We start from the raw sequence: 57,671 nt of genomic DNA, 5'->3' as shown, positions 1-57,671 counted from the left end.
TGTCCCAGCTGCGCGTCGGCGAGCAGGTCATGCTGAGGACCAGCTACGTGCCCCGCCAGGACGAGGCCCCTCTGCTCTTCGGCTTCGCCGAGACGGGGAGCGAGAGATCTTCACGTCGATGCTGTCGATCTCCGGCGTGGGTCCCAGGCTTGCTCTCGCCGTGCTTTCCGTGCATTCTCCGCAGGATGTCCGTCGCGCAATTCGCGACTCGGACACCGCCGCCTTCACCCGCGTGCCGGGCATAGGCAAGAAGACGGCGCAGAGGATCCTTCTCGAGCTGGTAACAAGCTTGTTCTCGATGAGGTCGAAAGTGCGGCTCCGGGGCCCCGCAATCAGAGGGGTCTGCGCCGAGTGGGGCATCCGCCGAAGTGACTGCTGCGCTGGTCTCTCTGGGTTGGAGCGAGAAGGATGCCGAGAAGGCATTGGGTGCGGCGCTCCACGCCGAGCTTAAGCACTCTCCGAGGCGGACACCTCAACGCTGCTGCGTGCGGCGCTGCGCGGCCTGAGCGGCGCGGGAGCATCAGATGTCCGACGCTGAGCGCTCCGACGCGGGAGGCTCACCTCTGGTGAGTCCTGCCCCCGGGGCGGAGGAGAAGCAGCTCGAAGCGGCACTGCGCCCCAGAACCTTGACGACTTCGTCGGGCAGCCGACGGTGCGCAATCAGCTGTCCCTAGTGCTGGAGTCTTCACGCATGCGGGACACCGCTGCTGATCATGTCCTGCTCTCCGGCCCTCCCGGCTTGGGCAAAACCACCCTGTCGATGATCATTGCTGCGGAGATGGCCGCGCCGCTGCGGATCAGCTCCGGCCCAGCCATCCAGCACGCCGGCGACCTCGCAGCCATCCTCTCGTCGCTCACCGAGGGCGAGGTGCTCTTCATCGATGAGATACACCGCATGTCCCGACCGGCGGAAGAGATGCTCTACCTGGCGATGGAGGACTTTCGCGTCGACATCATCGTGGGCAAGGGAGCCGGAGCCACCTCCATTCCTCTGGAGCTGCCCTGATTCACCCTCGTCGGGGCCACGACGCGCGCGGGGCTTCTGCCGGGTCCGCTCCGTGATCGCTTCGGCTTCACAGCTCACTTGGAGTACTACTCCGCCGACGACCTCGAGAAGGTTCTCCGGCGCTCGGCCGCAATGCTCGACATCAGCGTGACGGATGAGGCGTTCTCCGAGATTGCCTCCCGGTCCAGGGGCACCCCGCATCACGAACAGGCTGCTGCGACGAGTCCGAGATTGGGCGCTGGTGAAACAGGTGCCGCTCGTGGATCTGGGGCGGCATCGGAGGCGCTGAACACCTATGAGGTCGATGAGCTGGGGCTGGACCGTCTCGACCGGGCGGTGCTCCATGCCCTGTGCCGCACCTTCCGCGGCGGTCCCGTGGGGCTTTCGACACTGGCAGTCATCGTGGGCGAGGAGACGGAAACGGTGGAGACGGTCGCGGAGCCATATCTTGTTCGGGAGGGTCTGCTCGCCAGAACCCCAAGAGGCCGTGTCGCGACAGAGGCCGCCTGGAGGCATCTGGGACTGACGCCGCCGGGCGCAGAGCGCGCCTCCGCAGGACCTGCTGCCCGGCACCATGTCGTGAACCTCACGGTGCAGGGCGCGCTTCGGGTCTGACCTGATAATCTGGCGCGTTGTGAATCATCTTCCTCTTCTCACGCTCTTGGCAGGCAACGGCGACCCCGCGGGCAACGCGGCTTACGACCCGTTCATCTGGATCATGCTGGGCCTTCTGGTCCTGTTCATGGTCTTCACCTTCCGTCGCGGCAAGAAGATGCGCGATAAGCAGCAGCAGGCGCACGCGCAGGCCACAGTGGGCGCCGAGGTGGTCACCGCCGGTGGTCTCGTCGGCACTGTCGTACACCGCGATGAGGAGCGCCAGAGGCTCACTCTTGAGTTCTCCTCCGGCAACCGCGCAGACTTCCTCCTCGGGGCCGTCCAACAGATCACCGAGCTAGGCGCCGACCGAGTCAGGCGACTCCACAGACGACGACACGTCCCGGCCCCGCGACTGATGTCTGCACCCAAGCCCGTGCGTCGGGCGCTCGCGGCGCTGACTGCGCTGCTGATCATCCTCGTCACAATGGGCGGTCTGCTCCTCTACGGAGTGCAGGACGGGCGGGCCCAATGGGCGCCGCTGCTCGCGCTCGATCTCGAGGGCGGCACGCAGATGGTGCTTTCCCGCAGGTGGAGACGGGCGAGGAGGTCGACGACGAGCAGCTTGAGCAGGCCGTCGAGATCATTCGTCAGCGAGTGGACGGCACGGGCGTCGCCGAGGCCGAGATCGCAGTTCAGGGTTCGGAGAACATCGTCGTGAATCTCCCCGGAACTCCCGACGAGGCCACACGGGAGCTGATCCAGGCCAGTGCCGACATGGAGTTCCGTCCGGTGCTGCAGCAGGGAATGACCCCATCTACTCACTGCAGCAGCAGGAGCAGATGCGCCAGGACACACTCGATGCCGCTGAAGAGGACATGAGCGACGACGAGTTCGACGCTCTCCAGGAGCAGTTGGACCAGCAGACGCAGCAGGCCGAGGAGGAGGCCGCCGAAGCTGAGGAGGCCCAGGCTCAGCCGGAGGACTTCGACGAGCCGACCGGTGAGCCGACGGATGCGTCCGACCCGAACTGGGTCACGCCCGAGCTCGCCGCCGAGTTCGAGAACTACCGGTGCAGCGACGACATCTCCCTCGATGAGCGCGCTGACTGGTCCGATGACGAGCCCATCATCACCTGCAATCCCGACACCGGCGCGACCTTCCTTTCGGCATTGTTCTGACGGCCACGTGATCATCGCGCCCTCCATGAACGCGCCCATCTACGACGGCAACGCGCAGATCAGCGGGGAATTCACCGAGGAGGAAGCGCGGGGGCTGGCAGAGCAGCTGCGCTACGGCTCCTTGCCCATGAGCTTCCAGATCGAGTCGGAGCAGCAGATCTCTGCGACGCTCGGAGCCGACCAGCTGCGGATGGGCCTCCTCGCAGGCCTGATCGGTCTTCTGCTGACGGCGGGATATGCCGTGTACCAGTACAGGGCGCTTGCCCTCGCCGTGACCATGCCGTCACTGATCGTGGTCGGCGCGCTGACCTGGTGGGCCATCTCCCTGCTCGGCTGGTCGGACGGATACCGGCTTTCTTTGGCGGGCATCGCCGGGCTCATTCTCTCCATCGGCCTGACCGCCGACTCCTTCGTCGTCTATTTCGAACGGGTGAAGGATGAGCTCCGTGAAGGCCGTTCTCTGGCGGGCGCGGTCGAATCCGGATGGCAGAGGGCCCGCAGAACGATTCTCGCGTCCAAAGCGGTGAACATCATCGCTGCTGTGGTTCTCTACCTCGTCGCAGTGGGCAATGTGCGAGGCTTCGCGTTCACTCTGGGTCTCACGGCCCTCATCGACGTGATCCTCGTCTTCCTGTTCACCCACCCCTGATGCAGCTTCTTGCGCGACGACGCTTCTTCGCCTCGGGAAGCGCTTCTCCGGCCTCTCGGCGCGGGAGCTGGGCGTCGACGTGCTCTATAAAGGAGCGGGCCGCTTCTCGCGCAGCCAGGTCGTGTATTCGGATCCCCAGGCAGCAGGGGTGCTTGGCGCAGACCCCGAGCAGGAGTCCGCTGCGGCAGATCGTGCCCAAGAGGTTCCTGAGCACAGCGAGGAGGAATGGGCCGAGATGACGATCGCCGAGCGTCGTCGTGCCCGTGAGCGTGCGGCCCGCCGCCGAGAGCGGGCCGAGACAGAGGACGGACAGGTGCTGAGCGCCTCGGCCTCTCCGTCCTCCGAGGAAAGGAGGGACGACTGATGGCAGCAGGTTTTGCCAAGGTAAGCAACCAGCTCTATACGGGGAGAAGGCCTACCCCTTCATTCAGCGTTCCAACATCTGGTTCGCGATTGCGGCTGCCTTGGTCCTTATCTCCATCGCGATCCCCTTTCTCCGCGGCGGCTTCAATCTCGGCATCGAGTTCACGGGGGCAGCGAGTTCACCATCTCCCAGACGGAGCAGACAGAGCCCGGGATCGGTGAGGAGGCCGTGGCTGATACCACCGGCCAGGACGCGACGGTCACGAACATTGCACCGGGCACCATGCGGGTGCAGACCGACGAGCTGGACGACGCAGAGACGATCCAGGTAGCCGATGCGCTGCAGGACGGCTACGGCGTCAGTGCCGACCAGGTCTCGTCGACATTCGTCGGTCCAGTGTGGGGCGAGCACGTCTCTCAGCAGATGATGATCGGACTGGTCGTCTTTCTGGTGCTGGTCGCGCTCTATATGGCGGCCTACTTCCGAACCTGGACGATGTCTGTGGCAGCCCTCACGGGGCTGGGCTTCGTCGTCGTCACGACGGTCGGCATCTACTCGGCGACCGGCTTCGAGGTCACCCCGAGCGCAGTCATCGGGTTTCTGACGATCCTCTCCTACGCCCTGTACGACACGATGGTTGTGTTCGACAAGATCAGAGAGAACCTGACCCCGCTGCATGATCAGAAGGACCAGACGTTCACCGAGCGGACGAATCTGGCCATCAATCAGACCCTGGTCCGATCTGTGAACACCTCAGTCGTCGGGCTGCTGCCCGTGGGGTCGATTCTCTTCATCGGAGCATGGCTGCTGGGGCGGGAACCCTTCAGGACATCGCGCTGGCGCTCTTCACCGGCATCATCGTGGGCACCGTCGCGACGATCTTCGTCCAGGCTCCGCTGTACGCCCGCATCCGCCGGGGAGACGCGAGCATTCGCGAGCATACCCAGATGGTCCTGTCGATGCGCGATGAGCGAATGGCGCAGGGGGCATCCGCACCATCACAGCATCAGGCACTCCGCTGGGAGACGACGGGCAGCCGGTTTCCTTCCCGCCTCTGCCCGAGACCGAGACAGAGACGGCAGGCCCCGACGTGGAAGAGGCCGAAGTGCCCGACTGGGAGTCGCTGTTCGCCGCCGACGCCCGGGACGTTGAAGGCGGACGTCAAGGTGGGGAGCGTCGAGAGCCATGAAAGCGCTTAGAATAAGCGAATCATGACGCGACCTACCCGGTCAGTGGGCACCCTGGCCCACTCAGACGACTCGCCGCTGCTGGAGCCTCTGGTGCGCGCGGTCAAGGCGAACAGTGCTGAGGCTGATCTTGCCCTCATTCGGCGGGCCTTTGACGTGGCCCACCACCATCACGAGGGTCAGAAGCGCAAGTCGGGCGATCCTTACATCACCCATCCGGTGGCGGTGGCGACCATCCTGGCCGAGCTGGGCCTGGACGGGCCCACCCTGGCGGCTGCGCTGCTGCACGACACCGTGGAAGACACCAAGTACTCCCTGGAGCAGCTGACCAAAGATTTCGGCGAAGAGATTTCGCTGCTCGTCGACGGCGTGACGAAGCTCGACAAGCTGAAGTTCGGGGATGCTGCACAGGCTGAGACGGTGCGCAAGATGGTCCTGGCTATGGCCAAGGACATACGTGTCCTGATGATCAAGCTGGCCGACCGACTCCACAACGCCCGCACATGGCGCTACGTGCCCGCGGAGTCCAGCGCGCGCAAGGCGAAGGAGACGCTGGAGATCTTCTCGCCGCTGGCTCACCGCCTCGGAGTCAACACCATCAAGTGGGAGCTCGAGGATCTCTCCTTCGCTGCCCTCTACCCCAAGGTGTATGAGGAGATCGTTCGTCTGGTGGGGATCGGACCCCGCAGAGAGAAGTTCCTCGCCGAGGTCCGCGCGACCATTGCCGATGACCTCAATGAGGCCAGCATCGCTGCCACCATCACAGGACGGCCGAAGCACTACTACTCGATCTACCAGAAGATGATCGTGCGCGGCAAAGAGTTCGACGACATCCATGACCTGATGGGCGTCCGTGTTCTGGTGGACTCTGTCCGTGACTGCTACGCGGCCTTGGGTGCCCTTCATGCGCGTTGGAATCCCCTTCCAGGGCGTTTCAAGGACTACATCGCGATGCCCAAGTTCAACATGTACCAGTCGCTGCATACGACAGTGCTGGGTCCCTCCGGCAAGCCGGTTGAGGTTCAGATCAGAACCTACGAGATGCACCGGCGCGCCGAGTACGGTGTGGCGGCGCACTGGAAGTACAAAGAGGACGGAACCGCAGCGCCCGCATCGCTGAGCGCTGACGGCGGGACGGCGGTCAGCCCCGGAGACAGCCCCAATGAGGCCCGTCAGCAGTCGCAGGCCACAGCTGACATCGGGTGGCTGCGCTCATTGGTCGACTGGCAGTCCGAGACCAAGGACCCGGACGAGTTCCTGGATTCGCTGCGCTACGAGATCAACGCCAAAGAGGTCTTCGTCTATACGCCCAAGGGCGAGGTCATCTCACTGCCTGCGGGAGCGACGCCCGTGGACTTCGCCTACAGCATTCACACGGATGTGGGCCACAAGACCATCGGCGCTCGAGTCAACGGAAAGCTCGTACCGCTGAACTCGGAGCTGCAGCACGGCGACTGGGTTGAGATCTTCACCTCGAAGGCGGAGGGGCCGGACCCTCGTACGACTGGCTGATGTTTGTGAAGTCGCCTCGCGCGCGGAACAAGATTCGTCACTGGTTCTCCAAGGAGCGCCGTGAAGAGTCCATCGAGCGCGGCAAGGAGATGCTCACCAAGGCGATCCGGAAATCGAACCTGCCCCTGCAGAAGGTGATGAACCCTGAGGTCCTCTCAGCAGTCGCTGGGGAGCTCCACTATTCGGACATTTCGGGCTTCTATGCCGGGGTTGGCGAAGAGCACGTGTCGACGCAGAACGTCATCGAGCACCTCAACAGCCTCTTCGACCCAGAGGATGCCGAGGACGAGGAGCATGACACCACCCCCATCACGTCGCGGCGCCGCGGCCCACGGAGTACTCGGATGCCGGAGTGGTCATCAAGGGTGCAGGCAATGTGCTGGCCAAGCTGGCCCGCTGCTGCACACCCGTTCCGCCGGACGAGATCGAAGGGTTCGTGACCCGTGGTCAGGGAGTTTCGGTGCACCGGGCAGACTGCCGCAACGTCAGCCAGCTTCGCGAACAGCCCGGGCGGCTCGTCGATGTCGAGTGGGCCCCGACCAAGTCGTCGGTCTTCCTGGTCGAGATTCAGGTGGAGGCGCTGGACCGCAAGTCGCTCCTCTCCGATGTCACACGGATACTCGCGGAGTCGCACGTGAATATTCTCTCGGCCACTGTGCAGACGTCGAAGGACCGCGTGGCGGTGTCCCGCTTCAGCTTTGAGATGGGAGATCCGCGGTACCTCAACCACGTGCTGAACTCGGTGCGAAGGATCGACGGCGTGTACGACGTCTACCGAACTGTCGGAAAGCGTCGAGAAATACACTGATCGAGGAGCTCTGCGATGCGTGCGGCGCGTCCCTTTTCGCCGTTCGCTGAGCGTTTGGTCCGTTCAACGATCCTCTCAGCCATGGCCTCCAGGTCGTCGACGCCTTGGAGAAGCTGGCCGATCAGGTCGAGTAAGCGGCTCAGAGTATTCTGCTCGTCGTCTCCGGGCGTGTAGACGTGCTCGTCCTTGCCAGGACGCTGCGGCCAGAAGCACAGGTCCTCCCGCAGCCATCCGTTGACGGTGATGAGTCGGTCAGCGGGCTTGCGCGTGCCCACCGTCCCGATCCCGAGGAAGATGTCCTCTGCGGTGCGCTCAGGTGTGGTCAAGGCTGCCCCGCCCAGTCGCATCTGCTCCTCCTCCTCCAGGGGCACACTGTGGACCTGCCAGAGTATCGGTTCTCTCAGGTTCGGCCGCGGCGTGGCGCCGGGGCGATGATATTGATGCGCTGCGGTGCGCTCCCGCTGAGATGAGCCCAAGCGGCAGTTTCGCCGCAGAGTGTGGCTCGTGGTCGAATCTTCGGTCCGAGCAGCGCGTGCGCCGCTTGGGCTCTGACGCTGCGGGAGCCTCTCACCGCCGCGCGTACGAACACGTCGGCGAGAACCGGTCTCAGTGCGCCCTCGGAGGCGAGGGTCTGAAGCTCGGCTGACGTGAAGGGCGAGCCGGGGCGATAGAAGTGATCCGTCCGGCTCTGCGCAGCGTCCATAGCGTCAGCATCTCCCGACCTGGCTGCGAGAGCAACGGACTCACGGCTGCCTGTGGAAAACCTCCAGGGCATGCGTGAGGATCTCGACCGCCGCTGCTTGGTCGATGCTGTCCCGCTGGTCACGTGCCTCGACCCCGGCCGCGCGCATCTTGCTCTGCGCGCTCACCGTGGAGAGCCTCTCATCGACAAGAGTCACCTCCGCGCCGACACTGGCCTCTTCGAGGCGCTGGGTCAATTCTGCGGCATACTCGCGCGCCTTCTGCGTCGAGGGGTCTCCTGGCCTGAGAGGGAGAGGGGCAGCCCGACATAGATGACGCGGGCGCGACGCTCCTGCGCGATCTTCACGAGCATGCGCAGGTCAGAGCCTCTCCGCGCGTCTCTGCGGAGGGTCATCACGGGCGTGGCGACCAGTGCATCAGGATCGGAGGCAGCGAGCCCCACACGCGCGTCGCCCACGTCGACTGCGAGACGGACGCCGGGGCGAGGCGGACTGCTCATGCGCTGCGTGCACGAACGGCGGCGACCACGGCGTCCAGAGCTGCCGGAATGGCGGAGGCGTCCTGGCCGCCGCCCTGTGCGAGGTCGGGCTTGCCGCCGCCTCCGCCGCCCAGCACACCGCAGGCTACCTTGACCAGATCGCCTGCGCTCAGGCCCTCTTCCCTGGCTGCCTCTGTCGTCCCGATGACGACGACGGGACGTCCTTTGGACTCCCCGGCTGCAGCCGCAACGGCCGCTCGCGATCCGAAGCGCTGACGCAGGTCCATGACGAGTTGGCGGAGGTCGTCGCCAGTGGCGCTCCCGGCATGGTGCGCAACGACGGAGACGCCGTCAGCATCGACGGCCTGGTCGGCAAGCTGGCCTGCTGCGGCGCGCAGCTGCTCGCCCCGAAGCCGTTCAAGCTCACGTTCGGCCTCCCGGAGCTTCGAGAGCGTCGAGGCGATGCGGTCAGGCACCTGATCCGCGGGGACCTTGAGCATCTCGGTGAGCTGGCTCACGAGCGTACGCTCGGCTGCGAAGTGCTTGAAGGCATCCAGGCCCACCAAAGCTTCGACGCGACGGTTGCCCGATCCCACGGACGCTTCCGACATCAGCGCAACGGTCCCGATCTCAGCGGTGGAGGAGACGTGGGTTCCCCGCAGAGCTCTCGCGACCATGGACCGTTCATCTCGACCACCCGCACCTGGTCGCCGTACTTCTCTCCGAACAGCATCATGGCGCCTATCGCCTCAGCCTCATCCAGCGCCATCGTCTTCGTCTCCACGGCGAAGTTGTCCCGAACGGCCAAGTTCGTGATCTCCTCCAGCTCCTGGCGGGCTCCGGGGAGAGGGCCTCGTCGTGGGTGAAGTCGAACCTGAGGAAGCCCTCCTTGTTGAACGAGTAAGCCTGCACGGCGTCGGGTCCGAGAACATCGTGGAGTGCCGCGTGGATCAGGTGGGTCGCCGAGTGCGCCTTCTGCGCATCAAGGCGTCGCCGGACGTCGATGGTGCCGAGCGCCTCTGCCCCGGCTGGAACCTCGCCCTCGAGGACTCTGGCCCGATGCACCGACAGCCCCTTGATAGGGGACTGGACGTCACTGACTTCGAGGATGAAGCCGTCGCCGGTGATGCGCCCAGTGTCGGGTGCCTGACCGCCCGCCTCGGCGTAGAAGGGCGTCGCGTCGAGGACGATCTCGATCTCCTGGCCTGCGCCCGCCGAGGAGGCCTCGGCCCCGTCGACGACGAGGCCGCGGATGCGCGATTCGGTGGTGTGCTCGGTGTACCCCGTGAAGTGGGTCGGCACGTCCCGGAGCAGCTCTCGGTAGACCTCGGTGTTCGCGTGCCCGGACTTTTTGCCCTTCGCGTCTGCCCGCGCGCGCTGTCGCTGCTCCGCCATCAGTTCGCGGAAAGTGTCCTGGTCGACATCAACGCAAGCTTCTTCGGCCATCTCAAGGGTCAGATCGATCGGGAAGCCGTAGGTGTCGTGCAGCGCGAACGCGTCCTCGCCAGAGAGGCGTCCGCCCTGTGCCTTCGCGCTTCCGACTGCCGAGTCCAGGCGTGCAGTGCCCGCTGAGAGCGTACGGAGAAAGGCCTGCTCCTCCTTCTCGGCGACGCGAAGGATGGTGTCGAAGCGCCGCTCGACCTCAGGGTAGACGCCCTTCATCGCATCGCGGGACACGCTGATCAGGCTGCCGAACGTGGAGTCTTCTGCCCCGAGGAGGCGCATCGCCAGGATCACCCGTCGGATGAGGCGGCGAAGAATGAAGCCTCCTCCTTCATTGGAGGGCCGGACCCCGTCGCTGATCAGCATCAGAGCGGACCGGACGTGATCGGCAATCATGCGGAGCCGCACGTCGTTGCTGTGGTTGGGATCCTCAGGGTCTTCTGTCGAGGTATAGGTGATGCTTAAGCCAGCTCGGCGGCACGGTCAGGACTGGTCGGACCTGGTCCGTCTCGTACATGTTCTCCACGCCCTGGAGGACCATGGCGAGGCGCTCGAGGCCGAGGCCGGTGTCGATGCTCTTGCTCTGAAGAGGACCGGCCACTTCGAACTCCGACTTGGAATGCACTGCCGAGAGTCGATCCTGCATGAAGACGAGGTTCCAGATTTCGACGTAGCGTGTCTCGTCCGCTGCGGGGCCGCCTTCGATCCCGTAGGCAGGCCCGCGGTCGTAGTAAACCTCCGAGCATGGCCCGCCTGGACCCGGCTGCCCGGTGTTCCAGTAGTTGTCCTCGGGACCGAACCTCTGGATCCGGTTCTCGGGAACGCCGACGTCGTCCCGCCAGATGCTGTAGGCCTCGTCATCGTCCTGGTAGACGGTGACCCAGAGGCGGTCGGGGTCGAGGCCGAATCCTCTCGGACTCGATCCGTCCGTGTCCCGAGAGCCGGTCAGCAGCTCCCAGGCCATGGGGATGGCCTTCTCCTTGAAATAGTCGCCGAAGCTGAAGTTGCCGCACATCTGGAAGAAGGTTCCGTGCCGCGCAGTCTTGCCCACCTCTTCGATGTCGGCTGTGCGGATGCACTTCTGCACCGAGACAGCACGGCTGTAGGGAGGCGTCTCCGCACCGAGGAAGTAGGGAATGAAGGGCACCATGCTTACCACCGTAAACAGCAGCGAGGGGTCAGGAGAGACCAACGACGCCGAGGGAACCCTTTCGTGCCCCGGGCACCGAAGTAGTCGTACCAGGTGCGGGCGATCTCCTCAGACTTCACTGGTCCTCCAACTCATTCGAATGCGGTGCCGTGCAAGTTTAGCGGGAATGAGAGAGCCCGCCGTGCCCGGAGGCAGCGGCGGGCTCTCTCAGCCATGAAAAGGACTCAGCGGGCGTAGTACTCGACGACCAGCTGCTCTTCGCACGTCACGGGAACTTCCGCGCGTGCAGGCTTGCGGACCAAGGTGGCCTGAAGCTTCTCGATATCCACGCTCAGGTAGCCGGGAACGGACGGGAGGACCTCCTGGTGCGCGTAAGCAGCGGCAACCTGGAAGGGCTCAAACTTCTCAGAGCGCTCGTGGACCTGCACGATCTGACCGGGCTTGACGCGGTATGAGGGCCGGTCCACGCGCTTGCCGTTCACGGTGATGTGACGGTGGGTCACGAACTGCCGCGCCTGGGCGATGGTGCGAGCGAAGCCCGAGCGGAGCACGAGAGCGTCAAGGCGAGATTCGAGGAGCTCGATCAGGTTCTCACCCGTCAGGCCCTCCGACTGGCGCTTCGCCTCTTCGTAGTAGCGGAGCATCTGGGACTCACGGATGCCGTACTGGGCGCGGAGCTTCTGCTTTTCGCGCAGACGCACTGCGTAGTCCGAGTCGGTGCGACGACGCGTACGGCCGTGCTGACCGGGACCGTAGGGGCGACGGTCGAGGTACTTCTGGGCCTTGGGAGTCAGCGCAACGCCGAGGGCGCGGGAGGCCTTCACCGTCCGTCGGGCGCGCAATGGGGTCTTAGGCATAGATCATGCAACTTTCTGCTCAATGGCGACGGCATCGTGTTTATTGCGCCGCGCACAGCAGTGATGTGCGCGGTACCTGGCCTCCGGAACAGGTTCACGACCTGAAGGAGAGCTCGAGCTGCCGATTGCTCGGTGACTACGACAACAGGCTGAGCCCGCGCCTGCCAGACAGCCGCCTACTCTACCACCTAGCCGCGGAGGGCTTTGCGGTCCGGTCGCGCTCTGTAGGGATCCACACCTTTGGGAATCGGCGGCCGAGCCGAGGGGAGAGCGGACATGCGCCGGTCGACCTCGTGCACTTCGTGCTTGGTGAGCTTCTTGTCCAGCTTCTTGATGTGCTTGGTCAGCTTGGACAGCGGAACCTGCTTGTCCCCGCGTCCAGTCTGCACGACATGGACCGGCACCTCGTTGCGGAGCACGGGTTTGAGACGTTTGCGAGTCTTCTCGCCCAGTTTCTGGGCGCGGCCCGCCGGACCTTCGGTAACGAGAACGACGCCTGGCTTGCCGATGACCCGGAACACAGCATCCTGTGTCTTGGGGTCCATCTGGATGGGCTCCTCCTCGACGATCCACCCTCGCCGGAGAGTGCCCAGGGCTGCTGCAGCAGCGCCTGGTCTTCCTTCGATGCGGGCGAAGGCGGCCTTCTCCGCGCGTCGGTTCATCACAATGAGGGCGCCCAGCAAGGCGCTGGGGAGGCCGACCAGGAGGCCTGTGATCCAGTTGAGCAGCAGCGTGGCGACCACGAATGTGACGGCGAAAGCCAGGAGGGCCGCGAGCGCCATCCACCACCCGATGTTCGGGTCGTAGGTGCGCGTCATGCTGAAGACCTGCTTGATGCGGGAGAAGAAGCCGTCCTGGCCGCTCTTCTTTCCCTATTGGCCTTCTTCTGCGACTTCTTCTCGGCCTTCTGCCGCTTGTTCTGCGCGCGGAGCTGCTTCAGCTCGGCCTTGGCCTGCTCTTTGGTGAGCGTGGGGAGGATTCGGACTTTGCCATGATGCGTTCCAGGGTACCGGATCGCAGTGCCTGTGCGTCTGCGGATCGGTCAGAAGCCTGCGGCGACGAGTGTGGAGGCTTCCTGCTTGGTCTGGCCGGAGGGCTCAATGTGAGCAAGCTCCGCAGGAATGTCGAAGCCCTTTCTCTGCATCGCCTTCGCCCAGAGCGAGTAGGCGCGGTAGGACGAACGGACAAGGGGGCCGGACATCACGCCGAGGAAGCCGATCTCTTCGGCCTCCTGGGAGATCTCCATGAACTCTTGGGGCTTGACCCACCGGTCCACGGGAAGGTGGCGGGGCGTCGGGCGCAGGTACTGGGTGATGGTCAGCAGGTCGCAGCCCGCGTCGTGCAGATCGCGCAGCGCCTCGGATATCTCTTCTCGCGTTTCACCCATGCCGAGTATGAGGTTGGACTTGGTGATCATGCCGTGGCGCTGGCCCTGGGTGAGGACGTCGAGAGACCTCTCGTAGCGGAACGCCGGACGGATGCGCCGGAAGATGCGCGGAACAGTTTCGACGTTGTGCGCGAAGACCTCTGGCTTGGCCTCGCAGATGCCTGCGATGTTCTCCTCCTTGCCGGAGAAGTCAGGGATGAGGATCTCCACGCCGGTGCCGGGGTTGAGCTCGTGTATCTTGCGGATCGTTTCGGCGTAGAGCCAGACTCCCTCGTCGGCGAGGTCGTCCCGGGCCACCCCGTCACCGTCGCGTACCGGAGCTGCATTTCGGCGACCGATCGTGCCACCTGGAGCGGCTCCATCTCATCGAGCGCCGCGGGTGACCGGTGTCGATCTCGCAGAAGTCGCAGCGTCGTGTGCAGGCTGATCCTCCGATGAGGAAGGTCGCTTCACGATCCTCCCAGCACTCGAAGATATTGGGACACCCTGCTTCTTCGCACACGGTGTGCAGCCCGGACCCGCCGACGCGCTTCTTCATGGCGGCGAACTCCGGGCCCATCTTGACCTTGGTCCGCATCCACTCCGGTTTGCGCTCCACCGGAACCGCGGCGTTCTTGGCCTCGACGCGAAGCATGCGTCGGCCCTCTGGTGCGATGGAGGTGGAGGCTGAGTTTGTCGGTGCGCATCCGCTCACGTGATGGAACCTTCCTTCAAGGTCGAGGTGTTAGAGGGCGGCCCGCTCGGAGCTGGCCGCCGGGTCGGCATAGCCGCTGCTTTCCTGGTCTGCGCTCTCCTTGACGAAACGTGGAAGGACCGCACGCAATTCCTGCTCTATCTGATCGACGACGTCCGCGGGCGTGACCACGCGCCCGATCTCCCGGGTGATGGACGTTGTCTCAGCGTCATCGATGCCGCAGGGAACAATGTTCTCGAACGGAGACTGCGCATTCGAACAGTTCAGCGCAAAGCCGTGAGTGGTGACTCCGCGGTGATTGCGCACGCCGATCGCTGCGATCTTCCGGTCGGGCGTTCCGGATGCCGAGTCGCCCACGATCCAGACTCCGACGCGCCCCTCCACCCGGGTGGAGATGATTCCGTAGCTCTCTCGAAGCACCTTCATAATGGTGTCCTCGAGGGCCCAGACATATTTCTTCACGACAGTCCGGTGCTTGAGGTGGAGAATAGGGTAGCCGATGAGCTGCCCTCGTCCGTGCCAGGTGATCTTTCCCCGCGATCGACCTCCACCACTGGTGTGCCGTCGCGGGGCTTCTCGTGGTCCTCGGTGCGCTTACCGGCCGTGTAGACGTCAGCATGCTCCAGGAGGAGGACTGTGGAGCGTGAGGGGTCCGCCATTGCGTCAACGTGGAGCTGTTTCTGAAGCGCGAACGCGTCTGCATAATCAACCAGGTGCGGGTCGAAGCCCAGGCGCCGGTATTCAAGAGCCATGCCGCCCACTCTACGCCCTATGGACTGGCGCGATCTGTGGAAAGGCTCTGCAGGGTTCAGCGATCTGCTGAATGCTGATCCTATGACTTTGGAGCCCTCCGACTTCGGCAGAGTGTCGATTCCCCACCGCCCGCAGGTGGCTGGTCTGAGGAGCGAACGTCTGCTGGGCATCGGCGGCCGCTGCGCGGTATGGCAGGTTCGGCGTCTTGAGACGGAGGCATCAGGGTGCATGTGGATCTCGTTGGGGATGCTGTTCCGGAGGTCTTGGCGCTGAAGGTGCCTCTGGAGTCTCCTCGGAGCGCGCCGTCGTCGCACAGCCTTCGAGCGGAGCTCGACGCCATGGTCCCGCTGGCGCATCCGCATCTGGTGCGGGCCTGGGGCATCGCTCTGGATACTGGGGACGGCGACCGCGGACTGCTTCTCGACGTCGCTGCTGCGGGTTCCCTGGCGGGTCTGCTGACCCATGGCGGTGTGCTCTCGCCCTCGCGGATGGTGACCGCGCTGAGCCCTATCGCGGAGGCATGTGCCCATCTTCACACCCAGGGTGCCTCCCATGGCGATGTCACGGCCGCGAACATTCTCCTGACGCCTGAGGGGAAACCCGTGCTTGCCGATTTGGGAGACGCGTATCTGCTGGGCATGGGCAATGATGCGGTGAGCGGCGAACAGGATGTCAGGGCGCTGGCGAGGTCGCCTGGCTGTGCTTGGTAGGCGAGGCGCCGGGCCGGGGTCGTCGCCGCACGCCGCTGCGAGTGATCTGTCCCCAGGTGAGCGAGGGGCTTGCTGACCTCCTCGAGGAGTGTCTGGAAGCAGGGGACGGCGATATGCCTGGTGCCTGGGAGTTTGCCGCAGAGGTCTATGCTTCGGCTGATCCCGAGCCGCTGAACCTTCGCGCTCAGACTGATGAGGAAGTCCTGGCAGAGCTGCCGACGATGCTTCCCTCTGGTCCGCAGGGGAAGAGGAAAGGCCGTAAGCGAGAATCACTCGTAAGCGGCCTCAGTCGCCTGCTGCGCGCAGGCCGAAGGGGGTCGCCTCGTGCTAGAGGCCGAGCTCTCCTTCGAAGCGAGCCTCTTCGAGCCTCGCCTTGAGCGTCTGAAGGAACCGGTAAGCGTCTGCACCGTCGACGAGGCGGTGGTCATACGTCAGCGAGAGGTACATCAGGTGGCGGATGCCGATGCTCTCGTTGCCATCGGCGTCGGCCACTACGGCAGGCCGCTTTTCGATCGTTCCGGTGCCCAGGATCGCAGCCTGCGGCTGATTGATGATCGGGGTGTCGAAGAGTGCCCCGAACGAGCCCAGGTTGGTGATCGTGAAGGTTCCGCCGCTGAGCTCCTCGGGAGAGATGCTGCCCTGACGGGTCCGCTGCGCGACGTCGGAGATCTTCTTGGCGAGGCCGCCGAGGTTCAGCTCTCCGGCGTCCTTGACCACGGGGACGAAGAGACCCTTGTCAGTGTCGACAGCAAGCGCAAGGTGCTCAGCGTCGTGGTACGTGATCTCCTTGGTGTCCGCGTCGTACTGAGCGTTGAGGACTGCGTGCTGCTTGAGGGCCTCCGTCACGGCCTGAGCGATGAAGGGAAGGTAGGTCAGCTTCACTCCGTTGGCTTCCTGGAAGGACGCCTTGGCCTTGGACCGGAGGTTGACTATGCGAGTCATGTCGACCTCATGGACCTGAGTCAGCTGAGCCGAGACCTGCAGCGACTCGGTCATGCGCTGGGCGATGACCTGACGGATGCGCGGTGCCTTCTCGGTCTTGCCGCGCTGTGAGGTGTCGGGCTGCACCGGAGCGGGCTGCGAAGCTGCTTCGCCCTGGTAGCTCCGACTTCTTGGACTCTGCCGCGTCGAGCACATCCTGTTTGCGGATGCGCCCTCCGACTCCGGTGCCTTGGATCTCGGAGAGGTCGATGCCCTCCTTCTTCGCAAGCTTCCGGACGAGGGAGTCACATAGCTCTCTCCGGATGCTTCGCCGGAAGCATCGGAGGCCGCAGCAGATTCCTTCTCCACGGGGAGGGGTCTTCATGACTGCTCGACTCCACCGCGTCGTCTGCGGACGCCTGCTCAGAGGATGCGGCCTCAGCTGCTTCTTCCTCCTGCGGGGCGGTGTCCTTCCGCGATTCCGGCTCGGGCTCACCTTCCGGCTGAGTCTCAGGCTCAGATTCCGGCTCGGGCTCGGGCTCGGCGCTGGGCGCGGAACCGCCGCCTGCAGATCCGGATCCTATGAGAGCGAGAACCGCTCCCACCTCGACGGTCTCATCCTCAGAGACCTTGAGCTCCTGGACTGTTCCTGCGACGGGGAGGGAACCTCAGTGTCGACCTTGTCGGTGGAGACTTCGAGCAGCGGCTGATCGACCTCGACCTCGTCGCCCACGGCAACCAGCCAACGCGTGACAGTGCCTTCTGTCACGGACTCGCCCAGGGCGGGGAGGGTGACCTCTTCACCATCGCCTCCACCTCCGGAGCCTGACTCCGCGGCAGGAGAGGTGTCTGCGGCGCCGCTTTCGGCGGTCCCCTCCTCGGCCGAGTCGGCAGTCTCCTCAGGCTCCTCCTTCGTCTGCTGGTTGGACTCATCGGCGCTGTCGTCCTGCTCAGCGCCCTCTGACCCGTCGGACTCGCCGCCCGAGCCGTCGCCGATCTTGACGAGCGGGGCGCCGACCTCCACGGTGTCGTCCTCGTCGACGAGCTTCTCCTCGATGGTGCTTACCATAGGTGAGGGGACCTCGGTGTCGACCTTGTCCGTGGACACCTCCACAATGGGCTGGTCGACCTCGACCTCCTCTCCGACCTCGACGAGCCAGCGGGTCACGGTGCCCTCGGTGACGGACTCACCAAGGGCGGGAAGGTTCACAGTCTCAGACATGATGTCCGGCTCCTAATCGATATGAGTGGTCGACGAGTGGTCGTTATCCGTGCAGGGGTGGCCGAAGAGCGCCATCGCCGCTTCACCCATTGCTTCGTTCTGGGTGGGGTGTGCGTGGAGGAGGCTGGCTACGTCTTCGGGGTATGCCTCCCAGTTGACGATCAGCTGCGCTTCGCCGATCTGCTCACCGATGCGGGTGCCGATGCCGTGGACTCCCACGATCGGGCCGCCCTTGACAGCGATCATCTTGATGATTCCGCCGGTCCCGAGGATGGACGACTTCCGTTGCTTACCAAGTTGTACTTGGTGACCTCGATCTGGTCCTTGCCGTAGGTCTCTTCCGCCATCGGCTGCGTGTAGCCGATGGACATGATCTCGGGCTCGCAGTACGTCACCTTGGGGATGTTGATGTCCAGCACAGTCATAGGGCTGTTGTTAGCGATCTCCTCAGCAACGAAGATGCCGTGCTGATAGCCCCGGTGCGCGAGCTGAAGGCCGGGGACGATGTCGCCCACTGCGTAGATGTTTCCAACGCCGGTGTGAAGGCGGTCGTCCGTCATGACAAAGCCTCGATCCAGGGTGATGCCCTGGTCCTCGAGCCCCAGGCCATCGGTGACCGGTCCTCGGCCCACCGCGACCAAGCACAGGTCTGCCTCGAACGTCGTGCCGTCTTCCAGCGTGACCTTCACCCCGTCGGCGGTCTCCTCCACATCTTTGAAGAAGGTTCCGGTGCTGAAGGAGATGCCGCGAGCCTTGAACGTCTTCTCGAGCTGCTTGATGATGTCAGGGTCCTCGTTGGGGACCAGGCTGGGCGCCCCTTCGATGATGGTGACGTCGACCCCATAGGACTTCCATACTGAGGCAAATTCGGAGCCGATCACTCCGCCGCCCAGAACGATCGCTGACTTGGGAGCTCCTCCATCTCGAGCGCCTCGGTGGATGTGATGACTTTGTCGCTCAGCGGCAGGCCGAACGTCTTCGCCGTCGAACCGGTCGCCAGGACGATGTTCTGAGCGCTGTAGCTGGTGCCGTCCACGTCGATCTCTGCGGGGACACGAGCTTGCCTTCCCCTCGATCACCTGAATCTTCCGCATCTTCAGCAGACCGGTGAGGCCTTTGTGCTTGCTTAGCGACGATTCCGTCCTTGTACTCCTTCACCTTCGCAAGGTCGACGCCCTCGAAGGTGGTTCTGACGCCGTACTTCTCTGAGGACCGCGCCTCGTCGGCGATCTCAGCGGCGTGCAGGTATGCCTTGGTGGGTATGCACCCGGTGTGCAGGCATGTCCCGCCGAGCTTTGACTTCTCGATCAGTCCGACGCTGAAGCCGTGCTGCACTGCGCGAAGGGCGGCGGCATAGTAGCGCTCCCTCCGCCGAGAACGAGGACGTCGAATTCTTCGGCCACGATATGTGCTCCTTGAGTGAGACGTTGAAGGGCTGGATCGCCCTCTTCGCTGGAAGTCAGCCTATCAGTGCGAATCCGCGCCGATAGGCTCGGCGATCAGGCTCGGGCCAGGCCTTCGAGATACGAAATCAGCGTCCGTACAGTCACTCCTGTGCCTCCCTTGGGAATGTAACCGTAGGGGCCTTTGTCGTTGAAGGAGGGGCCAGCGATATCGACATGGGCCCATGGGATCCGCCGTGTCTCCGGGTCCAGCGCATCCTCATCCGCGTCTGTCCGGTCGCCGACGAACTCTCGGAGGAAGGCTGCGGCGTTGAGCATGCCTCCCTCGCGTGCGCCAGTGTTCGTCAGGTCCGCCACATCAGAGCGGAACCCTGCGAGCGCCTCCTCAGGAATCGGCATGCCCCATGCGGACTCCCCGGCCACGTCGGCCGCCTCTACGAGGCTGTCGCGGAGACTCTCGTGGCCCATGACGCCGAAGGTGCGGTTGCCCAGGGCGATCATCTGAGCGCCGGTGAGCGTGGCCACGTCGACGATGGCGTCCGGCTGCTCCTCAGAGGCAGCAACGATGCCGTCGGCCAGGACCAGACGCCCTTCGGCATCGGTGTTCAGCACCTCCACCGTCTTGCCCCCGTAGATGCTGATCACGTCTTCCGGTCGCTGCGCCGTCGAGGAGGGCATGTTCTCCGCAAGGCAGAGCCATCCCGTCACTCTGATCGGCAGGTTGAGCTCGGCTGCGGCGAGCACGATGGAGAGGACCGTCGCGGCCCCGGCCATGTCGAGCTTCATGGTAGTCATTGCATTGGCTTACTTGAGGGAGAGACCCCCGAATCGAACGTGATGCCTTTGCCGACCAGGGCGATGTGCGCGGCGGGCCGCGAGGGTGCGTGCTCGATGCGGACCATCCGGGGTCCCCAGGAGGACCCATTGCCCACTCCGAGCAGACCCCAAAGCCCTCCTTCTCCAGATCCTTGGGGGCCCAGACCTTCACCTTGGTCTTCGAGTCCTTCGCCGCCTTCTCCGCAATCTGCGCAAAGGACTCCGGGTACAGGTGGCTTGGGGGAGTGTTGACGAGGTCCCGAGTGGCCCGAACCGCATGGCCGACCACTCCGGCCCTGGCCATGGCTGCCTTGGTGTGCTTCTCCTTCAGCGGAGTCAGCACCACGACCTCTGAGGCAGGTCCCTTGCGGCGAGCATCTTCGCTGCCTTTGAAGTGGTTGAAGCTGTACGCGCCGATCGCAGCGCCCTCTGCTACAGCGGAGACCTGTTCGACAGTGGCCGAGGGAAGTGCAAGAGCGATGGAGTCGGCTCCCGAGAGCTGCCGGACCGCGGATCCCGCCGCGCGCCGCAGGGCCTCCGTCGAAACGCCGCCGTCGACTTCGCCCGTCAGAGTTCCCACTCCCACCAGAACGAGCGTCTCGGACTTGAAGCCGTCGACGCCGGGGAGGCGCAGAATCTGGTCCTCGGAGCCTGAGGCGCCGAGAGCCTGCAGCGAGTCGGCGACGCTTCGCGCGGCATTGTCAGCCAACGGGTTGGGCAGGAGCACGGGGCCTTTCGGCCCCTTTGCCCTCCGAGCACCAACGCGTCTGCGTCGACCTTCTCGACGGCGGAGGAGACAGCGGACAGTGAAGGTTTGAAGTCGTTGATCACGTGCCCGATCCTACTCGTCGGCGCCGTCGGCACAACCGGCGCTCTTCGGCGCAGACCGGGCGTGGCGCGGCGCAGGGAATGACGGACGTGGGCAGACTGTTCCTCACACATCCCAAGGAACAGAATGGCTACCCGGCGAAGGAGCAGTGTGGGCCCCAACGATCAGTTCGATCCCGGCCAGTCAGGTGTCGATGGAGACCGCTTCAGCCTCCTGCACCTGCACGCCGAGCCTCAGGACGAGGCGCACCCCGATGAGGACGGCGGTCAGGCGGGAGAACTCGTCATGCGCTCCAACGAGCCCGGGCAGGACGGTCCCAGCAGTGCCGAAGGCCTGAGCATGCTGGTGTCTGTGGCGGGACACACCGACGCTTACCAGCTCTCCGAGCAGATGGCCGACTCGCTGCTGTCTGCGCTGCCGCACCGGCAGATGGCCAGCTTTGATGTGGACGCCCTGTTCGACTATCGGTCCCGTCGACCGCGGATGCTCTTCACCGACAGCCGCTTCTCAGAATTCCAGGGGCCGCGGCTGGATCTGTACGAGCTGCAGGACGCCCTGGGGCGAAACTTCCTGCTTCTGACCGGGGATGAGCCTGACTTTCACTGGGAGAAGGTGGCGGAGACGCTGCTCGAGCTGGCGAACCATCTCGGGGTGAGCCTGACAGTCTTCGCCGATGCGCTGGGGCTGCCTGCTCCGCACACTCGTCCATTGGGAGTGACGGCCCACGGCAATCGCGAGGACCTGGTGAGCGGCATCTCGACGTGGTCGCCCAATGCCCAAGTCGAGGCGGGCCTTTCTCAGATGCTGGAGCACCGGTTCGATGCCGCTTACCATGACGTGGTCGGGTACACCGTTCACGTGCCCCACTATTTGGCGTCGGGCAAGTACCCCAAGTGGCAGTGGCCGCGCTGGAGTACGTCGGCGCCGCGAGCGCGCTGATGCTTCCGACTGATGATCTGCGTGAGGCTGCTCGCGCGGTCGAATCGGACATTACGCGCCAGGTCCAGCAGAATCCTCAGGTTGCGCAGGTGGTGGAGCAGCTCGAGCAGAACTTCGACCAGTACGCGACCAAGCAGCAGCGCTCTCTGCTGGTGCACAGTGACGATGCGGTGCCGGATGCCGAGGAGCTGGGGCTGCCGTTGAGCAGTACCTGCGCTCTCAGCCGGGCGACAGTATCTTCAGGGGCCAGAGGGCGACATCGACGAAACCTTGGGCAATGACTCCCAGCACGGCTCAGACGAAGACGAGGGCCCTCGCGACTGACTGTCGCTGCGACGACTTTCCACGGGGCAGGAAGGCGCCTAGAGCCGCGCTTACTCCTTCAGCCCGGCCCGGGGCGCAGACGCCTGTCCGCGATCGACGACACGCTTGCTCCATGACAGCAGAGAACGCCCCGCGCTCCCAGCCCCAGGAGAAGTTGCCTTCCGCTCATCTCGACCGTCCGGGCGACGCCCTGGCCCTCGTGCAGCACACCTTCGGGTACATGCCGCAGGAGTCGTTGGTCCTGATCGGACTCGCGGGAGGCTCGAGCGGCGGGCACCTCCGCGTAGACCTCGCCGGAGGTGCGGCGGATCCCTATGCAATGGCCCGTCAGTGCGCCGAATGGCTCGCTTACCACACTCGCAGCCTTCGCCCGAGACGGCCATAGCTCTCCTCTTCACACAGCATGCGCCGTCGCCGCTCCACAGCCAGCTGTATGACGGTCTCGTCCACACGCTGGCGGGCTGCCTCGACTCCGAGTACGGCGTCGAGCTTCTTCACGTGTGGCATGCCGGAGGCGACGCTGTGCGGAACTACACCTGCCGCGACGAGACGTGCTGTCCGTATCCGGGCTTCAGCATCTCCGCGGAGCTCGATTCCTCGCTCGAGCGTCTTCCCCAGCTGACCGTCCGGGCAGGTGCTGCGGCCGGTCCGGCGGACCTGCTGGACGAGTTCCTAACCCCTGTGCATGCTCCATCGGAGGCGTCGCAGCGTGTGGTGCGCAGGATGGTGAAGACCGCTGCCGCGTCCGAGAGCGTGGAGGACGAGCTCACGCTGTGGGGCGAGGCTCTCTCACGCGGCCGAGGCTCTGAGCCCTCGATGTGGCTGCACACAGCGGAGGAGGCAGCCGCGTCGATGCTGCGCACGCTGGCCCGAAAGAGAGTCCGAGATGCTCTCGTTCCGCTGGCCTCTGTGGGGTACCCGGCGGCCGTTGCAGGAACGCTCTTTCACGAGGAGCTGCGCAGGGACCCGGGGGCCGCGCGTCTCGAAGACGGTGAACTCTGGGGCAGACTCGCCCCGAGACTGCCCCAGGGGTTGGACGCGCAGGCGTTGGACCGCCTTCTGCAGGACTACGCAAACTGCTGGCTCGGCGCAACGGGATCCCGTCCCGACTGGAGGGGAATCGAAGTTCTTGAGGCTCTGCTGAAAGAGCTGCTGCCCTATGCGGAGGCCGAAGAGCGTGAGGCCGCCTTGACTCTGAAAGCATGGATTGAGTGGGTGAAGGGCAGAAGCTCCGTATCGAGCGAAGCTGTGGACCTGATCCGCAGGGAATTCGGGGACAGCTCCGACTGCACCATGGCGGAGCTGGTCGACAGATTCTCGGGGTTTTCGGCGTTTCCCCATGGGCCCGCGTGAAGGTCCAGAGCTACAGCTGGTGGAAGTCGGACCGCGGCGCCTCGCCGAAAACTGCTTCGCATTTCGGGAATGAGCGCTGACTGCGTATCGTTAGGACACCTAAGACCCTGCAGATCCGGCGTTTTGGCGGCGAACGTGATGAGCGTGCCCGTCAGCCGGGCTTGACAGGGTCATAGGCGTGTTGGGCTCAAGAGGGGCCTGGCAGTGCCTGTCCGTGCTGCGAAGCTCGGGAAAGCGAACGTGTCGAGTCGGAAGGTCAACGTGCCCACTAGCAAGACCGAGGAAGAGACTGCCGCAGTCGGCGAGCAGAAGACAGCTGCCCGTACCAGCGCGGCGAGCAAGTCGACAGCCTCCAAGTCCTCGACCAAGGCCGGTTCTGCGGCCAAGAAGTCGACCGCGACCAAAAAGACCGCCTCGACCAAGGCTGGAGCTGCCAAGAAGGCCCCTGCCGCCAAGAAGGCCGGGGGCGGTCGGCGCAAAGCCACTGACGCTGTCGACGAGATCCTCGCTGAAGTGGACAGTGAGGAGGATTCTCCCACCCAGGCGCTCGCCAATGCTGTGGCGAAGGCCGAGGAGGAGGGCGAAGACGCCGAGAAGCTGGTCGACACTGACACAGCGGAGCCCAAAGAGGACGAGTCGACCTCCGGCCGCGGCTTCGTCATCTCAAATGCGGATGATGACGATGCGCCCGCCGTACAGGTCGTCTCGGCAGGTGCCACCGCCGATCCGGTGAAGGACTACCTCAAGCAGATCGGCAAAGTCGCGCTGCTGAACGCCGAGCAGGAGGTGGACCTGGCTCTTAGGATCGAGGCTGGCCTCTTCGCCGACCACAAGCTGGCCAACGACGACATCACGGACCGCAAGCTGCGGCGCGACCTGCAGCTCATCGTTGCAGACGGCAGAAAGGCGAAGAACCACCTTCTCGAGGCGAACCTGCGTCTCGTCGTCTCCCTGGCCAAGCGCTACACGGGCCGCGGCATGCTCTTCCTGGATCTGATTCAGGAAGGCAACCTGGGGCTGATCCGTGCTGTGGAGAAGTTCGACTACACCAAGGGCTTCAAGTTCTCGACCTACGCCACGTGGTGGATTCGCCAGGCCATCACCCGTGCAATGGCCGACCAGGCACGCACCATTCGCATTCCGGTCCACATGGTCGAGGTCATCAACAAGCTTGCGCGTGTCCAGCGGCAGATGCTGCAGGACCTCGGACGCGAGCCCGCCCCGAAGAGCTGGCAGCGGAGCTGGACATGACGCCTGAGAAGGTCGTCGAAGTCCAGAAGTATGGGCGTGAGCCGATCTCTCTGCACACTCCTCTCGGCGAGGACGGCGACTCAGAGTTCGGCGACCTGATCGAAGACTCCGAAGCTGTCGTCCCTCCGATGCGGTGAGCTTCACGCTCCTTCAGGAGCAGCTGCACTCCGTCCTGGATACGCTCGCCGAGCGCGAGGCAGGCGTCGTCGCAATGCGCTTCGGGCTCACCGATGGGCAGCCGAAGACGCTGGATGAGATCGGCAAGGTCTACGGGGTCACCCGGGAGCGTATAAGGCAGATAGAGTCCAAGACAATGTCCAAGCTGCGGCACCCGAGCCGCAGCCAGGTTCTTCGCGACTATCTCGACTGAGGATTCTCAGACACGTGGGGCCCCGACCTGATCGGTCGGGGCCCCACGTGTAGCTTGGCGCTGTCAGCTGATGCGGTCAGACTCGTCGATCCAGTTGAGCGTCTTCGGGCGCAGGGTCCCTTCGACGGCGCGTCCGTGGTGGTTGCAGAACAGGAGTGCTCCTCCGGAAGCGAGCTCTGCGCGCACGTACGCCTGTGCGCCGCAGCGGTCGCAGCGGTCCAGGGCGGTCAGCTGAGTCTGACCCTCGAGCGTGCCGGTGGTGCTTGTCATGTCGCCTCCTAGCGTTGCGTCAAGCGATGTCAGACCATCCAACCATGTCGACCTCGAGAAAAGTCCCCAACACAGGGGAGGGGCGCGCCTTTCGCTCACCGCGTACCCCGGCGACTACCCTGAGCACCATGGCATCCCGCGACGACTACAGCGCCCGGCACCTCTCTGTTCTCGAGGGTCTGGAAGCTGTGCGGAAGCGCCCGGGATGTACGTCGGATCGACCGACTCCCGGGGCTGATGCACTGCCTGTGGGAGATCATCGACAACTCAGTCGACGAGGCGCTGGTAAGCTACGCCTCGGCCATCACCGTCACCCTGCATGCGGATGATTCGGTGGAGGTGAGCGACGACGGACGCGGAATCCCCGTCGACATCGAACCTCGCACCGGCCTGTCGGGACTCGAGGTCGTCTTCACCAAGCTGCACGCCGGGGGCAAGTTCGGAGGCGGAAGCTACAACGCAGTCAGGGGCCTTCACGGCGTGGGCGCCTCGGTCGTCAACGCGCTCTCGGCCCGTCTCGACGCCACCGTCACCCGTGGCGGCAAGGTTCATGCCCTGTCCTTCCGCCGCGGCGAGCCGGGCACCTTCGACGGTTCGAAGCCCACTGACCACTTCGAAGCGGCTCAGGCCGGATCGCCGCTGCAGGTCTCCGGCAGGGCCAAGCGCGGCATGACCGGAACCACCGTTCGCTACTGGGCCGACCGGCAGATCTTCACACCCGACGCCGCCTTCAATGACGAGGAGCTCTTCGCTCGCGCCAGGCAGACGGCGTTCCTGGTGCCTGGCCTGAAGATCGTCGTCAAGGACCTCCGCGGTGCTGAGCGAGCGGAGCAGGTCTTCCAGTACGACGGAGGCATCAGCGAATTCGTCGAGCATCTGACGCCGGACGCGCCGGTCACGGATACCTGGCGCATACAGGGGCACGGCACCTTTGCCGAAACTGTCCCGGTCGACGGGCAGATGCAGGAGGTTCAGCGCGACTGCGAGGTGGATATAGCCCTGCAGTGGGGACCGGCTACGACATCACGGTTCGCAGCTTCGTCAACATCATCGCCACGCCCAAGGGCGGCACGCATCTCAGCGGCTTCGAGCAGGCCATGCTTCGAGTATTCCGCAAGGCGGTCGAGGCAAATGCGCGAAAGCTCAAGGCAGGCAGCGACAAGCTGGAGAAGGACGATGTGCTCGCAGGCCTGACAGCCGTGATCACAGTTCGCATCGCTGAGCCGCAGTTCGAGGGGCAGACCAAGGAGATTCTCGGCACGCCCGCGGCGCGCCAGATCGTGTCCAAGGTTGTGGCCGGTGAGCTCGAGAAGAAGCTGGCCTCCGCGAAGAAGGCTGACAAGCAGCAGACCTCTGTGCTGCTCGAGAAGATCGTCTCTGAGATGAAGTCCAGAATCTCCGCGCGGCAGCTGAAGGAGACCCAGCGGCGGAAGAACGCCCTGGAGAACTCATCCATGCTTACCAAGCTCGTCGAATGCCGGGCCAAGGAGGTCGAGTCCTCGGAGCTCTTCATCGTCGAGGGCGATTCGGCGCTCGGCACCGCGAAGCTGGCGCGATCCTCGGACTACCAGGCTCTCCTTCCCATCCGCGGCAAGATTCTCAATGTTCAGAAGGCCTCCGTCTCCGACATGCTGTCGAACCAGGAGTGCGCGGCGCTGATCCAGGTCATCGGCGCCGGCACGGGGCGCAGCTTCGACGTCAGTGCGGTTCGGTACGGCAAAGTCGTGCTGATGACCGACGCTGACGTTGACGGCGCCCACATCAGAACCCTGCTTCTGACGCTCTTCTTCCGCTATATGCGTCCCATGATCGAAGAAGGCCGGGTCTTCGCCGCAGTGCCGCCCCTGCACCGGGTGGAGGTTGTGCAGCCGGGCAGCAGGCCCAACGATGTTCGCTACACATACTCGGAGTCCGAGCTGATCGCGCTGCTGGCCGAGCTGGAAACGTCAGGCCTGCGCTACAAGGAGCCGATCCAGCGGTACAAGGGACTCGGAGAGATGGACGCCGATCAGCTCGCGGAGACCACCATGGACCCGCAGAGGCGGTCCCTGCGACGCATTCGGGTCGAAGATGCCGATGCCGCGGAGAAGGCATTCGACCTGCTGATGGGCAGCGTCGTCGCTCCGCGCAAGGACTTCATCATCGAAGGGTCGCGTGCGCTCGACAAGGATAGGATCGACGCCTGAGGCGCCCATCGTGCGCATTGTCACAGAACGTTTTCTACAGGGCGTAGAACAGCTAGACTGTCCCGGTGACCACTTCCCCCGCCCGCACCGCAGCTGACGCACCCGCTTCGACCGGGCTCAAGCGCAAGGCTGCAGCGTACTGGTCACTGACGAAGCCTCGTGTGATCGAGCTTCTGCTCGTCACCACTCTGCCCACTATGTTCTTCGCCCAGCGCGGGATCCCCGACTTTTGGGTCGCGGTGGCCACAATGATCGGCGGTGCGATGGCGGCAGGCTCAGTGGCGCCTTCAACTGCTATCTGGATCGGGACATGGACCGGCTGATGAACCGGACCAAGAAGAGGCCGCTGGTCACCGGAGAGGTGAGCCCGCGTGAGGCCCTCGTCTTCGCTTCGGTGCTGGGCCTGCTCGCACTGGCTGTGCTCTGGGTGGGCACGAACCCCTTGGCGACGCTCCTCGGAGCGACGGCCATCTTCTTCTACGTGGTGGTCTACACCATGGTCCTCAAGCGCAGAACTGAGCAGAACATCATCTGGGGCGGCATCGCAGGATGCTTCCCCGTGGTGATCGCTTGGGCTGCTGTGCGCGAAACCTTGGACTGGTAAGCCCTGGTGCTCTTCGTGATCATCTTCCTGTGGACCCCGCCGCACTACTGGCCGCTGTCCATGAAGTACCGGACCGACTATCAGAAGGCCGACGTGCCCATGCTCGGTGCGGTCGCCACGGAAGATACCGTGTCGGTTCAGGTCGTGCTGTACGCCTGGGCCACCGTCGTCTGCTCGCTCCTGCTCGTGCCGCTGGGATGGGCTGGGATCACGTACACGGCGGTGGCAGCCATCTCCGGAGCATGGTTTGTGTGGGAGTGCCACGTGCTGCACCGCAAGGCCCAGCTCGGAAGCCTGAAGCAGAAGGAAGCCATGAAGGTCTTCCACCTGTCCATCCTCTATCTCACCCTCCTCTTCGTCGGCCTGTGGATTGATCCCTTCATCGGCAATCCTCTGATGGGCTGAATCCAGCTCTCGTTCGCCTCACCATAGGATGAGGAGGCGCGCAGACACCAGGTTCAGAGCCGTGCGTGCCCGGCCCGTGCAACCAGGGCCGCGCGCTGCGGAGAGTCCGTCGGGAGGAGCTTAAGGGCGGTATAGAGGGCCTGCAGGTCTCCCGTTGTCTCAGGAAGCTGGAGGTACCTCCAGAGATCCTCCGCACTGCCGTCAGCAAGCATCGTCTCCCGCATCTCAGCCTCCAAAGCTCGGCGCAGCATGAGGATTCCGGGGCCTCGGAGCCGGGGAGGAGCTGGCCCCGTATATGTCTAGAGCGAGGCTGCGGGCGCCCGACGCCAGAGCCCGGCGCACGGTGAGGGCATCGAGTTCGCAGGGCGACGTGAGCCGGTAGGGCTTGGAGAGCAGATCGACGCCTGCACCCTCCGAGACCTTCGCGAGCGCCCGGCGCAGTCGCACCATTTCAGCGCGGAGCGCCACCTCGTGGCCGCGTTCGCCGAAAAGCATCTCGGCAAGCTCCCCGGAGCTGAGGCCCCTGCCCCGGTCAGCATCCCCGTGCCAGGCAAGCAGTGTCAGGATCTCGGCGTGCCGCAGGCTGAGACGCACTCGAAGGCTGCCGGTGCTCAGCAGCGGAACTGCTGTGCCCAAGGTGATGAGCTGGGCCAGCCCAGTATCGCTGGTGAGCACTTTCAGCTCTGCCTCTGCGGCGGAGATCGCGGCATAGATGAGGGGAGCGAATGGACGGCCACCGCTTCGGGTCCGCCCGTGAGATCCACGACGCCGAGAACCGCGCCGGTGTGCGGATTGCGAATCGGTGCGGCTGAGCAGGAGAACTGATGCGCGGAGAACGCGAAGTGCTCGCCCTGGTGGACTTGGGCGCCTCGTCCCGTCGCCAGCGCTACGCCCGGGGCGGAGGTGCCGATGGCGCGTTCGGACCACCGGGCCCCGGGCCGAAACGCGGAGGCCTCCGCGCGCCTCAGAGCCTGGCGATCCCCGTTGACCCACAGAAGGCGACCCTGGGCGTCGCCTATCGCGACGATGAGGCCAGCTTCGGATGCGGGGCGGATGAGCAGCTGGTCGAGGACCGGCAGTACGCCCTGAAGGGGGCTGGATGCCCGCAGCCTTTCGAGGTCGTCATCGGAGGTGTCCACAGGCGCAAGGGCTGCCGCGGGGTCGCTCAGGTACTCAGCCGACCGTCGCCACGATGCACGCAGCCCGGGCGCAAGGGTGTTCCATGTATCAGGCTGATCAGGAACTGCCCTCATCATTGCCCTTCCGCCTCGAGGGTGTGTGGTACATCACATTCTAACGGAGCGGTGCGCGTGGGGCTATGCAACGCATATGCAACCTCAGGCACCCTAGCCTCGTGAGTGTGAGCTAACTCACACCAGTCGAGCCATCGAAGGAGGCCACCATGGGCACATACTCGCAGCCGGGCACTGAAGGCAGTGTCGTGAGCTTCAAGCCCCGATACGAGAACTTCATCGGAGGGGCTGGGTCGCTCCCGTCAAAGGACAGTACTTCGAAAATCCCTCGCCCGTGAACGGACGAACATTCACGGAAGTCCCCAGGTCCACCGCCGAAGACATCGAACTGGCCCTCGATGCAGCTCACAAGGCCGCCCCGGCGTGGGGCAAGACATCGGTGGCAGAGCGCGCGCTCATTCTCACTCGAATCGCGGACAGGATCGAGGAGAACCTCGAGATGCTTGCTGTGGCCGAGACCTGGGAGAACGGCAAGCCGATCAGAGAGACCCTTGCTGCGGATCTCCCGCTCGCTGTCGATCATTTCCGCTACTTCGCCGGTGCAATTCGAGCCCAAGAAGGTGGCATCAGTGAGATAGACAACGACACCGTCGCCTACCATTTCCACGAGCCGCTGGGCGTCGTCGGGCAGATCATCCCGTGGAACTTCCCCATTCTGATGGCCACATGGAAGCTTGCGCCCGCGCTGGCGGCAGGCAACGCGGTCGTCCTGAAGCCCGCGGAGCAGACTCCCAGCAGCATCCTGCTGCTGATGGAGCTCATCGCAGACCTGCTCCCTGATGGCGTGCTCAATGTGGTCAACGGCTTCGGAGCCGAGTAGGCGCTCCGCTGGCATCCAGCTCGAGGATCCGTAAGATTGCCTTCACCGGTGAGACCACCACGGGTCGGCTCATCATGCAGAACGCATCCCAGAACCTCATTCCGGTCACGCTGGAGCTCGGCGGGAAGAGTCCGAACATCTTCTTCGAGGATGTCAGCCGGGCCGATGACGCCTTCTACGACAAAGCACTTGAAGGCTTCACGATGTTCGCGCTCAACCAAGGCGAGGTGTGCACCTGTCCTTCACGAGCGCTCATCCAGGACAGCATCATCGACAGCTTCCTCGAAGCAGCGGTGGAAGGACGAAGGCCGTCGTTCAGGGCAACCCTCTGGACACCGACACCCAGGTCGGAGCCCAAGCCAGCAACGACCAGCTGGAGAAGATCCTGAGCTACCTCGACATCGGCCAGAAGGAGGGTGCCGAGGTGCTGACTGGAGGTGCTCGGGCCGAGCTGGACGGAGACCTGGCCGGAGGCTACTACGTGGAGCCGACGATCTTCCGCGGCACCAACAGAATGCGCGTCTTCCAAGAGGAGATCTTCGGTCCTGTCGTGTCGGTGACGGGGTTCTCCGACTACCGCGATGCCATCTCCACCGCCAACGACACGCTCTACGGACTCGGCGCCGGTGTGTGGTCCCGCGATGCCAATATTTCGTATCGTGCAGGAAGAGACATTCAGGCAGGCAGGGTCTGGACGAACTGCTACCACCAGTACCCGGCGCATGCGGCATTCGGCGGATACAAGCAGTCGGGCATCGGCCGTGAGAACCACCTCATGATGCTGGCGCACTATCAGCAGACGAAGAACATGCTGGTGAGCTACTCAGAGGACAAGCTCGGCTTCTTCTGATCCAGACGGCAGGGGCCGGTGCGCATCGCAGCTGGTGCGCACCGGCCATCCCGCCGAGTGAGCGACGTCCCAAAGTCTGAAGGAGGCCCCTATGAGTGCCGAACGTGTCGCGATCACCGAAGAGGCTGCTGCGCTCCTGCGGCAGCTGCGCGAGGACCATGGCCAACCTCTGATGTTTCATCAGTCCGGAGGCTGCTGCGACGGCTCGGCCCCGATGTGCTACACCCAGGGAACCTTCGCCACGGGTCCGGCGGACGTTCTTCTGGGGAGCTGGATGCGGGAACGGGCGAGCCCGTCCCGGTCTGGATCTCCAAAGCGCAGTACGAGTACTGGTCCCACACCCACATCACCATCGACGTCACGCAGGGCAGGGGAGCAGGGTTCAGCATTGAGGGTCCCACCGGTCACCGCTTCCTCGTGAGGTCCCGTCTCTTCACTGAGGAGGAGAGCGAGAGCTTGGCGCCCGTCCAGTCGGGCTAGACAAGGGGATGGTCAGTTCCGGCCGATAGGGTGTGAGCCATGAGCTCACCGGCCGAACGCTATGCAGCCTCTCGCCGTCGCGCCGCGGAGGCCAAGACACAGTTGGGTGCCTTCAGGGCGGCGCAGGCCTTCGACCTGGACGAATTTCAGGTGCAGGCATGCCGTGAACTGGAAGCCGGAAGGCGGTGCTGGTCGCCGCGCCCACGGGAGTAAGCAAGACGATCGTCGGGGAGTTCGCGGTTCACCTTGCCCTGGCCCAGGGCAAGAAGGCCTTCTACACCACTCCCATCAAAGCGCTGAGCAACCAGAAGTATCAGGAGCTCGTTGAGGACTACGGCGCCGCGCGTGTGGGGCTTCTCACCGGCGACACCTCGGTGAACTCCGAAGCGGACGTGGTCGTGATGACCACCGAAGTCCTGAGGAACATGCTGTACCAGGACTCATCGACCCTCGAGCAGCTTCGGTACGTCGTCATGGACGAGGTGCACTACCTGGCTGACCGCTTCCGCGGCGCCGTGTGGGAAGAGGTGATCATCCACCTGCCGGAGTCGGTTCAGGTGGCTGCGCTTTCGGCCACGGTCTCCAACGCAGAAGAGTTCGGCGCATGGATGGACACCGTGCGCGGCGAGACCGCCGTGGTGGTCTCAGAGCACCGTCCCGTGCCGCTGTGGCAGCACATGGTGGTGGATCACCAGCTGTACGACCTGTTCACCGGCGAGGCTGACGAGGAGGAGGCTGACGACCGTCAGGCACTCGTGAATCCGCAGCTTCAGCGGATGGTCCAGCTGCAGCAGTCACCCGGCTCGCGCCGCCCGGGCGGCCATCGTGGTCGTGGGAGGCCGAGGAGGTCCGCAGCGGGAGCAGCGCACGTCTGCGCGCGGAGGCGGGTCCTCTCAGGTCTCCAGCTTGTCAGGGGCCCCATCGCGCACGCACAGGCTCTCTCGCCCCAAGATGATCCGCGCATTGGACCGCCAGGCTCTGCTGCCCTGCATCGCCTTCATCTTCTCCAGGGCTGGCTGCGAGGCCGCAGTGGAGCAGTGCGTCCAGCAGGACCTGCGACTGACGTCGAAGGAAGAGGCGGCCGAAATCAGCTCACGCGTTGAAGCGATGGGGTGGGAGCTGCTAAGCCGAAGATCTCTCCGTGCTCGGCTTCGACACATTCCGGGAGGCGCTCGTCAGCGGTGTCGCCGCTCACCACGCCGGCATGCTGCCTCCCTTCAAAGAGCTGGTCGAGAGCCTCTTCGCCGAGGGACTGCTCAAGGTGGTCTTCGCCACAGAAACGCTGGCCCTGGGCATCAACATGCCAGCCCGGACCGTCGTTCTGGAGAAGCTCGACAAGTTCAACGGCGAGTCGCACGTCGACATCACGCCAGGCGAATTCACGCAGCTGACCGGACGTGCGGGCCGACGCGGCATCGACGTCGAAGGGCACGCGGTGGTCGTCTGGCAGCCGGGCATGGATCCGCGGCAGGTGGCAGGTCTGGCGTCGAAGCGCACCTACCCGCTGAACTCCTCGTTCAGCCCGAGCTACAACATGGCCGTGAATCTCACGGCTCAGTTCAGACGGCGCAGGGCCCGCACCATTCTGGAGTCCTCCTTCGCGCAGTTCCAGGCCGACCGTGCCGTGGTGGGCCTGGCGCGCGACGTCGCCAAGCGCGAGTCCTCGTTGGTAGGCTACGAGGAATCCATGGAGTGCCACCTCGGCAGCTTCAAGGAGTACTTCGAGCTGAGACGCAGGCTGAACGAGCAGCAGAAGGACCAGGCCAAGGCAAGAAGCCGTCAGCGACGTCGGGACATCGTGCGTGTCCTCTCCGCCCTCGAGCCTGGGGACATCATCGACGTCGGCTCGGTCGGCAAGGCGAAGCGTCATCTGGGGAGTGCCTGGTCGTCCATGCCGCGCCGGAGCACGACCCGCGGCCCGGCGTTGTAACCCATGACGGCAAGCTTCGCAGCCTCACAGTCGAGGATTTCGCCCAGCCGCCTGAGGTGATCTCCTCCATACGGCTTCCTCGCAAACCCCAGGTCAAGGTGCCCAAGATCCGCAGGGATCTCGCATCCAGCTTCAGGGCCGCCCTGCAGGAGCGGGTTCCGCCTCGTCAGAACGCACCGCAGCCGGGGTTCGGCTTCGCCGAACAGCCGGGTGACAGCGAACACACCGAGCAGCTCGAAAACGCCCTTCGCAAGCACCCTGCCACTCCTGCAGCGATCGGGAGGACCACGTCCGCTGGGCGGAGCGCTGGTGGAAGCTGCAGAGGGAGACGGATCAGCTCAAGGCCAAGATTGATCAGCGCACCGGCTCCATCGCCAAGACGTTCGACCGAGTGTGCGGGGTGCTCTTCGACCTCAGGCACATGGTGCCCGCCGACGATGAACGGATGCCGACGGCGGCGCCCGTGGCGGATGAGTTCCGGGCCGAGGAGTTCGTGGTCACGGAGCGGGGACAGAGGCTCCGGCGCATCTACGGCGAGCGAGATCTCTTCACGGAGATGCTTGTGGAGCAGGGTGCCTTGAGCGCGCTGAGCCCGCAGGAGCTTGCGTCGTTCGCAACCCTTCTGGTCTACCAGGCAAAGCGCGAGGACGAGGGCGCGATGCCGCAGATGCCCACGACGGGTCTCACACGTGCGGTCCGCGAAGCGTTGGAGGTGCACACCGAGCTGGAAGCGCTGGAGAAGCGGCATCACCTCGAGCCGACTGCTGCGCCGGAGATGGGCCTGACGCTGCCGATGCATCGGTGGGCCTCGGGCGCCAGCCTCCGAGCCGCCCTTGAGGAGTCCCCTTTGGCCGCCGGAGATTTTGTACGGTGGGCCAAGCAGTGCATCGACGCGCTCGACCAGCTGTCAAAGGTGCCGACGGCCACCAGCAAGCTCGCCACGGCCTGCCAGGACGCGGTCAGCCTCATCAGCAGGGGAGTGGTGGCATACTCCTCAGTCGCGTACCAATCCATGGAGGACGAAGAACTTGACGATGAATGAAGCCGCCTCGCTCGAGAGCGTGCACCTTCTGAACAACGGGACGATCCATTCCACTGCGGAGCCCTACGCCGAGGCGATGCTCGTCGAGAAGGGACACGTGGCGTGGCTCGGATCCGACGAGACCGCCTCTCGGCTCAAGGAGCAGTATCCCGAGGGCGTCGTCCAGGAGCAGGACCTCGACCGGACGCTGGTTGCGCCCGGATTCGTTGGGTGGATTACGCGCGGTGTCGCTGAGGGGACTCAGGTGATCTGGCCGAGCGTCTCGACGCCGCAGCAGCTCTGGGCTACACGACCCTCAGAATGGGGCTGGCCATCCCGGCGGAGCTGCTCACAGGTGAGTCGCTGCAGAGCGTCGTCACGGGACTGACCAGCTCTCTGCGCACGGCGGCCGCGCATCCGATGGACACATACCCGGTTGTGCAGCTCTCCGGGCTGCACGATGTGGCCGGAGCGGGCGGTCTGAGGGCACTGAACGAACTCCTGACGCTGCTGGGGACGCCCACGAGGTCGAAGAGGCGGAGGGCCGACGCATCTCTGTGGCCGTGTCCTATGCGGAGGTGGCCGAGAACCTCATCGGTGTCCGCACCTGGATGGCGGAGGAGTCCCGCCAGCTTCTGATTGACGTCACCGGTGAGGACCCGGGGAGGTGGTCCAGTCTCTCGCAGCAACCACGTCCCAGCTCCGGCAGCTGAAGCACACCCCGAGCGCTGAGAACCCCACGGTCCTGGTCGGCTTCGACTCCTCGCAGCGGGCTCATTGGGAAGACCTGCTCAACACTGGGGCGCAGGTGCTCGCCCGGCGGGCCATCCATCTCTCCACTGCCCTGAGCGTGGGAGTCCCTACGTCGGCGGCCCCGCCTGAGGGGGAGAGCCCGTGGCAGCTGATCAGTGAGCACGTGCATCACCAGAGCGACCCGGTGTCTGTGCGTGCTTAAGCTTCAATGCGCAGACCCGAGGAGCGTTCCGCTCCTGCCAGGTGGCCAGCCGGAGGCGGGAACCCTGAATCCTGGGTCGGAGGCGACATATGTGGTGTGGGAGGCGGACTCCCTGTCAGTGCAGACTCCCCACTCGGCTGTGTCGGCGTGGAGCACAGATACCCGTGCCCGCACACCGCTGCTCCCGTACCTCCCCGGACGCGATGAGGAGGGAGGCCTGCCTCGGTGGAGAGCGACGGTCATTCGCGGGGAGGCAGTGAGCTAACGTGGTCCGCATGAAGATCCTGACCGTCATTCCCACCTTCAACGAGATCGACGCCCTGCCGGTGACGCTCGACCGGCTTCGGGCCGCTCTGCCTGAGTCCGACGTGCTCATCGTCGATGACTCCAGCCCTGATGGCACAGGCCAGCTGGCGGAAGAGATGGCGGCCGCCGACGAGAAGGTCCACGTCATTCATCGGACCAAGAAGGACGGGTTGGGCGGAGCTTACATCGCCGGATTCACGTGGGGCTCCGACGCGATTACGACGCCTTCGTCGAACTTGATGCCGACGGCTCGCACCAGCCCGAGCAGCTGCCGGATCTCATCGCCCTGCTCGACGAAGCAGACCTCGTCATCGGGTCGCGATGGGTCCCGGGGCTCTGTCGTCAACTGGCCGCTGCACCGTGAGCTCATTTCGCGAGCGGGCAGCTTTACTCCCGCACCATGCTCGGACTCAATGTGAGAGATATCACTGCGGGTTTCCGTGTATTCCGGCGCTCCACCTTGGAGGACATTGACCTGAAGTCGATCAAGTCGGCGGGTTACGGCTTTCAAGTGGACATGACCTTCCGCGTTGCCCGTCAGCGCAAGACGATTCGGGAGGTGCCCATCACCTTCGTCGAACGAACGGTCGGCGAGTCGAAGATGAGCGGCGGCATCGTGGTGGAGGCCGTCACCAACGTGACCAGGTGGGGCCTGGCGGCCCGGGCCTCGACGCTCGCTGGGAAGCTGGCCGGAACCCGGTGAACGTTCGGCCGTGCTGACAGTGAAGGCCCGCCCCTGAGGGGCGGGCCTTCACTGTCAGCGGCTCAGGCGAGTCTCAGACCTTTTCGCCGCGGCGTTCGCGCAGAATCTTAATACGGTCCTGAAGAATTTCCTCAAGCTCGTCGGTCGAGCGCCGTTCCAGGAGCATGTCCCAGTGGGTTCGGGCGGGCTTCTCAGGCTCCTCGTCGGGCTTGTCGCCCTGGGCGAGAACGCCCACTTTGCCGCTCGAGGCTGTCCACGTGGTGGGCAGGTCCGCGTCGGAGGCGAAGGTGACGACGATCTTCTCGCCATCCTCGCAGACGTATTCCACATCTTGGCGGGGCGCTGGCTCGACGCCCGTCTCTGTCTCCATGGATTGGGCGCCGAGGCGCATGCCGCGCAGACTGCGATCACTCATCGGGTTTTCGGCTCTCTTCGTCGACTACGTTCTGTGGTGCTGGTCTCCCTACTCCAACCAGCAGGGTCCGCAGATTATTCCACGGGACCCTGAACGGCTGTGACCTGCTGGGGAAGGGGTTCAGCTGCTCTGCTGGTCTCCGCTGCCGGTCGAGGTGCGGCACCTGGGCTCTCCTCAGACACGCGGGCGATGACGTCCTCGGCAGACTCCTCGCCCAGGGACGGCTTGCCGCTCTGTCGACCCGGCTTGGCCTGCCGTGCGGCATCCTCAAGTCGGCGGCAGACTCATACTGTGCCGCGTCGTCCGTGACGGAGGTTGCTCGCGCAGATTCTGCGAGGTCGGCGATGGAGTGCGAAATGCCCGGCCGTGCCGCTCTGCCGGTCTTGGCCTGTTCTTCCTCGCGCCGTGCGCGCAGACGCTCGGCGCGTGCTTCCCTCATCTTCTCCTTCTCCTCGAAGGAGACCTCCTGTTCGCCGCCGCTTCCTCCGCCGAAGGCACCCGCAAGGCTCTTCAGCGCCTCGCCGAACTCGCCGGGGATGAAGAACATGGTGTTCGACTCCGATTTGGCCATCTCGGGGAGGGACTGCAGGTACTGGTAGGAGAGCAGCTCAGGCGACGGCTCTGAGGCGTGCACAGCATTGAACACGGTCTCGATGGCCTGGGCTTCAGCGTTCGCGCCCAGGATGCGGGACTGCGCCTCACCCTCCGCCTGGAGGATGGCCGCCTGCCTCTCGCCCTCAGCGTTGAGCACGGCAGACTGCTTGTTTCCTTCGGCAGTCAGGATCGCTGCGCGGCGGTTTCTCTCGGCACGCATCTGCTGCTCCATGGAGTCCTGGATGCTGTGCGGCGGGTCGATGGCCTTAAGCTCCACACGGGCGACGCGGATGCCCCAGCGCCCGGTGACTTTGTCGAGCTCGCCGCGGAGCATCGAGTTGATGTCATCTCGTGAGGTGAGAGCCTTCTCGAGGTTCATTCCGCCGACGACGTTTCGCAGGGTCGTAGTGGTCAGCTGCTCGACGCCGACGATGTAGTTCTGGATCTCATAGCTGGCAGCCTTGGGATCCGTGAGCTGGAAGTAGACCACGGTGTCGATGTCCACGACCAGGTTGTCCTCGGTGATCACCGACTGCGGCGGGAACGATACGACCTGCTCACGCATGTCCAGGAGCGGGGCGAGCCTGTCGAGGAAAGGGACGAGCAGCGCCAGGCCGGGCTGGAGCGTTCGGTGATACTTGCCGAGGCGCTCAACGATTCCTGCCCGCGCCTGCGGGACGATCTTGACCGAGTTGACCAGGATCACCACGACGAAGAGCAGGAAGACGACGCCGACAATGAGGAGTAAGAAGTCCATAGAGGTCCGTTCCTAGGGGTTATTGGGCAGGGGCAGGGGTCAAGCCTGTTCGGGCTCCGGGTTCCAGTCGATGGAACGAATGGGGAGAGGTACACCGTCGCGCCGTCCACTGAGTCGACGACGGTAGGCGCACCGGGCTCCAGGATGAAGTCGCCGGACGCTCGGGCGGTCAGGTGTCTCCGTCGACCTCTGCGAGGCCGGACGTCTGAGTGACCGTCTCGACCGCGGCGGCCTCGATCCCGGTCAGCCGGTCGACGCCGGTGAGGGTCTCGGGCGATCGGCTCTTGAGGTGCTTCAGTGCGACGGGCCGGATAGCTCCGATCATCAGCAGAGCGACGACTCCGCCGACCAGAAGCTGCGCCCAGACAGCGCCGCCCGCCAAAGCGACGGCTCCCGCTGCCACTGCTCCCGCGGCAAGCATGATGAAGATGAGGTCGAGGCTGAAGACTTCGAACATCAGGAGAATGAAGCACAGGGCCAACCACGCTGCCCAGAGGTTCTCGCCGAACCATTCGATCATGTGCGGCTCACCTTCATTCGTCTCTGCTGCTGACCCTAGTCATCTCACCTTAGCGGTGCGGAGGCTCGGACGAAACAGGTGTTACTCCTCGTGTGCAGAGGCAGAGGCCTTCGTCCACACCATCACCTCTACCGCCACGGTCACGCGTGCGACGTCGGAGGATGCGATCTCTTCTTCGACTGCCGCTCGTGTGCGGTGATGTCCTGCTGGGCCCATGTGGATCAGGTCGGCGGCGGAGACGGAGTCCACGCTGACTTCGGTGCGCACTTCTTGGGTGCTGACGGGGCGACCCATGTGCGGCTCCAGGTCAGCGATCACGTGATCGCGCTTGGCCCGCTGCTGAGAGATGAGACCGTGCTGCTGGAGCTCGTGGAGATGATCCGGCAGGGAATGACGATGAGGGCTTGTCCGCCGGGCTGCAGGACGCGTGCATACTCAGCTGGGTGCCGAGGCGCGAAGACGTTGACAACGGTGGTGATCGAGCCGCTGCTGAGGGCAGCTGCTTCCAGAGGTCCCATACCAGCGCCAGGGTCTGCGGATGCTTGGACGCGCGCTTCATGCCCGCTGCGGAGATGTCGAGAGCTATGCCGCTGCGGGTGGGATTCTCATCCAGGAGGCCGTGCAGATAGTAGCCGGTGCCCGCGCCGCAGTCCGCAACCATCTCATCCGCTGCGACGACAAGGGTCTTCAGGCAGTCGAGGACAGGCTGGAAGATGCCGGAGCGCTGGACCCGTTCACGGGACATGATCATCTCCGGGGTATCCGGGGTGAGGCGGGTGCCCGCTCCGGACATGAGGTTGACATAACCCTGCCTGGCCGCATCGAAGCGGTGGTAGGCGGGGCATAGCAGTGCTGAGAGGCGTTCCGGTCCGCCTCCGGGTCCGGGTCCGGTGTGACGATGAGTCTTTGACGGCAGTTTGGGCACAGCACCGGCCACGTGCGCTGCACGCTCCGGCTCGCTGCGGCGGTCAGCGTCGCGTCATCCATGATGCCCAAGGCTAGACCCGAATGCTGGCTGTCACGTGCTCAGGACAGACTGCACGCGGCGGGTGGTGCTCATCACTGCGCTCACGCGTTGCCTGAATGACCGATAATCTACATTATGTCAACTTAAGTGTGAGTGCGACTCCCGGCTACCCTGGACGGATGACCCACACCCCCGGCCGCCGAGCGAGCCACGACGCTGACAAGCGAGCCCGCACAGGTTCTGCTTCCGCAGCCTTCGCAGCCGACAGCAAGCCTCGTGGTGATCTTCGCCGTGGTGGGCAACCGCTCGCACGAATCGGACTCAGTCCATGGGAGATCCTGTCCACTGCATGGCCGTTCCTCGCCGCGCTGGCGCTCGCGTGGCTGATCAGTGGAAGCCCTCGCTCCCCGCACCGGCTGTGGCCCCATGGCGTCGTCGTGGTGGCCTGCACAGTGCTTATTGGCATGTTGCTGCGCCTTCTGCTCACTGACGGAGGTGTGCAGACCAGCTTCGTCGTGGTGGCCACCCTCAGCCTCGGCGTTCTGCTGATGGGGCGTCGAGCGATCTCGAAGCTGCTGGCGGGCCGAGCAGAGCGCATGTCCACAAGTTGACATAATAGCGATCCGAGGGGCTCCGCGGCGACGCCCGGCAGACTCTGACCGGATCTCATGCATACGTCCAGCACCTGCCAAGGTCGGTCTCTCTAGTGTGGGTAAAGCTCATCACGAGTTGCACCACATTCCATAAAGGAGCGTTAGAGCGTGAAAGCAGTGACTTGGCAAGGCACGCACAAGATGTCGGTCGAGACCGTCCCCGACCCGACCATCGAAAAGCCCAGCGACGCCGTGATCGAGGTGACCTCCACCGCGATCTGCGGCTCGGATCTTCACCTCTACGAAGTCCTGGGCCCTTTTATGACGCCTGGGGACATCGTTGGCCACGAGCCGATGGGGCGCGTCGTCGAGACCGGGTCCGGAACCGACCTCAAGGTCGGCGACCGGGTCGTCGTTCCGTTCCAGATCGCCTGCGGCAACTGCTACTTCTGCAGCAAGGGCTCCAGACCCAGTGCGAGACGACGCAGAACACAGACATGGGCACCGGTCCTCTTCCTGTCGGATATTCGCAGCTCTACGGCGCGATCCCCGGCGGGCAGGCACAGTTCCTTCGTGTGCCCCACGCCGCTATGGGCCCATCAAGGTCAGCGACGAGCTTCCCGACCACCGCTACCTCTTCCTGTCGGATGTGCTGCCCACCGCGTGGCAGGCAGTTCAGTACGCCGGGGTTAAGAAGGGCGACAGCGTCGCGGTGCTCGGCCTCGGACCGATCGGTCAGTTCTGCGCGCGCATCGCACGGCACCTGGGCATGACGGTGTATGCCATTGAGCCCGAAGCCGAGCGCCGAGAGATGGCAGCGCGCCACGGCATCGAGGTCTTCCCCAGACCGAGGACGCGGTGGCGACCATCAAGGAGAAGACACAGGGACGGGGGCCCGATGCTGTCATCGATGCAGTCGGCATGGAGGCCCACGGAGGCGTCCAGTCCACGGTGGCGAAGTTCGCGCAGCTCGGCGCACAGTTCATGCCGAAGAAGATCTCGCAGCCGATGATGGACACCGTGGGCATGGACAGGCTGGGTGCTGTCTACACAGCCATCGATCTGGTGCGCCGGGGTGGGACCATCAGCCTCTCCGGCGTCTACGGCGGCCAGGCCTCTCCCTGCCGATGCTGACCATGTTCGACAAGCAGATCCAGTGACTATGGGTCAGGCCAACGTCAAGAACTGGGTCGACGACATTCTCCCCCTCGTGGAGGACACGAAGGACCCTCTCGGCGTCGACGACTTCGTGACTCACCATCTCCCCTTGACCAGGCGCCTGAGGCGTACCAGACCTTCCAGAAGAAGGAGGACGGCTGCATCAAGGTCGTCCTCGACCCCCAGGCAAGCTGAAGGCCTGCGTCTCGAAGAGCTTCTGAAACCGTTCGAGCGATCCCGAGGAGGACGCCATGACTGAGAAGAACCAGACGGACCCGACCACCAAGCATCATGACGATCAGTTCCCCGCGCATGGGGATGTGGGTCAGCCAGGCCTGGACAGCGAAACAGCACCCACCCCTGACCACGGCGAAGACTCCTACGTCGGCGCCGATCGCCTCAAGGGGAAGAAGGTGCTGATCACCGGCGGAGACTCCGGGATCGGGCGAGCAACCGCCATCGCCTTCGCGCGGGAGGGGCCGACATAGCGTTCGTCCATCTCCCGGAGGAGAAGGAGGACGCCCAAGAGACGCTCAAGCATGTTCACGATGCTGGTAAGCGCGGGCACGCATACCCGGCTGACCTGACGAAGGACGACGCTGCGGAAGGCGTCGTCGGCAATGCGCTGAAGGACCTGGGCGGAATCGACGTGCTCATTCTGAACGCGGCCTACCAGCGCAAGCGCAGCGGCATCGAGCACGTATCCATGGATGACGTGAAGAAGGTGTTCGGCACCAACCTCACCGCTCACGTTGCGCTGACCAAGCACGCGGTGCCGCACATCCCCGAGGGCGGTTCGATCATCACGACCACATCCGTGCAGGCAGCAGGCCCCGCTCCCCGCTGTTCGACTACGCGATGACGAAGGCGGCCCAGGTCGCCTTCACGGAGTCGTTGGCACAAGAGCTCACGCCTCGCGGCATCCGCGTCAACGCGGTCGCTCCGGGACCGATCTGGACCCCTCTCATCCCGGCCACCGGCTTCCCCGAGTCAAAGGTGGAGAACTTCGGCGGCGACACCCTATGGAGCGCGCCGGGCAGCTTACCGAGCTCGCTGGAGCCTACGTATACCTGGCCTCCGAGGAGGCGAGCTACACTTCGGGCGCCGTCATCCCCGTCACCGGCGGCAAGCCGTTCACAGGAGCGTGAGTTCAGATGCCTGAGGAGGAGCGCAGCTCAGTCAAGGACGAAGGGCTCTACGAGAAGCTCCGTGAGGACCAGGGGTACTCAAGGAGAAGGCAGCCCGCATCGCCAACTCTGCCGCCAAAGAGGGGCGGCAGAAGCAGGGCGAGAAGGGCGGCAGCTCTGAGAACTATGAGGACAGGACCGTGGAGGAGCTTCAGCAGCGCGCCAAGGAGCTCGACGTCGACGGCTACTCACAGATGAAGAAGGATGAGCTGATCGAAGCCCTGCGAGACCGCTAGGCGCGCTCATCGTTCGTGGCGGGACCGGGATCTCAGTATTCTGGTTCCGCCATATGTGTCCGCCCGAGCAGTCTGCTCCGGGGACTCATTCGACCCTCAAGGAGCTCCGAATGACAGCGAGAACAAGCCCGCTGCAGCATGTGCTGCTGGCCGGATGCGGCGACCTGGGTGAACGGGTCGGGACGCTGCTGCACGCACAGGGTACGCCAGTGACCGGCATCAGGCGCCGCCCGAAGCCTCATGGGCTCCCCTTCCCGGTGCTGGGAATGGATCTCGCTGAACCCGACCGCAGGCACGAGCTGCCGGCGGCAGATGCCGTCGTTATTGCCATGACAGCGGACGAGCCCACTCATGAGGGGTATGAGCGCGCGTACCGGCAGACTCTCGCAGGCCTCGCCTCGATCCTGCCGCGCCCGCTCCCCGCCTGGTGTTCGTCTCATCGACCGGTGTCCTGGGCGACTGGGACGGTGACACTGTCACCGAGCAGACCCCGCCGTCGCCGAAAGAGCAACAGCCAAGGTTCTTCACAGTGCAGAGAGCGATGCATACGCGCAGTTTCCGGAGGTGACCGTGGTGCGGTAAGCAGGGATATACGGGCCCGGGCGGACACGGACGATTGACCGCGTCCGGGTAAGCAAGTACCGATCACGGACGCATCACCAACAGGATCCACTCAGACGATCTGGCCAGCGCCATCGTGACGCTCCTCGAGCTGGAGGAGCCTCCCTCTCTGGTCCACGCTGTGGACCGCGCCCCATCCACCATGGGCGAAGTGCTCACCTACGTCGCGTCCCGCCTCGGAGTGCCCGTGCCGGAAGATTCGGGCGACGGAACACTCACGGGCAAGACGATCGACGCCAGCCTGCTCCATTCGCTTCTTCCGGCCGACGGACTGCGCTACCCGACGTTCCGCGAAGGGTATGGCGCGCTCATCGATGCCGCCGAGGCAGAGCGAGGCTAGATCAGTCCGCCGGAGCCGGATTCAGGTGGGAGGCGCTCAGGGCGCCTCCCCGCGAGTCGAAGTAGTAGAGCTGAGCCACCACCGGAACATCAGACTCGACGACGAGGCCGAACGGCGCGTCCAGCGGGACGGCTTCGGGTTCGATGAGATCGTTGATCCGCTGGTGCCGCACTCGTCTTGGGTCCACGAGGATTTCGTACGGCCCGACGGGTTCTGCGTCATCGTGGAACACGGTGAGGCGAACGCAGGCCTCCTCGAACGCAGTGTTCAGCAGACAGAGGGTATTGCGTGAGGTGAACTCAGGCTCCTGGCCTGTGCTCTGACTGGGAGCGAAGTAAGCGGAGAAGACCCAGGAGGTGCGTCCCAGTCCCGCATCGCGCTTGCGCCCGCGTGCACGTTCCTTCGAGCTGCCACGTTTCATGGAGTGCTTCAGCGCCACGTCTCTACTCGCCTTCCTCTCCGAGAAGCTCTTTCAGATAGTCGTTCATCATGACTCCGTCCGGGTCCATCTGCTTCCGAATCTGTTGGAACCGCTCCCACTCCGGGTAGAGCCGCGCCAGTTCAGGAGCCTTCATCGTGTGCTTCTTGCCCCAGTGCGGCCGACCGCCGTGCCGCTGGAAGATCGGCTCGATGTCATCGAAATACTCCTTGAACGGCAGAGTATTGTTCTGCAGCAGCGCAATGGTCATGGTGTCTCGCCCTTGGGCATTGGAGATCATGACGTTGTCTGCCGCAATCGTGCGCACCAGCACCCGCCAGCCGACAAGAGCGCGATGCTCCGACTTCACGCGTTCCCGCACTTCGCGGAAGGCGGCCAGCTGCTCGTCGAAGGGCAGCATGTACTCCATCTCCTCGAAGACAAGGTGCCGGTCATTCGGGATCACTTCGTAGGAGGGTCCTGTCACCTCCTTCTTCAGCTCACCGGGAGGCAGAAGGGTCGGCTCCTCTCCCGGCTCGTTGAGAAGACGGACCTGAGCCATGTCGGAGCGCGGGTACCAGTAGAAGTCGAAGCTGCGGTTCTGCTCCACCAGCTCGGCGAAGTGCTCGAGGACCCAATCGATATGGATCATGAAGTTCTGTCGGTGCAGCATGTAGGAGGACTCGAGCCGCAGGGTGAGGGAAGTGATGATTCCCAGCGTCCCCAGGCTGAGCGCCGCGGCACGGCTGAGGTCATGGTCCTCGCCTTCACCGGCGTCGACGCCGAACGGGATCTCCTCCCCAGTCCGTTGACAAGCACCCCGCCGATGACCATTGACGAGAGGTTGCCCAGTGAGATGCCTGACCCGTGGGTTCCTGTCGAGAGTGCTCCTGCGATGGCCTGATAGTCGACGTCGCCGAGGTTCATCATGGCGAGGTCGTGCTCGCCCAGCATCGCTCCCAGATCCCGCAGCCCGGTTCCGGGAAGCACCCGTGCGGTGCGGCTTTCATAGTCCGCAGCTTTCACGCCGGAGAGCCTCTCGAGGAGACGAGCGTCTCGGGGTGTTGAACAGCGGAGTCGAGGAGTGGCCCGAGCCCACGGGCCGCAGCGTCTTCCCCTCGGCGCGCTTTGGCAACGAGCTGCTGCACCTGGCGGGAGCTTCGCGGGGCGGCTCTGCTCTTCGGGGTGAACTCGATGCTCCCGGACCAGTTTCGGAAGGTGTCTGGCATACGCTTCGACCTCATAGACCTGTCGTACGGAGATGATCTCTGCTCAGCTGCCCAGTCAAACGGTCGAGCCTGGGCAAATGCTGAAGGGCCCGCAGCGTCACGCTGCGGGGCCCTTCAGCTGTCAGAGTGGGATGCGCTCCCGGTCAGGCGGCCGGTGCGTCCTCGCGGGTGTACTCGAGGCTGCCCAGGCCGTTCATCACCTGCTCTGCGGTGACCTGGTGGTTGACCACCGAAGAGGTCCACGTGCCCCAGACGGTGGAGTCGAACTCGTCACCGTTGCGACCGAGGTTCTGCAGGCGCTTCTGCTCCTCCTCCGTGAGCGTCTGCGTCGACAGGGGTTCGAGGTGCTTGACGTCATCGGCGCTCTTGCTGATGAACTCGCCGACGCGTGTGCCGTAGTCATCGTGGATCATGAACAGGTGCCAGAGGAAGCGCTCCTGCACCTGCGGTGCGGCCTCCTGAATCATGCCGCCGAGCTCCTCGACCAGCCCGTCGCGCTCCCACGCATTCATCGTGACGTAGCGGGCGCGTGCTTGCATGTAGTCGTTGCGGCGCTCGATGTTCGCAGGAGCAACGCGACCGGTGATCTCGGGCTGGTTGTTCGGCTTCTTCTCCGCCTCGGTGAGACCGCCAGTAATGGAGGGCTCGTAGTTTACGTGCGGGTTCTGTCCTTCGGCGAGGTCAACGCCGTAGGACATGAGGCCGCCGCGCTGGTGGGTGTGCACCGACTTGACGCCCTTGGGCGAGTTCACAGGCAGCTGCAGGTAGTTCGGGCCCACCCGGTAGCGCTGGGTGTCCGAGTACGAGAAGGTGCGGCCGATCAGCATCTTGTCGTCCGAGAAGTCGAGCCCGTCCACCAGCACTCCGGTGCCCATGGCGATCTGCTCGTTTTCGTTGTGGTGATCGTCCACGTTGCGGTTCAGCGTCATGGTGCCGACGTGGCGCAGCGGGAACTGGTCCTCCGGCCAGATCTTCGTGTCATCCAGGGGTCGAAGTCCAGCTCAGGGTGCTCCGCGTCTTCCATAATCTGGACGTAGAAGTCCCACTGGGGGTGCTCGCCGCGCTCGATGGAGTCGAAGAGGTCGCGGCTGGCGTGGCCGAGGTCCTGACCCTGCACTTTGGCGGCCTCATCGCTGCTGAGGAGGCGACGCTTACTCTGGGATGCCAGTGGTACTTGACGAGGACCGACTCGCCTTCGGCGTTGATCATTTTGTACGTGTTGACGCCGAAGCCCTCCATGTGCCGGTACGTGGCCGGAATGCCTCGAGGGCTGAAGAGGTGGGTGAGCATGTGCATCGACTCAGGCGCCTGGCTCATGAAGTCGAGGATGCGCGCTTACTCCTGTCGGAAGGAGACGGGGTCCGGCTTCAGGGAGTGGATCACATCGGGGAACTTGATGGCGTCACGGATGAAGAACACGGCCAGGTTGTTCCCGACGAGGTCCCAGTTGCCGTCCTCGGTGTAGAACTTCACGGCGAAGCCGCGGGGTCCCGCAGAGTCTCTGCTGAGTCGCGGCCGTGGATCACGGTGGAGAAGCGGATGGCGAGGTCGGTCTTCTTGCTTAAGCTTCCTGGAAGAGCTTGGCGCGGGTGTACTTCGAGGCGGGCTCGTCGCCGATCATGCCGGTCGCCTCGAACTCGCCGTAGGCTACGAATCCGCGCGCATGCACGACGCGCTCGGGAATCCGCTCGCGGTCGAAGTGGGAGATCTTCTCGAGGAAGTGGTAATTCTCCAGTGTGGCGGGTCCGCGTGAGCCGACCGTGCGCATGTTCTGGTTGTGCTGAACTGGGTGGCCCTGTCGGGTGGTGAGTGTCTGCTCAGCCATGGGGCACTCCTTTCGTCCTTGGGTGGAGGGCCTCAGTCTAACGCTTATTCTGAATGAGTCAGAACTGTCACGCACCCGGGCACGTCGGCTCCTGCGCCGGAGCGTCTATTTGGGAAAGGCGTTGGCATCGGGGCGGTACGCCCTCCGTCGGGCGTATTCGTGGACGCCTGCCAGCGTCTCCCGCTGAGCCTCTGCGGTCTCGAGGAGCTCGTCCGCCACGTCGCGCTTGACCCCCAGCTCCTCGCAGTAGTCGGCCACCACCAGCCAGGCATGCATCTTTGCTGTGATGGCCCCCATCATCAGCTCAACTTCAAGAACCATCTCCGAGGGAGAGCGATCCGTCACACCCGTGCCGAAGGGCTTGAGCCGAGCAAGCTTCTCCGCGGCTGAGGCCGCCTGCTCCATGATCGTGGGCCGGGTGAAGCCCTGCCGCTCGATCAGGCCCTCAAGCCACGCACGCTCACCGGCGATGCTCTCGGCCACGGCGGCGAGCTGCGCGTACACGGGGGTGTCCTGATACCCCTCCGCCATCGCCGTGATGCGGTCCAGGCCCGCCGCGGCCCCCGACAGGTGGTCTCTGAGGTATTGGCCCAGGAGGTCGCTGCTGACCGCATCCTCATCCAATGAGTGGTCTGCCCCGGGCAGCGGCAGGTTCGCCTGCGACGCCGGGTCCTTCGTCTTGGCCCGCATGGGGCCCGAATCTGCACCATTGCCTCGGGACATGCCGTCGATCAGCTCCTCGAGTGCCTCCAGGCCAGTCCTGGTCGGCTTCCAGCCGAGCTCCTCACGGGCCCGGTCCGTATTCATCAGCGGGGACCGCATCGCCATGTCCAGCCAGCCCTCGTCCATGGGGAGCAGACGGCTGCGATGGGCCAGCTTGATCAGAGGGCGGATCAGGAAGCTCGGCACGGGAATGAGCTCTTCTCCACGGCCTTGTACGCAGAGTCCACTTTGCCCATCTCAGCCTGCTGGGCAGCCTCCGTGTTCGACAGCGCGGATGCGAGGGCCTCGCCGTCGAGGATGTCATCGGCTGCCACGTTGAAGGGGCCGTGCGCACCTCGCAGCACAGCCTCGACGAAGGCGGCCGCAGCATCCCGAGCATGGAGAGCCTGCAGTCGGATGCCGTCGGGCATAGGAAGGCGGGGCGGCCTGACCGTCCCGAGAAGATTGTTGGGCAGAAGCTTGCCCAGGAAATAGCGCTGAATCTCCGAAGCCGCTGCTCCTGGAAGATCAGAGCGGGGCGGATCCGAGCCACCGCGACGTCGGGATGCTCGGCCTCGAACGCATCGACGGCTCGCTCCTGAGCCGCCTTGTCCACGCTGTAGTGGGCCGTCTGAATGCCGTCGGTGCGCCAGGTCTCGTCCCGCAGCTCGTGATCCTCGACCGGCGAGTACGCACCCACAGAGGATGCGAGGGCCACGTGCTTCACCCCCGCCCTGGCAGCCGCCTCGAGGACGTGGGCGGTTCCGTCGACGTTGACGCGGCGCAGGAGCTCACGGTCGTGGTTGGGCTGAATGAGCCAGGCAAGGTGGATGACCGCATCGGCTCCGTCGAAGGCCTCCGTGAGCTCGTCCACGGATTCCTCCCACTGGACATCGATGCTCAGCCAATCGGCCTGCCGGTAGGGGTCCACATCGGTGTTCGGACGGCGACGGGCGATGGCCCTCATGCTGTCAGCCTCACCGCGCTCCATGAGCTCGTTCAGCACGGCGGTTCCGAGATTTCCGCTTGCTCCGACGACGGCGATGCGCATACCTGTAAATCCTCCTGCAGAAACGTTCTTGCTCTGGGCGCTGCCACCACCACACCACCCGATCCTGGATCTCGCGTGTGCGTCGCCTGGATGCCTGCGACTCTGGGGCGACCGCCACGGCGTGCCTGCGGTCCGATGCTCCCCGGCCTGCCTAGCCTGGGCACGTGAGTGTTTTCGGGCCCGCAGCCGAGGCGGCGGCACGTCTCGCCCCACAGTAAGCGAGCGACGCGGCCGACTCGCCTGAGCCATCCGGCCTTCCCGGCAGCTTCAGGTCCGCCTTGGAACAGCTTCGTGCTGCCGCACCGCGGCACGAGGCCTTCGTCGAAGAGGTTCCGGCTCCCGTCAGACTCGCTCCATACGCTGTGGCGCTTCGGGCAGAAGTTTCGGTCGACGGGTCCTCGGCCCCGGTCGCCTCCGGCGCGCAGCGTCCGGACACAGATTCGGGTCAGACCTTGGCAAGCGGGCGCTTCATCCTTCTTCACGACCCGGCCGGGCAGCCCCTGTGGGGCGGAACGTTTCGCGTGGTGATCTACATCAGAGCTGAGCTGGAGCCCGAGATGGGGAACGACCCCCTTCTTGCCGAGGTGGCGTGGACCTGGCTCTCTGACTCACTGGCCCAGCACGGCGTGGAGCACACGGCCGCAGGGGAACGGCGACAAGGATTCTGTCTGAATCGTTCGGGTCCCTGAATTCGCGCGAGTCGACCAATGATGTGGAGCTGCGCGCGTCGTGGACAGCCACTTAGGCGAGGGATTCGGCGCTCACCTGGAAGCCTGGGCGGACATGGTCTGCTCATTCGCCGGGCTTCCCTCACAGCCCGACGGCGTGCTTGCGATGCCGCACATCCGGAGAATATAGGAGAACGTGCCCCCTCACCCCGAGCAGTCAATGCCGCAGGACAGCGAAGCGCTCCCCTGCTGACCGAGCCCCAGGACGGCGTTCCTGGGGTCATCAGCACGCAGCGGGGGCTGATGAGAGCGGCGGAGGCCCTGGCCCAGGGCCAGGGACCCGTTGCAGTGGACGCCGAACGTGCTTCGGGGTTCCGCTACGGTCAGCGGGCCTTCTTGGTGCAGCTCAAGCGGGAGGACTCGGGCATCTGGCTGATCGACCCCGAGGCATTCGACGCCTTGGAGCCGCTCGCTCCCATTCAGGAGGCGTTGGGCGATGCCGAGTGGATTCTTCATGCCTCCACCCAGGACCTTCCCTGCTTGGAGGAGGTAGGCATGCAGCCGACCCGCCTCTTCGACACGGAGCACGCCGCACGGCTGGCTGGCCTTCCCAAAGTGGGTCTCGGGGCGGTGGTCGAGAACCTGCTGGGTCTGCGCCTGGCCAAGGAGCACTCGGCAGCGGACTGGTCCAGAAGGCCGCTTCCGGAGGATTGGCTCCGCTATGCAGCCCTGGACGTAGAGCTGCTCGTGGAGCTTCGCGAGGAGCTCAGCCAGCTCTTGGACGATCAGGGAAAGACGGAGTGGGCTGAGCAGGAGTTCGAATACCTGCGCACCTTCAAACCTGCTCAGCAGCCGCCCGAAGACAGGTGGCGGAGGACGTCCGGACTGAACAGGCTGAAGTCGCCGCGCAAGCTCGCCGTACTCCGGGAGCTGTGGAACGTGCGGGAATCGCTCGCGGAGAGCAAGGACGTCGCTCCGGGGCACCTGATCCCCGATTCCGCGCTGATCGCAGCCGCCGATGCCCAGCCGCGGACTGTGCCCCAGCTGCTCGATGTCCAAGGATTCCACGGCCGTGCCGCCAAGAAGGAGGCGCGGCGCTGGCTCGCTGCCGTTCAGGTAGGCGCGCGTTCGGACGATCTTCCCGTCAAGCAGGCCCGGGGCGGGGCGCCCCTCCCCGCCCAGAACGTGGCGCGACCGGAACCCCGAGGCATTCGCGCAGTTTCGGACTGCGCGGGCGCGGGTGCATCGTCATGCGGAGCAGATCGACGTCATGCCTGAGACGCTGCTGACCCCGCGGCGCTGAAGCAGCTCTGCTGGACACCGCCGAATCCGGTGGACTTCGACACCGTGGCATCGGCGCTCGAGGCCCTCGGAGCGCGTCCCTGGCAGATCCAGCAGACCGCAGCGATCGTCACCGTCGCCCTGCTCGACCCAGAACCGGTCGACGACTGATGTCGTGCTTCACCGGCTGCTCTCCTCGGCGGCAGTTCCTCCGAGGAGCTCTTCTGGGGGCAGGGGCGCTGTCGCTGACTGCCTGCGGCGGCGGAAGAGACTCCGAGGACGCCAGCGACGACCAGGACTGGACTGACATCGCACCAGCGGAGAGCCTGCCGGTTGGAGAGGCGGGCATTGCGGAGGTGGGTGAGCACACGCTTCTGGTCAATCGCCCGGACGAAGACTCGGTGATGGTGTTCTCAGCCGTCTGCCCCCATGAGGGTGCACGGTCGGCATGGACGAGGATCGCTTCGAATGCCCGTGCCACGGCTCCCAGTTCGAGTTCACGGGTGAGCGGATCGCCGGACCAGCACCCCGTGGACTGACGTCCTACGATGCGGAGATCAGCGAGGGGACGATCCGGGCACGGCTCACCTGAGGCGTGCCCGGGGTCGATCGATGCTCAGTGCGGGCGCTGCTGAAAGAGAGGGATCTCTCCGGTGGGCATCGCTTCTCCCGGCAGGCGACGCGCGAAGGGCACTTTGGTGCCGAGGACCTGGGCCACAGTGTCCTGGGCGATCTGGGCAGAGGTGAGTCCGACTCTCTCGAGCACCTGGTCCCTGGACCCATGAGCGAGGAACGTCACCGGCAGTCCCACTTCGTTCAGCGCGGTGTCCACTCCGGCAGCTCGCATCTCCTGCCGGATTCGGGAGCCCACGCCTCCTGCTCTGACGCCGTCCTCGATGCACACCACGATCCGGTGGCGTGCGGCAAGGGACACGACCGTCTCCGGGACCGGAAGCACCCAGCGCGGGTCGACGACGGTGGCAGTGATCCCTTGGTCCTCCAGCCTCTTGGCCAGGTCGAGGGACAGCTCCCCATTGTTCCCACTGAGACGATCAGGACGTCGTTCGCATAGTCGCTGTTCGAAGCCGCCGCAGTGCTGTGCAGCACGTCGACCCCGTCGTCGAGCCGCTCGAGGGCATGAATCTCGTCATTGACCGATCCTTTGGAGAAGCGCACCACGGTGGGGGCGTCTTCGACAGCCACGGCTTCGCGCAGCTCTTCACGCAGTCGGGTGGAGTCACGAGGCGCCGCGATCCGCAGGCCCGGCACGATCTGAAGCAGCGACAGGTCCCACATGCCATGGTGGCTCGGCCCGTCGGGACCTGTGACGCCGGCGCGATCGAGCACGAGGGTGACTCCTGCCCTGTGCAGGGCCACATCCATCAGAAGCTGATCGAACGCGCGATTGAGGAATGTGGCGTAGACGGCGATCACCGGGTGGAGGCCGCCGTACGCCAGACCCGCCGCCGACGCGACTGCGTGCTGTTCGGCGATGCCCACGTCGTACACCCGGTCCGGGAACCGCTTGGCCATCGTGGAGAGTCCTACGGGCATCATCATGGCCCCGGTGAGAGCCACGACGTCCTGCCGCTCCTCAGCAATGGCTGCGATCTCCTCTTCGAAGACGGATGTCCATGAGCGGGCGGAGCCGCGCGAGACAGGATCCCGGTCTCGGGGTCGATGACGCCCACGGCGTGCATCTGATCGGCTGTGTCCGCGCGGGCGGGCGCGAATCCTCGGCCTTTCTCCGTCATGGCGTGCACGAGCACCGGTCCGCCGTAGTTGCGAGCGTCAGCCAGGGCATCCTCGAGGGCGCGCTGGTCGTGGCCGTTGACGGGCCCGATGTACTTGATGCCGAGATCCTCGAAGAGTCCCTGGGGACTCCAGAAGTCTTTGGCTCCCTTCTTCGCCGCATGAAGGCTGCGGTACATCATCCGCGAGACCGCGCCGCCCTGCTGAAGGCGGCGCTTCGTGCCGTCCAGCATGTCTTCGTAGGCGCGGTGCGTGCGGACCTTGTCCAGCACGCCTCTGCGCAGCTTGGAGAGCTGGTCGGCCAGCCCGCCGACGGTCGGCGCGTAGGAGCGCCCGTTGTCATTGACAACGATCACCACGCGCCGGTCCTTGTCGGCCGCAATGTTGTTCACGGCTTCCCAGGCCATGCCCCCGGTCAGCGCGCCGTCGCCGATGATGGGAATGACGAAGCGGTCGCCCTCGCCCTGCAGCTGATAAGCCCGCGAGATCCCATCTGCCCAGGAGAGTGAGGAGGAGGCATGCGAGGATTCGACGATGTCGTGGGGATTCGCCGCGATCCGGATACCCGGAGAGCCCGCCTTCCTTGCGAAGCGTCGTGAAGTCCTGCCGTCCGGTGACCAGCTTGTGCACATACGACTGGTGCCCGGTGTCGAAGATGACGGAGTCCCGAGGAGAGTCGAACACTCGGTGGATGGCGAGCGTGAGCTCGACGACGCCCAGGTTCGGGCCGAGATGCCCGCCGGTGGCGGAGACATTGGCGATGAGGAATGCGCGGATCTCTTCCGCAAGATTCTCGAGCTGCTCGGCGTTGAGTCGGCTCAGGTCCTGAGGAGCCCCGATAGTGGGCAGAATGCTCATTCGGCTATGGTACCCAGCCCGACCTGCACGGTCCCAACACGCGACGAGCGAGGGCGGGGTCAGACCGTATGGTCTGACCCCGCCCTCGCCGCTTCTGATGGGCGCTGACGCCTAGGAGGCGTTCTTCACCAGGCTTCGCAGCACGTACTGCAGGATGCCGCCGTTGCGGTAATAGCCTGCCTCGCCCGGGGTGTCGATCCGCACGTCGGCGTCGAACTCGACAGTGCCGCCGTCGTCCTTCGTGGCAGTGACCTTGACCGTTGCCGGAGTCTCTCCATTGTTCAGCGCTTCGATGCCTTCGATGTCGAAGGTCTCGAAGCCGGTGAGGCCGAGAGTGTCCGCCGACTCGCCCTCGGGGAACTGGAGCGGCAGGACGCCCATACCGATGAGGTTCGACCGGTGGATGCGCTCGAAGGACTCGGTGATGACGGCCTTCACTCCGAGGAGCCGGGTGCCCTTTGCCGCCCAGTCGCGGGAGGAGCCTGAGCCGTACTCCTTGCCTCCCAGGACGACGAGGGGAATCCCTGCCTCCTGGTAGTTCTCCGCAGCGTCGTAGACGTACGCCTGAGGTGCGCCGTCCTGAGTGAAGTCGCGGGTGAAGCCGCCCTCCACGCCGTCCAGCAGCTCGTTCTTGATGCGGATGTTGGCGAAGGTGCCCCGGATCATCACCTCATGGTTGCCGCGTCGCGAGCCGTAGGAGTTGAAGTCCTTGCGCTCCACGCCGTTCTCCAGAAGGTACCGGCCTGCGGGTGTGTCCGACTTGAAGGAGTAGGCTGGGGAGATGTGGTCCGTGGTCACGGAGTCGCCCAGCTTCAGGAGCACCCGAGCTCCCTTGACGTCGGTCACCGGGCCAGGCTCCATGTCCATACCGTCGAAGTAGGGCGCCTTGCGCACGTAGGTCGATGCCTCGTCCCACGCGAAGGTGGAGCCTTCGGGGTGTCCATCGCCTTCCAGCGGTGATCTCCGTCGAAGACAGTGTCGTACTTGGAAGTGAACATCTCTGTGTCGATGGACTCGTCGATGATGGTCTGGACCTCAGTCAGGTCGGGCCAGATGTCCTTCAGGTAGATGTCCTTGCCCTCGGAATCCTGACCCAGGGGTTCGTTCTCGAAGTCGAAGTCCATCGATCCGGCCAGCGCGTAGGCGACCACCAGCGGAGGCGAGGCCAGGTAGTTCATCTTCACATCGGGGTTGATGCGGCCCTCGAAGTTTCGGTTTCCCGAGAGAACGGAGGTCACAGCGAGGTCCTCGTCCTGGACGGTCTTCGAGATCTCATCCTCAAGAGGCCCGGAGTTTCCGATGCAGGTGGTGCAGCCGTACCCGACGATGAAGAAGCCGATCTTCTCCAGGTATTCGATCAGGCCTGAGCGCTCGTAGTAGTCGGTGACAACCTTTGAGCCGGGGGCGATGGAGGTCTTGACCCAGGGCTTCTGCACGAGCCCCTTCTCGACCGCGTTGCGCGCGAGCACGCCGGCGGCGAGCATCACATTGGGGTTCGATGTGTTGGTGCAGGACGTGATCGAGGCGATCGAGACTGCGCCATGGTCGAGGTGGAACTCCCGACCGTCGGGCATCTTGACGGCCACAGGCTTCGACGGACGGTAAGCGGCGGGCTGACCGCCCTGACCGGTGCGGGGCTTGTCGGCGGCGTCCTGCTCCTGCCCGGCTGCGGGAGTGGGCGCGTCGGACGCGGGGAAGCTCTCCTCCACGGCCTCGTCGACCGTGCCTTCGGCGGTGTCGGCACCGTTGTCGACGTAGTTGTGGATGTCCTTGCGGAACTGCTCCTTCGCATCGGTGAGTTCGATGCGGTCCTGCGGACGCTTTGGACCGGAGATCGACGGGACGATGGTGGAGAGGTCCAGTTCGAGCTGCTCGGAGAAGCGAAGCTCCTTCGACGGGTCGTGCCACATCTTCTGCTCTTTGGCATAGGCCTCGACCAGGGCCAGCTGCTCCTCGGTGCGGCCCGTGAGCCGCATGTAGTCCATCGTCACCTGGTCGATGGGGAACATCGCCGCAGTGGAGCCGAACTCAGGGCTCATGTTGCCGATCGTGGCTCGGTTGGCGAGCGGAACCTCGGCCACGCCGTCGCCGTAGAACTCGACGAACTTTCCGACGACTCCGTGCTCACGAAGCATCTGCGTGATCGTCAGCACGACGTCGGTGGCGGTGGCACCCGCGGGGATCTCGCCGGTGAGGCGGAAGCCGACCACGCGAGGGATGAGCATGGAGATCGGCTGGCCGAGCATCGCTGCCTCGGCCTCGATGCCGCCGACGCCCCAGCCGAGCACGCCCAGCCCATTCTCCATGGTGGTGTGGGAGTCAGTGCCCACACATGTGTCGGGGTACGCCTGCAGGCCGTTCTGAGTCTGCCGGGTCATGACCACGCGGGCAAGGGACTCGATGTTGACCTGGTGGACGATTCCCATCCCTGGGGAACGACCTTGAAGTTCTCGAAGGCGGTCTGTCCCCAGCGCAGGAACTGGTACCGCTCGCCGTTGCGCTGGTACTCGATGTCCATGTTGCGCTCGATCGCATCATGGGATCCGAAGGCGTCGATCTGCACGGAGTGATCGATGACCATCTCGGCCGGAGCCAGCGGGTTGATCTTCTCGGGATCGCCGCCCAGGTCAGCGACGGCCTCGCGCATCGTGGCGAGGTCCACCACGCAGGAACTCCGGTGAAGTCCTGCATGAGCACCCGTCCGGGGTGAACTGGATCTCGACGTTCGGCTGGGCGTCCTTGTCCCATGACCCGAGGGCCTTGATGTGCTCAGCGGTGACGTTTGCGCCGTCCTCGGTGCGCAGCTGGTTCTCCAGCAGCACCTTGAGGCTGTAGGGAAGGGTGTCGTAGCCCTCGACCTTGTCCAGTCGATAGATTTCGTAGTCGGCGCCGTTGACGTTGAGAACGTCCTTTGCTCCGAAGCTGTCCACAGTGCTCATGCGGGACTCCTTTGTCTGGTTGTCCGAACTGACGCGGGCCTCGGACTTGGGCGCGACCGATGACCTCGTCGTGATTCAGAGACCATCCTACTCACACGTGAATCGTTGGCGTGTCCGCAGACACAGGTCTGTCGTCACCGCGCGAAGACGGCGACGGACTCCATGTGGTGAGTGTTGGGGTACATATCGATGACCTCGAGGTCTCGCAGGCGCCATCCTCGGACAGCGAGGGCTTTGGCGTCTCGGGCGAAGGAGGCGGGATCGCACGAGACGTAGATGATCTGTCTCGGGGCCGCCGCGTCGATTCCTGCAATGGCGCGCTCACCTGCCCCTGCCCGCGGCGGATCCAGGAGGACCAGGTCTGAGCTCCGGAGGCGCGACAGGATTCGCTCGACCGGTGCCTTCAGCACCTCGACATGATTGAGGCCCTGAAAGAGATCCTTCGCACTGGAGGAGGATGCCTCGGCCGCTTCGACGGAGAGCACATGGCCGGTGGGCCCTACGCGCTCTGCGGCCCACGCGGTGAACAGGCCCGCCCCGCATACAGATCGGCCACGGACTCCCGGGGCCGATGTCGGCCATCCGGTCGACTGCGGAGATGAGTGCCTGCGGTGCACGCCGGTGGATCTGCCAGAAGCTCTCCGCTCGCAGCGTCACATGGGTACGAGGGCCGTCGGGCGCCGCCACAGGGTGAGGAAGGGGCTCGTCGACGGTGTGCTTAAGCCCAGGAGCGTCTCATGCACGAGTCGCAGCCCCGAGTTCTGGCGTCGTCGCGAACTCTCTCGGCGGGGTGAGCGGCGGGGCTCCGATGGTCTGATGCGCGCGAGGACGAGATTGAACTCTCCCGGGAGCTGCTTAGCAGCGTGGACCAGAC

37 protein-coding genes and 26 pseudogenes (2 of these 63 running past the window's edge) are annotated in these 57,671 nt (G+C 64.7%); 32 read left to right on the top strand and 31 right to left on the bottom strand.

Translation table 11 applies throughout. From position 1 onward, the window contains the following. The 9 genes and pseudogenes from K0H76_RS11810 to K0H76_RS11770 all read left to right on the top strand — a co-directional run. A protein-coding gene (locus tag K0H76_RS11810; protein ID WP_258933106.1) for a hypothetical protein crosses the window boundary here: on the top strand, positions 1-245 show its 3' portion. It extends 103 nt beyond the left edge of the window; the window shows 245 of its 348 coding nt (coding positions 104-348); the start codon falls outside the window, past its left edge; its stop codon occupies positions 243-245. Continuing rightward, positions 137-451, top strand: coding sequence for a helix-hairpin-helix domain-containing protein (locus K0H76_RS11805; protein WP_258933105.1), 315 nt, complete (start codon positions 137-139; stop codon positions 449-451). The genes K0H76_RS11810 and K0H76_RS11805 overlap by 109 nt, the downstream gene beginning before the upstream one ends. 201 nt (positions 452-652) lie before the next feature. Continuing rightward, positions 653-1,027 (top strand): annotated as a pseudogene (locus K0H76_RS11800) (AAA family ATPase); the annotation flags it as partial. 57 nt (positions 1,028-1,084) lie between these two features. Continuing rightward, positions 1,085-1,621, top strand: a complete 537-nt coding sequence (locus K0H76_RS11795; RefSeq protein WP_258935400.1) for a hypothetical protein — start codon at positions 1,085-1,087, stop codon at positions 1,619-1,621. 157 nt (positions 1,622-1,778) lie between these two features. Beyond that, a pseudogene (locus K0H76_RS11790) lies at positions 1,779-1,886 on the top strand (preprotein translocase subunit YajC); the annotation flags it as partial. Between the two features lie 201 nt (positions 1,887-2,087). Continuing rightward, a pseudogene (gene secD / locus K0H76_RS11785) lies at positions 2,088-3,485 on the top strand (protein translocase subunit SecD); the annotation flags it as partial. Between the two features lie 24 nt (positions 3,486-3,509). Continuing rightward, a complete protein-coding gene (locus K0H76_RS11780; protein ID WP_258935494.1) occupies positions 3,510-3,794 on the top strand; it encodes a hypothetical protein in 285 nt (94 codons plus the stop codon). Further along, positions 3,794-4,735 (top strand): annotated as a pseudogene (gene secF / locus K0H76_RS11775) (protein translocase subunit SecF); the annotation flags it as partial. The gene K0H76_RS11780 and the pseudogene secF, both read left to right, overlap by 1 nt. 318 nt (positions 4,736-5,053) lie before the next feature. After that, a pseudogene (locus K0H76_RS11770) lies at positions 5,054-7,301 on the top strand (bifunctional (p)ppGpp synthetase/guanosine-3',5'-bis(diphosphate) 3'-pyrophosphohydrolase); the annotation flags it as partial. Here the strand turns inward: K0H76_RS11770 and K0H76_RS11765 are convergent. The 8 genes and pseudogenes from K0H76_RS11765 to K0H76_RS11730 form a co-directional block, all read right to left on the bottom strand. Beyond that, positions 7,265-7,672, bottom strand: coding sequence for a hypothetical protein (locus tag K0H76_RS11765; protein ID WP_258933104.1), 408 nt, complete (start codon positions 7,670-7,672; stop codon positions 7,265-7,267). The pseudogene K0H76_RS11770 and the gene K0H76_RS11765 overlap by 37 nt on opposite strands. Positions 7,673-8,044: 372 nt before the next feature. Continuing rightward, positions 8,045-8,502: pseudogene (ruvX, locus tag K0H76_RS11760) on the bottom strand (Holliday junction resolvase RuvX). After that, positions 8,499-11,193, bottom strand: a pseudogene (alaS, locus tag K0H76_RS11755) (alanine--tRNA ligase). The pseudogenes ruvX and alaS overlap by 4 nt, the downstream one beginning before the upstream one ends. Before the next feature lie 105 nt (positions 11,194-11,298). Beyond that, a complete protein-coding gene (gene rpsD / locus K0H76_RS11750; RefSeq protein WP_258933103.1) occupies positions 11,299-11,931 on the bottom strand; it encodes a 30S ribosomal protein S4 in 633 nt (210 codons plus the stop codon). Between the two features lie 188 nt (positions 11,932-12,119). Next, a complete protein-coding gene (locus K0H76_RS11745; RefSeq protein ID WP_258933102.1) occupies positions 12,120-12,749 on the bottom strand; it encodes a DUF4191 domain-containing protein in 630 nt (209 codons plus the stop codon). Between the two features lie 224 nt (positions 12,750-12,973). Then, positions 12,974-13,952, bottom strand: a pseudogene (gene lipA, locus K0H76_RS11740) (lipoyl synthase). 90 nt (positions 13,953-14,042) lie between these two features. Then, positions 14,043-14,501: a hypothetical protein gene (locus K0H76_RS11735; protein WP_258935399.1), complete on the bottom strand. Its 459-nt coding sequence runs from the start codon at positions 14,499-14,501 to the stop codon at positions 14,043-14,045. Then, the gene (locus tag K0H76_RS11730) at positions 14,471-14,995 is read right to left on the bottom strand and encodes a hypothetical protein (protein ID WP_258933101.1); all 525 of its coding nucleotides are present in this window, start codon (positions 14,993-14,995) and stop codon (positions 14,471-14,473) included. Before K0H76_RS11730 ends, K0H76_RS11735 begins: the two co-directional genes overlap by 31 nt. On the opposite strand from K0H76_RS11730, the gene K0H76_RS11725 reads away from it, so the two are divergent. Then, a complete protein-coding gene (locus K0H76_RS11725) occupies positions 14,996-15,475 on the top strand; it encodes a protein kinase (RefSeq protein ID WP_258933100.1) in 480 nt (159 codons plus the stop codon). Between the two features lie 327 nt (positions 15,476-15,802). Here K0H76_RS11725 and sucB read toward each other — a convergent pair. The 3 pseudogenes from sucB to K0H76_RS11710 form a co-directional block, all read right to left on the bottom strand. Then, positions 15,803-17,618, bottom strand: a pseudogene (sucB, locus tag K0H76_RS11720) (2-oxoglutarate dehydrogenase, E2 component, dihydrolipoamide succinyltransferase). Between the two features lie 12 nt (positions 17,619-17,630). Then, positions 17,631-19,024 (bottom strand): annotated as a pseudogene (locus K0H76_RS11715) (dihydrolipoyl dehydrogenase). A 93-nt stretch (positions 19,025-19,117) separates the two neighbouring features. Continuing rightward, a pseudogene (locus K0H76_RS11710) lies at positions 19,118-20,668 on the bottom strand (leucyl aminopeptidase). A gap of 124 nt (positions 20,669-20,792) precedes the next feature. Here K0H76_RS11710 and K0H76_RS11705 point away from each other — a divergent pair. The 5 genes and pseudogenes from K0H76_RS11705 to K0H76_RS11685 all read left to right on the top strand — a co-directional run bounded on the left by K0H76_RS11705 (position 20,793) and on the right by K0H76_RS11685 (position 24,903). After that, the gene (locus K0H76_RS11705; RefSeq protein ID WP_258933099.1) at positions 20,793-21,605 is read left to right on the top strand and encodes a PAC2 family protein; all 813 of its coding nucleotides are present in this window, start codon (positions 20,793-20,795) and stop codon (positions 21,603-21,605) included. Continuing rightward, positions 21,566-21,886, top strand: coding sequence for a hypothetical protein (locus K0H76_RS11700; protein ID WP_258933098.1), 321 nt, complete (start codon positions 21,566-21,568; stop codon positions 21,884-21,886). Before K0H76_RS11705 ends, K0H76_RS11700 begins: the two co-directional genes overlap by 40 nt. Positions 21,887-22,041: 155 nt before the next feature. Continuing rightward, entirely contained in the window at positions 22,042-22,314 is a 273-nt protein-coding gene (locus tag K0H76_RS11695) for a DUF4192 domain-containing protein (RefSeq protein WP_258933097.1), read from the top strand. Positions 22,315-22,427: 113 nt separating this feature from the next. After that, a complete protein-coding gene (locus tag K0H76_RS11690; RefSeq protein WP_258933096.1) occupies positions 22,428-23,282 on the top strand; it encodes a hypothetical protein in 855 nt (284 codons plus the stop codon). 261 nt (positions 23,283-23,543) lie between these two features. Continuing rightward, positions 23,544-24,903, top strand: a pseudogene (locus K0H76_RS11685) (RNA polymerase sigma factor). Between the two features lie 63 nt (positions 24,904-24,966). On the opposite strand, the gene K0H76_RS11680 reads toward K0H76_RS11685, so the two are convergent. Beyond that, the gene (locus K0H76_RS11680; protein ID WP_146341709.1) at positions 24,967-25,173 is read right to left on the bottom strand and encodes a hypothetical protein; all 207 of its coding nucleotides are present in this window, start codon (positions 25,171-25,173) and stop codon (positions 24,967-24,969) included. A 128-nt stretch (positions 25,174-25,301) separates the two neighbouring features. On the opposite strand from K0H76_RS11680, the pseudogene K0H76_RS11675 reads away from it, so the two are divergent. Next, positions 25,302-27,359, top strand: a pseudogene (locus tag K0H76_RS11675) (type IIA DNA topoisomerase subunit B). 65 nt (positions 27,360-27,424) lie between these two features. Next, positions 27,425-28,368 (top strand): annotated as a pseudogene (locus tag K0H76_RS11670) (heme o synthase). Positions 28,369-28,593: 225 nt separating this feature from the next. On the opposite strand, the gene K0H76_RS11665 reads toward K0H76_RS11670, so the two are convergent. Both K0H76_RS11665 and K0H76_RS11660 read right to left on the bottom strand, forming a co-directional pair. Further along, positions 28,594-29,043 (bottom strand): hypothetical protein, encoded by a 450-nt coding sequence (locus tag K0H76_RS11665; RefSeq protein ID WP_258933095.1) that lies wholly within the window; start codon positions 29,041-29,043, stop codon positions 28,594-28,596. A 2-nt stretch (positions 29,044-29,045) separates the two neighbouring features. Then, a complete protein-coding gene (locus tag K0H76_RS11660) occupies positions 29,046-29,507 on the bottom strand; it encodes a GAF domain-containing protein (protein WP_258933094.1) in 462 nt (153 codons plus the stop codon). Between the two features lie 263 nt (positions 29,508-29,770). On the opposite strand from K0H76_RS11660, the pseudogene K0H76_RS11655 reads away from it, so the two are divergent. The 7 genes and pseudogenes from K0H76_RS11655 to K0H76_RS11625 all read left to right on the top strand — a co-directional run bounded on the left by K0H76_RS11655 (position 29,771) and on the right by K0H76_RS11625 (position 36,686). Next, a pseudogene (locus tag K0H76_RS11655) lies at positions 29,771-31,291 on the top strand (aldehyde dehydrogenase family protein). A 91-nt stretch (positions 31,292-31,382) separates the two neighbouring features. After that, a pseudogene (locus K0H76_RS11650) lies at positions 31,383-31,771 on the top strand (DUF779 domain-containing protein). Positions 31,772-31,810: 39 nt separating this feature from the next. Beyond that, a pseudogene (locus K0H76_RS11645) lies at positions 31,811-34,743 on the top strand (DEAD/DEAH box helicase). Beyond that, a complete protein-coding gene (locus K0H76_RS11640) occupies positions 34,736-35,110 on the top strand; it encodes a hypothetical protein (protein WP_258933093.1) in 375 nt (124 codons plus the stop codon). The pseudogene K0H76_RS11645 and the gene K0H76_RS11640 overlap by 8 nt, the downstream one beginning before the upstream one ends. Beyond that, positions 35,044-35,361: a hypothetical protein gene (locus K0H76_RS11635; RefSeq protein WP_258933092.1), complete on the top strand. Its 318-nt coding sequence runs from the start codon at positions 35,044-35,046 to the stop codon at positions 35,359-35,361. Before K0H76_RS11640 ends, K0H76_RS11635 begins: the two co-directional genes overlap by 67 nt. 28 nt (positions 35,362-35,389) lie before the next feature. Beyond that, the gene (locus K0H76_RS11630) at positions 35,390-35,677 is read left to right on the top strand and encodes a hypothetical protein (RefSeq protein WP_258933091.1); all 288 of its coding nucleotides are present in this window, start codon (positions 35,390-35,392) and stop codon (positions 35,675-35,677) included. Between the two features lie 275 nt (positions 35,678-35,952). Beyond that, a pseudogene (locus K0H76_RS11625) lies at positions 35,953-36,686 on the top strand (polyprenol monophosphomannose synthase). Positions 36,687-36,759: 73 nt separating this feature from the next. On the opposite strand, the gene K0H76_RS11620 reads toward K0H76_RS11625, so the two are convergent. From K0H76_RS11620 to K0H76_RS11600, 5 genes are all read right to left on the bottom strand, one after another. Further along, on the bottom strand, positions 36,760-37,101 hold the full coding sequence (locus tag K0H76_RS11620; RefSeq protein ID WP_258933090.1) for an RNA polymerase-binding protein RbpA: 342 nt from the start codon (positions 37,099-37,101) through the stop codon (positions 36,760-36,762). Next, positions 37,094-38,452, bottom strand: coding sequence for an SPFH/Band 7/PHB domain protein (locus K0H76_RS11615; RefSeq protein WP_258933089.1), 1,359 nt, complete (start codon positions 38,450-38,452; stop codon positions 37,094-37,096). The genes K0H76_RS11620 and K0H76_RS11615 overlap by 8 nt, the downstream gene beginning before the upstream one ends. Before the next feature lie 169 nt (positions 38,453-38,621). Continuing rightward, entirely contained in the window at positions 38,622-38,972 is a 351-nt protein-coding gene (locus tag K0H76_RS11610; RefSeq protein ID WP_258933088.1) for an NfeD family protein, read from the bottom strand. A gap of 81 nt (positions 38,973-39,053) precedes the next feature. Next, complete coding sequence (locus K0H76_RS11605; RefSeq protein WP_258933087.1) at positions 39,054-39,290, bottom strand: hypothetical protein; 237 nt, start codon at positions 39,288-39,290, stop codon at positions 39,054-39,056. After that, positions 39,280-39,765 carry a hypothetical protein gene (locus tag K0H76_RS11600; protein WP_258933086.1) on the bottom strand — a complete coding sequence of 162 codons (486 nt, stop codon included), beginning with the start codon at positions 39,763-39,765 and terminating at the stop codon, positions 39,280-39,282. The genes K0H76_RS11605 and K0H76_RS11600 overlap by 11 nt, the downstream gene beginning before the upstream one ends. 353 nt (positions 39,766-40,118) lie before the next feature. Between K0H76_RS11600 and K0H76_RS11595 the strand changes: the two genes are divergently transcribed. From K0H76_RS11595 to K0H76_RS11575, 5 genes and pseudogenes are all read left to right on the top strand, one after another. After that, a complete protein-coding gene (locus K0H76_RS11595; RefSeq protein WP_258933085.1) occupies positions 40,119-40,550 on the top strand; it encodes a DUF3054 domain-containing protein in 432 nt (143 codons plus the stop codon). A 150-nt stretch (positions 40,551-40,700) separates the two neighbouring features. Continuing rightward, positions 40,701-41,885, top strand: a pseudogene (locus tag K0H76_RS11590) (alcohol dehydrogenase catalytic domain-containing protein). A gap of 56 nt (positions 41,886-41,941) precedes the next feature. Continuing rightward, positions 41,942-42,838, top strand: a pseudogene (locus tag K0H76_RS11585) (SDR family oxidoreductase). A gap of 6 nt (positions 42,839-42,844) precedes the next feature. After that, a pseudogene (locus tag K0H76_RS11580) lies at positions 42,845-43,113 on the top strand (Rho termination factor N-terminal domain-containing protein). Positions 43,114-43,810: 697 nt separating this feature from the next. Further along, positions 43,811-44,074, top strand: a complete 264-nt coding sequence (locus K0H76_RS11575; RefSeq protein WP_258933084.1) for a hypothetical protein — start codon at positions 43,811-43,813, stop codon at positions 44,072-44,074. Position 44,075: 1 nt separating this feature from the next. Here K0H76_RS11575 and K0H76_RS11570 read toward each other — a convergent pair whose 3' ends face one another. From K0H76_RS11570 to K0H76_RS11535, 8 genes and pseudogenes are all read right to left on the bottom strand, one after another. After that, positions 44,076-44,495 carry a sensory rhodopsin transducer gene (locus K0H76_RS11570; RefSeq protein ID WP_258933083.1) on the bottom strand — a complete coding sequence of 140 codons (420 nt, stop codon included), beginning with the start codon at positions 44,493-44,495 and terminating at the stop codon, positions 44,076-44,078. A 22-nt stretch (positions 44,496-44,517) separates the two neighbouring features. Further along, complete coding sequence (locus K0H76_RS11565) at positions 44,518-45,144, bottom strand: hypothetical protein (RefSeq protein ID WP_258933082.1); 627 nt, start codon at positions 45,142-45,144, stop codon at positions 44,518-44,520. After that, positions 45,141-45,518 carry an FAD-binding protein gene (locus tag K0H76_RS11560; protein WP_258933081.1) on the bottom strand — a complete coding sequence of 126 codons (378 nt, stop codon included), beginning with the start codon at positions 45,516-45,518 and terminating at the stop codon, positions 45,141-45,143. The genes K0H76_RS11565 and K0H76_RS11560 overlap by 4 nt, the downstream gene beginning before the upstream one ends. Positions 45,519-45,864: 346 nt before the next feature. Continuing rightward, positions 45,865-46,233, bottom strand: coding sequence for a hypothetical protein (locus K0H76_RS11555; protein ID WP_258935398.1), 369 nt, complete (start codon positions 46,231-46,233; stop codon positions 45,865-45,867). A gap of 183 nt (positions 46,234-46,416) precedes the next feature. Next, positions 46,417-47,194: pseudogene (locus K0H76_RS11550) on the bottom strand (catalase); the annotation flags it as partial. Positions 47,195-47,282: 88 nt separating this feature from the next. Next, on the bottom strand, positions 47,283-47,546 hold the full coding sequence (locus K0H76_RS11545) for a catalase (protein ID WP_258933080.1): 264 nt from the start codon (positions 47,544-47,546) through the stop codon (positions 47,283-47,285). A 105-nt stretch (positions 47,547-47,651) separates the two neighbouring features. Next, positions 47,652-48,395, bottom strand: coding sequence for a hypothetical protein (locus tag K0H76_RS11540; protein ID WP_258933079.1), 744 nt, complete (start codon positions 48,393-48,395; stop codon positions 47,652-47,654). After that, positions 48,331-49,299, bottom strand: a complete 969-nt coding sequence (locus K0H76_RS11535) for an NAD-dependent epimerase/dehydratase family protein (RefSeq protein ID WP_258933078.1) — start codon at positions 49,297-49,299, stop codon at positions 48,331-48,333. Before K0H76_RS11535 ends, K0H76_RS11540 begins: the two co-directional genes overlap by 65 nt. 278 nt (positions 49,300-49,577) lie before the next feature. On the opposite strand from K0H76_RS11535, the pseudogene K0H76_RS11530 reads away from it, so the two are divergent. The 3 genes and pseudogenes from K0H76_RS11530 to K0H76_RS11520 all read left to right on the top strand — a co-directional run bounded on the left by K0H76_RS11530 (position 49,578) and on the right by K0H76_RS11520 (position 51,787). Then, positions 49,578-50,157, top strand: a pseudogene (locus K0H76_RS11530) (DUF3000 domain-containing protein). A 113-nt stretch (positions 50,158-50,270) separates the two neighbouring features. Further along, a pseudogene (locus tag K0H76_RS11525) lies at positions 50,271-51,419 on the top strand (HRDC domain-containing protein). After that, the gene (locus K0H76_RS11520; RefSeq protein ID WP_258933077.1) at positions 51,419-51,787 is read left to right on the top strand and encodes a Rieske 2Fe-2S domain-containing protein; all 369 of its coding nucleotides are present in this window, start codon (positions 51,419-51,421) and stop codon (positions 51,785-51,787) included. Before K0H76_RS11525 ends, K0H76_RS11520 begins: the two are co-directional and overlap by 1 nt. 77 nt (positions 51,788-51,864) lie before the next feature. Here K0H76_RS11520 and dxs read toward each other — a convergent pair. From dxs to K0H76_RS11500, 4 genes and pseudogenes are all read right to left on the bottom strand, one after another. Next, positions 51,865-53,858: pseudogene (gene dxs / locus K0H76_RS11515) on the bottom strand (1-deoxy-D-xylulose-5-phosphate synthase). Between the two features lie 111 nt (positions 53,859-53,969). Continuing rightward, positions 53,970-56,797: pseudogene (locus K0H76_RS11510) on the bottom strand (aconitate hydratase). Between the two features lie 134 nt (positions 56,798-56,931). Beyond that, positions 56,932-57,414, bottom strand: coding sequence for a hypothetical protein (locus tag K0H76_RS11505; RefSeq protein WP_258933076.1), 483 nt, complete (start codon positions 57,412-57,414; stop codon positions 56,932-56,934). Positions 57,415-57,450: 36 nt separating this feature from the next. Further along, positions 57,451-57,671 carry the 3' portion of a hypothetical protein gene (locus tag K0H76_RS11500; RefSeq protein ID WP_258933075.1) on the bottom strand. 43 nt of this gene lie beyond the right edge of the window, so only the last 221 of its 264 coding nucleotides appear in the window; the start codon falls outside the window, past its right edge; it ends in the stop codon at positions 57,451-57,453.

Origin of the sequence: Nesterenkonia pannonica (assembly GCF_019575955.1) — a bacterium.
Classification (GTDB): domain Bacteria; phylum Actinomycetota; class Actinomycetes; order Actinomycetales; family Micrococcaceae; genus Nesterenkonia; species Nesterenkonia pannonica.
This window is presented reverse-complemented; position numbering and strand designations above follow the sequence as displayed.

What these genes read in the sequence shown, in the direction of transcription:
- rpsD (WP_258933103.1), bottom strand. Translation starts at nt 11,931, where the DNA reads ATGCCTAAGACCCCATTGCGCGCCCGACGGACGGTGAAGGCCTCCCGC.
- K0H76_RS11745 (WP_258933102.1), bottom strand. Translation starts at nt 12,749, where the DNA reads ATGACGCGCACCTACGACCCGAACATCGGGTGGTGGATGGCGCTCGCG.
- K0H76_RS11730 (WP_258933101.1), bottom strand. Translation starts at nt 14,995, where the DNA reads ATGCACCCTGATGCCTCCGTCTCAAGACGCCGAACCTGCCATACCGCG.
- K0H76_RS11705 (WP_258933099.1), top strand. Translation starts at nt 20,793, where the DNA reads ATGGCTACCCGGCGAAGGAGCAGTGTGGGCCCCAACGATCAGTTCGAT.
- K0H76_RS11695 (WP_258933097.1), top strand. Translation starts at nt 22,042, where the DNA reads ATGACAGCAGAGAACGCCCCGCGCTCCCAGCCCCAGGAGAAGTTGCCT.
- K0H76_RS11680 (WP_146341709.1), bottom strand. Translation starts at nt 25,173, where the DNA reads ATGACAAGCACCACCGGCACGCTCGAGGGTCAGACTCAGCTGACCGCC.
- K0H76_RS11640 (WP_258933093.1), top strand. Translation starts at nt 34,736, where the DNA reads ATGAATGAAGCCGCCTCGCTCGAGAGCGTGCACCTTCTGAACAACGGG.
- K0H76_RS11635 (WP_258933092.1), top strand. Translation starts at nt 35,044, where the DNA reads ATGGGGCTGGCCATCCCGGCGGAGCTGCTCACAGGTGAGTCGCTGCAG.
- K0H76_RS11620 (WP_258933090.1), bottom strand. Translation starts at nt 37,101, where the DNA reads ATGAGTGATCGCAGTCTGCGCGGCATGCGCCTCGGCGCCCAATCCATG.
- K0H76_RS11615 (WP_258933089.1), bottom strand. Translation starts at nt 38,452, where the DNA reads ATGGACTTCTTACTCCTCATTGTCGGCGTCGTCTTCCTGCTCTTCGTC.
- K0H76_RS11610 (WP_258933088.1), bottom strand. Translation starts at nt 38,972, where the DNA reads ATGATCGAATGGTTCGGCGAGAACCTCTGGGCAGCGTGGTTGGCCCTG.
- K0H76_RS11600 (WP_258933086.1), bottom strand. Translation starts at nt 39,765, where the DNA reads ATGTCCGGAGCGGGCACCCGCCTCACCCCGGATACCCCGGAGATGATC.
- K0H76_RS11595 (WP_258933085.1), top strand. Translation starts at nt 40,119, where the DNA reads ATGACCCACACCCCCGGCCGCCGAGCGAGCCACGACGCTGACAAGCGA.
- K0H76_RS11570 (WP_258933083.1), bottom strand. Translation starts at nt 44,495, where the DNA reads ATGAAACGTGGCAGCTCGAAGGAACGTGCACGCGGGCGCAAGCGCGAT.
- K0H76_RS11565 (WP_258933082.1), bottom strand. Translation starts at nt 45,144, where the DNA reads ATGATCCATATCGATTGGGTCCTCGAGCACTTCGCCGAGCTGGTGGAG.
- K0H76_RS11555 (WP_258935398.1), bottom strand. Translation starts at nt 46,233, where the DNA reads ATGAATGCGTGGGAGCGCGACGGGCTGGTCGAGGAGCTCGGCGGCATG.
- K0H76_RS11545 (WP_258933080.1), bottom strand. Translation starts at nt 47,546, where the DNA reads ATGGCTGAGCAGACACTCACCACCCGACAGGGCCACCCAGTTCAGCAC.
- K0H76_RS11540 (WP_258933079.1), bottom strand. Translation starts at nt 48,395, where the DNA reads ATGGACGAGGGCTGGCTGGACATGGCGATGCGGTCCCCGCTGATGAAT.
- K0H76_RS11535 (WP_258933078.1), bottom strand. Translation starts at nt 49,299, where the DNA reads ATGCGCATCGCCGTCGTCGGAGCAAGCGGAAATCTCGGAACCGCCGTG.
- K0H76_RS11520 (WP_258933077.1), top strand. Translation starts at nt 51,419, where the DNA reads ATGTCGTGCTTCACCGGCTGCTCTCCTCGGCGGCAGTTCCTCCGAGGA.